Origin of the sequence: Primorskyibacter sedentarius (assembly GCF_004342065.1) — a bacterium.
Taxonomy (GTDB): Bacteria; Pseudomonadota; Alphaproteobacteria; order Rhodobacterales; family Rhodobacteraceae; genus Primorskyibacter; species Primorskyibacter sedentarius.
Map to the genome: position 1 here is coordinate 1 of NZ_SLZU01000020.1, position 57501 is coordinate 57501.

Sequence of the window (57501 nt, forward strand, 5' to 3'; positions counted from 1 at the left end):
CTTGTCCACAACCATCCCTCCGGCGACCCGACGCCAAGCCCGGAAGACATCCAGATGACCGAGCGCATCAGCGACGCATGCCAAACCGTCGGCGTTTCTGTCCATGACCATGTGATCATCGGCAAGGAAACGGAATTTTCGTTCCGCACCGAGTATGGTCTGCCCACGCCGGGTGCTCCGGCCTGATGTGAATGCGTGCATGTGGGAGGGTTGCCCCCACGTTTAGCAGGATTTGGAGCAGATTTACGCTACGATTTTCGGCTGCTGATTACTTTGCAATATGTCACTGCGAAGGAGCCAAGGCAGGTGAGGCGCAAAGAAGAGTTTAGGCGCGTGAAGTGGCAGACCGACTTCACCCATCTCAAGGGCATCAGCCGGGGCTGGTTCTATCTGTAGGCGATCCACGAAGACTACATCCGCTTCACCACCGAAACGAAATCTGCGGGCAGGTTCACATCAATATGAGTTTTCTACAACAGTACCCCGGACGTGGCATTCGCGGTAAGATGCTGCGGCGGCCACCTTGGCGGCGCAGGGGTGGTTCAGCGGGATCTTTTCCGGCAGGGGGGGTAGGGTGAGAGGCTGGACAACGACCCAAGCGGGGCTCGTTACGGCTGCTTCCTTCCGGATCTGACCGGGTTGGCGAGGCGCTCGCCCGCGCCAACCTCTCAATGCCCTACTTAGGGGGTCGGATCAGGATTCGCAAGGTGTCGGCAGCAATCCGGCTTGATGGGCGCCGTCCAGCAGGTTGCTGGCGACGAGATGGGCGAATTTACCCGAGGCTGGAATGATGTCGGGGACCTGCACCACGTGCATGCCGGCAGAGAATGCGGCCTGTGCCCCGGTCTCGCTATCCTCGAATGCCAGACAGGATGCGGGCGTGGCGCTCAGGCGGCGCGCGGCTTCCAGATAGGGCTCTGGATGTGGTTTTGCGTTGGTCACGCAGTCCACGGTCACGACCGTTTCAATCCAGCGGCCAAGCCCGGTCAGGCGCAGTTTCTGATCCGCTTCGGCCTGGCTGGAGGAGGTGCAGATCGCGCGAGGCATGTTGCGTTCGGCCAGCCAGCCCAGCAACTCTTCGGTGCCGGGTTTCAGCGGAATATCGGTCTCGAAATGGTCGCGCGCGACTTCGACCCAGGTCGCGAACAGGGCGGGAAGGTCAATGTCGCCGTATTCCGCACGCAGGATCGAAGACCCGGCAACCTTGTCCTTGCCAATAAGGCTGTGCAGCAGCTCGTCGGTGACTTTTAGGCCATGTGCCTCGAACGCGATGCGCGAGGAATTCATCGACAGGGTTTCCGTGTCGATCAACGTGCCATCAAGGTCAAAGATCACTGCGGCAAAGGTCATGGTTTTTCCTGTGGCATCGGGGGGGCGTGTCGCCGGGTTTAAACACCAAACGGGCGGCTACGTCGAGCCGCCCGAAAATAGCTTGTTTGTGATGATCAACAGCGCTCGTCAGAGCGTGATGCGGAATTGCGCAAACCCGTCCGCGCCGTCGCCTGCATCCTCGATGGTCACGCCTTTGACGTCTGCGATATAGTCCCGCGCCTTGGGGCCGGTGACAAACAGGACGCTGGTATCGGCCAGCGGGGCGAAGGACCAGTTGGCATCGGCTGACGGGTTGATCGTGCCTTGTTCGACGATGTAACGCACGATGACATCGCGGTTGGTGTCGGGTGCCTCGAAGATGATCGTGTCGCCCATCGCGCCGGGGAAGCTGCCGCCACCGGAGGCGCGGTAGTTGTTGGTGGCAATCACGAACTCCATGTCGGGCGTGACGGGCGCGCCGTTATAGGCAAGGCCCACGATCCGGCTGGCATCCGCATTCAATGGCTCGCCCTTGGGGCCGTATTTCGATGGCTGGCTAAGGTCGATCTGATAGGTCACCCCGTCGATCACATCGAAATTGTAGCTGGGGAAGTCGGGGTTGAGCAGCGGCTGATCGGCTTTGCCCGGTTCGACCTGGTTGAACATGCCGGCCGAACGTTCCAGCCAATCCTTCAGCTGCTGGCCGTTCACCTTCACCGCGCGTGCCGTGTTGGGATAAAGGTAAAGATCAGCGACGTTCTTGATCGCCACGTCGCCCGCGGGCACGTCGGTATAATATTCAGGACCACCCCGGCCGCCGGCCTTGAAAGGGGCGGCAGCGGACAGTACCGGCAGGCCTTCATATTCCGTGCCTTCCAGCATCTCCTCAATATACCATTTCTGCGCGATAGAGACGATCTGGACCGACGGATCATCGGCCACCAGTGCGAAATAGCTGTGCAGCGGGGCAGAGGTCTTGCCCACGGCGCGGCGCACATAGGCAAGCGTTTCCTCATGCTGCTGGCGCACGCTGTCCAGCACGGCGGGGTCATCCTCGACCAGCGCGGTGATCGAGCGGTCCTCGTTGCGCTTGCTGATCGGGCGTGCCTCGGATGCGGTGGACACGACGCGCCATTCGCCGCCTTCGTGTTCCAGCATCAGATCGATCACGCCCAGATGGCTGCCCCAAAAGCCGCCCATCGCAGCGGGTTTGCCGTGGATCGTGCCCTTTTCGACGTCAACGCCAGCGTAATCGGCATAGGTGGGCGAGGGGAAGACAAGGTGGCTGTGGCCGGTCATGACGGCGTCAACCTCGTCAATGGAGGCCAAAGGCACACTGGCGTTTTCCATACCCTCGGTTTCATTCGCCGAACCGATGCCCGAATGCGACAGGGCGATGATGATGTCGGCACCGGCCTCTTTCATTTCGGGGATATAGGCGCGGGCGGTCTCGACGATATCACGCGCCTCGACATTGCCGCGCAGGTGCTTGCTGTCCCAGTTCATCACTTGGGGCGGAGTAAATCCGATGATGCCCACCTTGATCTGGTGGGTGGCGCCAGCCCCATCGGTGACCGTGCGGTCAAGGATCACGTAAGGCTTGAACAGGGTGGTGTCGTCACGCGGTGCCGCGCCCTTTTCGGTGGTCAGATTGGCCAGCACGATCGGAAATTCGGCACCCGCGGCGGATTTCATCAGGAAATCCAGCCCGTAGTTGAACTCGTGGTTGCCGATCGTGCCCGCGTCAAACCCCACCGCGTTCATCGCAGTGATGACGGGGTGCATGTCGCCTTCCTTCATGCCCCGTTCATAGGCGATATAGTCGCCCATCGGGTTGCCCTGCAGAAAGTCACCATTGTCCACCAGCATGGAATTGGTGGCCTCGGCCCGGATATCGCCGATGATCGACGCGGTGCGCGACAGGCCAACGGTGTCGACCGGACGGTCACCATAATAGTCGTAGGGGAAAACATGCACGTGCAGGTCGGTCGTTTCCATGATCCGCAGATGGACCTGCCCGGCTGCCGCGCGGACGGAATAGGGATGCAGGGTGATCATGGTTGCACCTGCCGCCGTACCTGCCAGGAATGCGCGGCGCGAGAGGTCGGGGAATCCGGTCTTGGGCATTGTTCTGCTCCGTTAAGAAATCTTTCTGACAAAATCATGCAGAGACTACAATCCAATGACAAGGCTGAGACATGGGCCTGCTGAGCAGGGATCAACCATTGGTTGCGCATCCCGGGGCCACTGTTCAAGCTGTTTGCCACCGGTTCTACGGCATGGCATGTCGAGTGTGACATAAATGGGAGCATTTGCATGCAATTATCCGAAACGGTCACCTTCGGCGGTTCTTCGCTCGACCGAGCTGCTGAATTGCGCGGAGATGCGCCGAAACTCGACGCTCTCGCAGCTTCGGGCAGGTCTTTTGCGGTGCTTTTCTGGCGCGGCAAGCCCCTGGTAGAGGGAGAGGGGGATGCGCTGACACTGGCGCGCCTTCCCTTGGGTCACCCGATCCTGGCCGATCTGTCGGAGCCGGTGTTTCTTGGGCGTGAGAGCTCTGATGTGGGCTATTTCGCTTATGAGTTGCGGGACTGGACGCCAGAGGGCCTGAACGAGGCCGCGTTGCGCGGATTTTTCGACCGGTCGGAACAGACCCACCCCGCGCTGGAAGCCGGGCAGCGCTTTGTGGAACTGCGCGCGGTAATGACACTGCTGAACGCGCGCGATGCCGAACTGGCGGCGACAGGCAAGGCAATCCTGGGCTGGCACGCGACGCACGGGTATTGCGCGGCTTGCGGCGAGAAATCCGCGATCTTCATGGCCGGCTGGCAAAGGATCTGCCCGTCCTGCAACGCCCATCACTTTCCGCGCACCGATCCCGTTGTGATCATGTTGATCACACGGGGCAACTCTGTGCTGGTCGGTCGGTCGCCGCACTGGCCAGAGGGAATGTATTCTTTGCTGGCAGGGTTCATCGAGCCGGGCGAAACGATAGAGGCCGCCGTGCGCCGCGAGGTGTTTGAAGAGGCAGGCATCCGGGTCGGCCATGTCCGCTATCTTGCAAGCCAGCCCTGGCCGTTCCCGTCCTCGCTGATGCTGGGATGCGCGGGGGAAGCGCTGACCGACAAGATCACCGTCGACCCGGTGGAAATTGAAGACGCGGTCTGGATCACCCGCGAAGAGATGATGGACATCTTCGCGGGGCTGAGGTCAGACATATTGCCCGCACGTAAGGGGGCCATCGCGCAGTTTCTGCTTCGCAACTGGCTTGCGGATATGGGCGAATGACGCAAGACTGGTGGCGAACAAACCCCATGCGGCAGACGGGGGTGGCGAACGGGCGAAGCAGGGCAGGCAAGCGATGGAACTGACGACGAACGAAGACATCGAGGCGCCGCTGGAGGCTGTCTTCGCCAAGGTTTCCGACTTCGATATCCTTGAACGGTCGGCGCTGCGCCGCGGGGTTGATGTGCGCCGTACCGATGATCTGCACGAGACAGCGGCGGGCATGGCGTGGACAACGACATTCGCATTTCGCGGCAAAACCCGGACGGCCGACATCGAACTGACGCGATATGAAAAGCCGGAGTTTCTGACTTTTGAGGGCAAATCCGGCGGGCTGGATGTTGATCTGACGATCGAGCTTGTGGCCCTGTCGCAAACCCGGACCCGGTTGACGATGAAAGTGGTTACCCGGCCCCGGACCCTGTCCGCGCGGCTTTTGATGCAATCGCTGAAGCTCGCCAAGGGCAATCTGGCCAAACGCTACAAGCTGCGCATCGCGGAATACGCAAGAGACATCGAGAACCGCGCGAAACGGATGGCCTAGCGCCGCTGCGGATTGAAGTCTGGGAAGCTGCAGCTAGACTCTGTCAGCAACGCGTTTCGACCGGAAGGATTCTGCCATGCGCATGCTTGCCCTTATTGCCGCAGTTTTTCCCTGTGCGGTGAATGCGCATGAGTTCTGGATTTCACCTTTACAGTACCAAATTGCCGCGGATGCGCCGCTGGTCGCAGATATCAGGGTCGGGGAGGATTTCGAGGGCTCGGCCTTCTCCTACTTGCCGATGCGGTTCCGTCGCTTTGATCTGGCGATGGGCGAGGATGTGGCCGAGGTCCCCGGTCGGGCCGGGGACAGGCCCGCGCTGACGATGCCTGCACCGACAGAAGGTCTGGCGGTGGTCATTCATGTCACGACGGACAGCGTGCTGACTTACAAGGAATGGGAAAAGTTCGAGTCGTTCACCACCCATAAGGATTTTGCCTGGGCGATGGACCGCCATAGGCAGCGTGGCCTGCCCGATACAGGTTTCAAGGAACGCTATAGCCGGCATGGCAAGAGCCTGATTGCCGTGGGCAAGGGCGCAGGCAGCGACAAAGTGCAGGGCCTGCTGCTCGAGATCGTGGCCCGCGCCAACCCTTACACGGACGATATGGAGGAGGGGATGCCGGTGACCGTTTTCTACGATGGCACCCCCAGGGCCGACAGCCAGATAGAGCTGTTCGACAAGGCGCCGGACGGAACGGTAACGACATCGCTTCATCGCACCGACGCGCAGGGGCAGGCGACGATCCCGGTCGCACGCGGGCACAGCTACCTTGTCGATTCGGTTGTCATGCGCGCTGTGGACCCCGCGAGCGAGGAAGACCCGGTCTGGGAGTCCCTTTGGGCCTCATTGACTTTTGCCGTGCCAATGGACCAAGCCGACTGATCAGGCGGGGCCCGCCGCTGCATCGCGTTGCGCCAAAGATCGGGCATACGAGCGGTTTTGCAGGCGAAGGTCAGGTCGGTCCAGGGTGACCTAGCCGCGCCAGTCGAAAAAGCCCAACCCGCCCTGTTCCAGCAATTTTTGCGCCATTTCGCGACCAAGGGTCGGCCCGTCCTCAATCGGCGCGGTGGCGTCGTCCGACAGGGCTTGCGATCCGTCCGGGCGCAGGATTTCCCCGCGCAGCCGCAGCGTGCCGCCATCAAGGTCTGCAAGTCCGCCGATGGGTGTCTCGCAAGAGCCGTCCAGCTCTGCCAGAAACGCACGCTCCGCAGCCAGCCTTTGGCCAGTCGGAGCGTCGTGGATCGCCTCCAGCATCTCTGCGGTGCGCGAATCTGTCGCCCGTCGTTCAATGCCGATGGCGCCCTGCGCAATGGCAGGCAGCATATCTTCGGCAGAGATGGCCGTGCGCGGCACCTCTGCCATGCCCAGACGGTTCAGCCCGGCCATGGCAAGGAATGTGGCGTCAGCAACACCTTCGGACAGCTTGCGCAGCCGGGTCTGCACGTTGCCGCGAAATTCCACGACGTTCAGATCCGGCCGCCTGTGCAGCAGCTGCGCGCGACGCCGCAAGGACGAGGACCCGACCGTTGCACCCGGAGGCAGCTCTGCAATGGCCGTGAACCCCTGCGAGATGAAGGCATCGCGCACGTCTTCGCGGGGAAGGTAGCAATCCAGCAGCAATCCGGCAGGTTGCTCGACGGGCATGTCCTTCATCGAATGCACCGCGATATCGATGCCGCCGGACAACAGCTGCTCTTCGATCTCTTTCGTGAAAAGACCCTTGCCTCCGATTTCCTTCAGGGGCTTGTCCGCAGCGATCAGCGTTCGGTCGTCGCCTGTGGTCTTGATCGGCACAATCTCAAAGGCTTCGGGGGCGAGAGAGAAGGCCGCAGCAAGGCGGTCGCGTGTCTCGTAGGCCTGTGCCAGCGCCAGCGGAGAGCCGCGGGTTCCGATCTTCAGGGGTGCATCGGGAGAGGGAAGTGTCAGTGTCATGCGCCAAGCTTTAGTCGCGTCATCCTGCCCCGGCAAGCCGGGATGACTTGACATATTGCCGCCCGCGTTGGACCACGGGCCGGTTGACGGAAAGGACCACACGGCGATGAGCAAGACAATTCTGCGCGCATTGGCAGGAGAAACGCTGCCCACCCCGCCCATCTGGATGATGCGGCAGGCGGGACGTTACCTGCCGGAATATCGCGCCACCCGAGCGCAGGCCGGGGACTTTCTGTCGCTGTGCTACAACCCGGAGCTCGCCGCAGAGGTGACGCTGCAACCGATCCGTCGCTACGGGTTTGATGCGGCGATCCTGTTTGCCGATATCCTGTTGTTGCCGCAGGCACTGGGGGCGGACCTGTGGTTCGTCACGGGCGAGGGGCCGCGCCTGTCCACCGTGACCACGCAAGCCGATTTCGACCGGCTGGGGCGCGGCGAGATGATCCACGAGACCCTGTCGCCTATCTATGAAACAGTCCGCATCCTCAAAGGCGCCCTGCCATCCGAGACAACGCTGATCGGGTTTGCCGGCGCGCCCTGGACCGTGGCGACCTATATGATTGCCGGGCGTGGCACGCCCGATCAGGGTCCGGCGCATGCTCTCAAGGCCGAGAACAGGCCGCTCTTCAAGGCGCTTATCGACCGTTTGACGGAATCGACCGTCGATTACCTGTCCTGCCAGATCGAAGCCGGTGCAGAGGTGGTCAAGCTGTTCGACAGCTGGGCCGGATCGTTGAAAGGGCAGGATTTTGATGACTTCTGCTTGGCACCGGCCAAACGCATCATCGCAGAGCTGAAGGCGCGCCACCCTGATACCCCCATCATCGCATTCCCGCGCGAGGCGGGCGAGCGGTACATTGGATTTGCAAAGGCAACGGGCGCGGATTGCGTGGCCATCGACAATTCCGTCAGCCCCGAATGGGCGGCAAGCCACGTGCAGGTGGATGGCTGCGTGCAGGGCAATCTGGCCTCGCGCCACATGGTGACCGGAGGCCAGCCGCTTGTGGACGAGACGCGCCACGTGGTCGAGGCCTTCCGTGGTGGGCCGCATATCTTCAACCTCGGCCACGGGATCACCCCAGACGCGGATCCTGATAACGTGCAGCTGATGATCGACACTGTGCGCGAAGGCTGATCCCGGGGCGACCGCACGCTTTTTCGGCGGGCCTCGTCGCGCAGTTGGGGCGCCTCCGGTCGGAATGGGCTCATTCGCACAGATCTACGTGCAAAAGCGCAGGTTGCTTTCTGCTAGGGCGCCTATAGGTTTCTGCGTCTCAGACAGGAGACGCAGATGACGGCGATGGTAGAGATTTCCGAGCTTCGAAAGACTTACCAAAGTGGGTTCGAAGCGTTGAAGGGCGTGTCATTGGAGATACGCGAAGGCGAGATCCTCGCCCTGCTTGGGCCAAACGGTGCGGGCAAGACCACGCTGATCTCTGCGATCTGCGGCATCAGCGTGCCAAGCTCCGGCACGATCCGCGTCGGTGGGTATGACACGATCACGGATTACCGCGCGGCGCGCAAGCTGATCGGTCTGGTGCCGCAGGAAATCAATCTGGAGCCCTTCCAGAAAGTGATCGATGCGGTGCGGTTCTCTCGCGGCCTGTTCGGCTGCAAGCGCGACGATGTTTATGTTGAACGGATCCTGCGGCAGCTCTCGCTCTGGGACAAGCGCGACGCCAAGATCATGGAGCTTTCCGGCGGGATGAAGCGCCGCGTGCTGATTGCAAAGGCCCTGTCGCACGAACCGCGCGTGCTGTTTCTTGATGAGCCAACGGCCGGCGTCGATGTGGAGCTGAGGCGCGACATGTGGGACATCGTGGCAAAGCTCAAGGCAGATGGCGTGACCATCATCCTGACCACCCACTATATCGAAGAGGCCGAGGCCATCGCCGACCGCATCGGCGTGATCAACAAGGGAGAGTTGCTGCTGGTCGAGGAAAAGACTGCCCTGATGACCCGGATGGGCCGCAAGGAGTTGGTCGTCGAGTTGCAGGAGCCTGTTGAAAGCCTGCCCGAGGCTCTGTCCGGCTACGACCTCGATCTGATCGAGGAGGGAAGGGCGCTGCGCTACACCTATGACACCTCTGCCGACCGGACGGGCATCACCAAGTTGCTGTCCGATATTTCGGCCACCGGTCTGGTACTGCGCGACATTCGCACCAGACAATCCAGTCTCGAGGAAATCTTCGTGGGACTTTTGCAGGAGAACGCGGCATGAATTTCCAGGCGGTCAAATCGATCTATTATTTCGAGATGGCACGGTTTTTCAGGACATTGCTGCAAAGCTTTGTATCCCCCGTGATCTCGACCTCTTTGTATTTCATCGTTTTTGGCACAGCGATTGGCAGCCGGATCGACCAGATCGAGGGCGTGAGCTATGGCGCCTTCATCGTGCCGGGGCTGATCATGCTGACTGTCATGACGCAAGGCATCTCCAACGCCAGTTTCGGCATCTATTTTCCCAAATTCATCGGCACGATCTACGAACAGCTTTCTGCGCCGGTGAATTTTCTGGAAATCGTGCTGGGCTATGCCGGGGCCGCCGCGACGAAAGCATTGTTCATCGGGCTCGTCATCCTGGGAACGTCCGCCTTTTTCGTGGACCTGTCCATTCAGCACCCTTGGGCGATGGCCGGTTTCCTGATCCTGACATGTGTCAGCTTTGCGCTGTTCGGGTTCATCATCGGGATCTGGGCAAAGAATTTTGAACAGTTGCAGCTGATCCCGCTGCTGGTTGTGACGCCACTGGTGTTTCTGGGCGGGTCGTTTTACTCGGTCTCGATGCTGCCACCGATCTGGCAGAAGATCACCCTGTTCAACCCGGTGGTCTACCTTGTCTCCGGCTTCCGCTGGTCGTTTTTCGGCACGGCAGATGTGCCGGTAGGGTTGAGCCTGCTCGCCATTGCTGGGTTCTGTGCACTATGCATGGTTGTGGTCTGGATCATCTTCCGCACCGGTTGGCGTCTGCGCAGTTAACCTTTCGCAGGTGGTAGCAGGGGGCACAGCTTAGACCGCAGCGAGCGACTGGTTTCGGCGAAGCAGCGCGTCGGTTCCCATGCCTCCCAGCCACATGCAGAACAGGGCCAGCCAGGCGGTTCCGGCAAAGATGGACCCGCCAGTGACACCAGCACCGATCGCACAGCCGCCTGCAAGCATGCCGCCAAACCCCATCAGCACCGCGCCGAACATGGCGCGCTGCATGGTTTGCGTCCCCTCGAAGCCCTGAAACCGAAGTTCTTTGCCAAACCACGCTGCAAGGAAAGCGCCCAGAAAGACGCCGGGCACCATGCCGATGTCAAAATCGATGACGGTGTTCCGGTCCAGAAAGAACATCAGCATATTGGCGGACGGGCCGGTGAAGGTGGCGCTTTCGATCTGGACCGGGTCGAAGGAGACCTGCGACAAGGCGTAGGTCAGGCCCCACCCCAGCGCCACGGCAAAGCCCACACCGGACGCAAAGACCAGCCGCGCGACGCCGATCCGGTTGCGACGGGCCACGTCGAGCGCCAGCAGGGCCAGCGCAAGCCCCACGACCAACCCGGTCCCCTGTGGCAGGTGTAGCGCCGAGAGGAGATCAAGGTTGCGACCGCCCTGCGTGACCCAAAGTGAGGCCAGCCAGTCGCGCAGCGGTGCCAGCCACCCGGTCAGCGACATCTGCGCGACGACCGCAAAGATCAGGCCCGAAACCACGCTGCGCAGATTTCCCGTCGCCGCCAGAACCAGCAGACGCCCTGAACATCCGCGGGCTAGCACCATGCCCGTGCCAAACATCAGCCCGCCAAGCACGGCGCCGGACCAGCTGCCGGGGACAGCCATCATGCGGGCCTCTGTCGTGTCGATCAGCCCTGCGAGGCGCGCGCCCTGAACCCACACGGCGGCGGTAGAGAAGGTCAGAAGCCAGACCGCGACCTTGTCGCCCATGCGCCCACGTCCGAATTCCACGGTCGCTGCGCGCAGGCAAAACCGCGACCGCTGCGCGGCAATGCCGAAGACCATGCCGGTCAGCAGCCCGAACAGGGCGGCGGTGGGCGTCTCTCCCAATCGCTCGACAAGGGCAACCATGTCCATTCCCGTCATGCTCCGCTGCTGTGACGCTTCGCGCGAAGGCATGTCAAAATCTGCATATGTTAACCTTGATCCAGATCAGCCGAGGCTGCACCAAAAATCCTTGCTTTGGCCTGTCCAAGCGATGGGATTGGGCGTAAAGCGTGAAGAATGACCCGCACCGTACCCCTGCACGAAGCACGCAACCTGCCCTTGTGGCGCAGGCCCGTGACACTGCTCTTCATGATGGCGATCGCCATGCCGCTGTCTTTCGCGACATGGTCGGCATTGCTGAACAATTTTGTCATCGAGGTCGCGGATTTCGACGGCGCGGATATCGGCCTTCTGCATACCATCCGGGAGATACCGGGGTTCTTCGCGGTTGGTGTCATTGCGCTCATCATCTTTGTGCGCGAACAGGTGCTGGGGCTGGTGTCCTTGGCGCTCTTGGGTGTGGCCACCGCCGTGACGGCATGGTTCCCCAGCCTGGGCGGCATTCTGACCATCACGATGCTCAGTTCCATCGGGTTTCACTATTACGAGACGGTGAACCAGTCGCTGCAATTGCAATGGCTTCCAAAAGATCGCGCGCCGCAGGTGCTGGGGCTGCTGATGGCGGCAGGCTCGGCTGCAACGCTGGTGGCCTATGTGGTTATCATGGCAACGTGGCAGAGTTTCGGGCTGGACTACAACCTTGTCTATCTCGCATCGGGCGGGACGACGCTGCTGATCGTGCTCTATTGCGTCTTGGCCTTCCCGCAATTCGAAGCGCCAAACCCGCAGATCAAGAAGATGATCCTGCGCCGCCGCTACTGGCTATACTATCTGCTCCAGTTCATGTCCGGTGCGCGGCGCCAGATCTTTGTCGTCTTCGCGGGCTTCATGATGGTCGAACGGTTCGGCTTCGAAGTGCATGAGGTCACGGGCCTGTTCATGATCAACCTTGTCATCAACATGGCTGTGGCCCCGATCTTTGGCCATGTCGTGGCACGGTTTGGCGAGCGCCGGACGCTGATGTTTGAATATGTCGGGCTTATCATCGTCTTTCTGGCCTATGGCGGCATCTACTGGTTTGGTTGGGGGGTGCTGCTGGCCTCGATCCTTTATGTCATTGACCACATGTTCTTTGCGCTCGCCCTTGCCCTGAAAACCTACTTTCAAAAGATTGCCGCACCGGGGGACATCGCGCCCACGGCGGCAGTGGCCTTTACCATCAACCATATCGCGGCCGTGTTTCTGCCGGTCCTGCTGGGCTATCTGTGGCTGATTTCGCCCGGTGCGGTCTTTGTTCTGGCGGCGGCAATGGCGGGCGGATCGCTCTTGCTGGCGCTGATGATCCCGCGCCATCCGGAGCCGGGAAACGAGACCGTCTTCGCGCGGCTGATGCCTGCCGAACCTGCCGAGTGATCTGCCCCTCATCGGTCAGAGACGCTTGACGCCGCGCTTTGACGCGCCTAGGCGAAGCCCAAACCCAGACCGGAGACGCCGCACATGCCGACATATACCGCTTTCACAACGCTGACTGCCAAGGACCGGGCAGAGGCGCTTGGCGTCGCGATGGAGAACATGATGCCGGAACCCACCGGCATCGGCGTCTTCGAGATGGAGGATGGATCCGGCCTGTGGGAAGTCGGCGGCTATTTCACCGAGGCACCGGACGATGTTGGCCTTGCACTGCTGGCCAAGGCGCATGATGCGCGCGCATTCGTCGTCAGCGAATTGCCGGACGTGGATTGGGTGGCGAAGGTGCGCCGGGATCTCGCCCCCGTCGAGGCGGGGCGCTTTTTTGTCTATGGCAGCCATGACGCCGACAAGGTGCCCGAAGGGTCAGAGCCGCTTCTGATCGAGGCGGCAATGGCCTTTGGCACCGGGCATCACGGCACCACGCTGGGGTGCCTGCGCGCTCTGGACCGGTTGGCGAATGACGGGTTCGTCGGGCGTAAAGTGGCCGATATCGGCTGCGGCACGGCGGTTCTGGCGATGGGCGCGGCGCGGATCTGGCCCGATCCCGTTCTGGCCTCTGATATTGACGAGGTCGCGGTCGAGGTCGCACAGGCCAATGTCAGCGCGAACGGGCTTGAAGGCCGTGTCCACTGCCTTGAGGCGACAGGATTCGATCACCCCGATCTTACGGCCGCGGCGCCCTTTGACCTTGTCTTCGCAAATATTCTGAAGGCACCGCTGATTGCGCTGGCGCCGGATATGGCAGCGCATCTGGCGCCCGGAGGCTGGGCCATCCTGTCAGGCCTTCTGAACGAGCAGGCAGAGGAAGTTGTGGGCGTCTATGCAGAGAACGGCATGACGCTCGCACATCAGGAAAAAATCGGCGATTGGTCGACCTTGACCCTCAAGAGGGACGCGGGCTGAAAACGACCTGCGGGAACCAAGGGGCCAACGGGCGTTGCGCTAGGCTTTCAGCGCGTAGCGCCCGGCCTCCTCGAACACGTCGATAACGCGGGTCCCGGCAGAGATCCGCGCCCCGTGCTCAACCCCTGCGGGGATGTCATAACTGTCGCCCGGCCGATAGAACCGGGTCTCGCCGCCAATCGTGAACTCGATTTCACCTTCTACAACCGTGCCCCATTGCGCGCCGTGCGCATGAAGAGGCAGCTCCATATCCTTCAGGAAGGTGAAGAAAGCCACAAGCCCCGCATCCGACTGAACCACCGCCGTTTTGACGACATCATCAGGGAATGGCACGTCGATTTCGGGAAAGTCGGTGATGAATTCGGGAAATGGCATGTCGGGCTTCCTCTCTCGTGATCCGGCCCCGCCGACAGCGGTGCGAAGTCACGATGTCAGAGCCGACAGGGTGCGGCAAGCCCGCTGGGTCCGGCCTGTAGCCGTTGTGACCAGCGAAGCGGCCCGGACCCTGAACAAGAATGGCCGCGCCCGGAGGCACGGCCATTTCTGCATTTCGAGAAAAGCAGAGCTTAACGGCCGCGCGAAACGGCGTCGATGTCACCGCGCGTCAGGCCGATATCGGCCAGCTCGTAGTCGGTGAGGCTCTGCAGAGCCTTGCGGGTCTGGCGCTCTTCGTTCCAGGCTTTGAAGCTGGTATAGATGTCTGCTAGGGCATGACCGATGCGGTCGGCCAGAAGGACGGTGTGGAAGTGCGTGCGCGTCGTGTCAGTTGCGGCCATGTCGAATACTCGGAAGGTTGAGGGGCATCATGCCCGGTGTTCGTTTTCTGCCGTCGAATTAGGCAACCTGCCCGTTTTCGGCAAGATCCGAAAACGCATAGGTCATATGCAGTTTTCACAACGCTTAATAATCAGGCGACACGTCAAAAATCTGTCTAAATTACAGCCGTTTCGACATGTCGCATCCGGACTATGAGGGGGCGTTTTCCGGCCGGAATTTCGCCCCCTGTGTCGTTGTCATTTATACGATGTCGTTTTTGGCTTTTCGGCCGGTCGCTTTCATTCCGCTTGGCGTTTGTTCGCGTTTCGTGCTACTGGGTCAAAAAAACAACAACGGGTGGGCAGTCATGCGTGTACTGGGGATCGATCCGGGGTTGCGGACCCTTGGATGGGGCGTGATCGAGGTCGATGGCAGCCGACTCAGCCATGTCGCGAATGGCCATTGCGTGTCCGAGGGCAAGGATCTGGCGCTGCGCCTGCTTGCACTGCATAGCCAGCTGACCGATGTCGTGCTGCGCTATTGCCCTGACGCCGCCGCGGTCGAACAGACTTTCGTGAACAAGGACGGGGCAGGCACGTTGAAACTGGGTCAGGCGCGCGGGATCGCGATGCTGGTGCCTGCGCAGCACGGGTTGCCCGTTGGCGAATACGCTCCGAACTCCATCAAGAAGACAGTCGTGGGCGTGGGCCACGCTGACAAGGGGCAGGTCCAGCACATGGTGAAGATGCAGTTGCCGGGCGTGGTCTTCTTCGGCCCGGATGCGGCTGACGCCCTTGCAATCGCAATCTGCCACGCGCATCACGCGCGCTCACCGGGGCTGAGGATACGCACATGATCGGCAAGATTTCCGGACGGATCGACTATCGCGGCGATGATCACGTGCTGATCGATGTGCGCGGCGTCGGCTATGTTGTCTATTGCTCTGACAGGGTGTTGGCGTCGCTTCCCGGCGTGGGCGAGGCAGTGGCGCTTTATACTGACCTTCTTGTGCGCGAAGACATCCTGCAGCTTTTTGGCTTTCCCACGCTGATTGAAAAGGAATGGCATCGTTTGTTGATGTCCGTGCAGGGGGTGGGGGCCAAGGCGTCGCTGGCCATTCTGGGTACGTTGGGGCCGGACGGTGTCAGCCGTGCAATTTCGCTGGGTGACTGGAATTCGGTCAAGGCCGCAAAGGGGATCGGGCCGAAAACCGCGCAGCGCGTCGTGAACGAGCTCAAGGACAAGGCGCCCGCAGTGATGGCGATGGGAGGACGCGGCGGCGCTGCGAGCCCTGCCACGCTGGACGAGGTGATCGAGACACCGGCCGCGCCTTCGACCGTGGCGGCGGCACCTGCGCCCGTCCCGTCCGCTGCGGCGCAGGCAGAGGCGTTGTCGGCGCTGTCAAACCTTGGCTACGCACCGGGGGAGGCGGCATCTGCCGTGGCGACCGCTGCGGGGGCAGAGCCCGAGGCCGATACGTCGAGCCTGATCCGCGCGGCGTTGAAGCTGCTGGCGCCCAAGGGCTAAGGGGACGAGATGACCGAACCCGACCCAACACTGCGCCCGGAGAGTTTGCCCGAGGATTTTGACCGCGCGCTGCGCCCCCAGATGCTGGGGGATTTCATCGGCCAGGCCGAAGCGCGTGCCAACCTGTCCGTTTTCATTCAGTCCGCCCGGCAACGGCACGAAGCAATGGATCACACGCTGTTCCACGGCCCGCCCGGTCTGGGCAAGACGACGCTTGCACAGATCATGGCGCGTGAACTGGGCGTGGGGTTCCGGATGACCTCTGGCCCGGTTCTGGCCAAGGCCGGTGACCTTGCTGCGATCCTGACCAATCTCGAAGCGCGAGACGTGCTTTTCATCGACGAGATTCACCGGCTCAGCCCTGTCGTCGAGGAAGTGCTCTACCCCGCGCTGGAAGACTTCGAACTTGACCTTGTCATCGGCGAAGGTCCCGCGGCGCGCACGGTCCGGATCGAATTGCAGCCCTTTACGCTGGTGGGGGCGACCACCCGGCTGGGTCTGCTGACCACGCCCCTGCGTGACCGGTTCGGGATACCGACCCGGCTGGAGTTCTATACCGTTCCGGAACTGCACGAGATCGTCAAAAGAAACGCGCAGAAGCTGGGGGTAGAGGCCGATCCGGATGGCGCGCTGGAGATTGCTCGCCGGGCGCGCGGCACGCCCCGGATCGCGGGGCGGTTGCTGCGCCGCGTCGTCGATTTTGCCGTGGTCGAGGGGGGCGGGCACCTGACCCGCGCGTTGGCTGATAACGCGCTGACCCGGCTGGGCGTCGACAAACTTGGCCTTGACGGGGCCGACCGGCGTTACCTGCGTCTGATCGCAGAGAATTACGGCGGCGGTCCGGTGGGGATCGAAACGATCAGCGCGGCCCTGTCGGAAAGCCGCGACGCGTTGGAAGAAGTGATCGAGCCCTTCCTGCTGCAACAGGGTTTGATCCAGCGCACGCCGCGCGGTCGCATGCTGGCGCAGAAGGGCTGGACCCATCTGGGCCTCGCCGCACCGCGCCAGCCGGGTCAAGAGGATCTCTTCGGCTGACATCTGAGGCCCTTATTGGGGCGAGACCACTGCCCATCCGGCCAGCCCGCCCCGGCCCTGAGCCGGGGCCTTTTGCCCAACGACCAGCTTTGGGCTGGAAATCGGGCGCCCCTGCGCGTATGCCACGCCCCGCAAACACACGAGGACAGCATGACCGCCTTGATCACACCCGAAGACATCGCGGCCCATTTCACACAGCCCGACGGCTCTTACCGCTTCGCGCGCTGGGGTCGGCCGCTCGCGCCCATCGTGTTCGGCGTCGAAGAAGAGACATTGCCGATCGTGAAGGGCGCAATCGAGGCGGTGGCGGCGCTTGCAGGGCAGGAGGTCGTGGAAACCGACCCGGAGCTGGGTGCCAACCTGATGGTGTTCTTCTTCCGCGACTGGCAGGAGCTGACCGGGGTTCCCAATCTCGACCGTCTCCTGCCAGGGCTGGGGCCGCTGGTGGACCGTCTCGACGCGGCAGAGGCAACACAGTATCGTGCGTTCCGCTTTGACGAGGCGGGCGCAATCCGGGCCTGTTTTGTCTTCATCCGAATGGCGGGGGACATGCTGGACCTGCCTGCCGAGACTCTGGCGCTGGGGCAGGCGGTTCAGGCGATCCTTCTGTGGTCCGAAGGCGCCTTTGCCAGCCGGTCCCCGCTGGGGCGTCTGGAAAATGGCAACGTGATCCTGCGGCCCGAAATCGCAATGCTGATCCGCGCGGGATATGACCCGGTACTGCCCGCGGTCGCCGAGGATGCAACCCATGCCCTGCGGCTCTTTGCGCGGGTCGAAGCGAGCCGTTGACCGCCAGCTTGTGCGGTCGCCCTGCGGGCCCTAGGGTCTGGGTGGATCGTTACAAAAGGGCCCGACCATGAGCCACCGCTTTCCCGTGCATGTCTATTACGAAGACACTGACCTCGCCGGTATCGTCTATTACGCCAATTACCTGAAATATATCGAACGCGGCCGCACGGAATGGGTGCGCGGCCTAGGCGTTGACCAGACCCGGCTGAAAGAGGATGAAGGCATCGTTTTTGCCGTGCGCCGGGTCGAGGCCGATTACATGGCGCCCGCGCGCTTTGACGACGAGCTCGAGGTTGAAACCAATGTGGCGCAGGTGACGGGCGCGCGTATCGTGCTGAAACAGGATGTCCTGCGCGGCGGCACGGTCCTGTTTTCGGCCATCGTCACGCTTGTCGCCCTGAACGAGACGGGCCAACCGGCGCGACTTCCGGCAAATATCCGCCGGATTCTGCACTGAGAACCGCCCCTGTCGCGCTCGTGATGCGGCAGTTGTTGGTTTCCCCTGTCATTTCCGCTAGAATCAGCCTCAATGAAAATGAACCGGGCAAAAACGTCCGGACGGCGGAACCGAGTGAGCAGGTAAATGGAAGCTGAGACCCTTGCCCTGGCGCAGGAGATTGATTTCTCCATGTGGGGGCTTTTTGCGCGCGCGACGCTGACCGTGAAACTGGTGATGGTCCTTTTGATCGTTGCTTCGTTCTGGTCGTGGTCGATCATTATCCAGAAGATCATCGCCTACCGGCAAGCCCGGCGCGAAGCGGCCGTGTTCGACCGCGCTTTCTGGTCAGGAGAGCCGCTGGACGAGCTGTTCGCGCAGATCGGCGTGGACCCGGCAGGCCGCGCACAGCGTGTTTTTGCCGCCGGCATGGTGGAATGGCAACGCAGCCACCGCGAAGATGGCGGGCTGATTGCAGGCGCTCAGGCGCGGATCGACCGCAGCATGGATGTGGCGATCCAGAAAGAGGCCGAAGAGCTGCAAGGCGGCTTGCCGGTTCTGGCCACGGTTGGATCGACGGCCCCATTTGTCGGCCTGTTCGGGACGGTGTTCGGCATCATGAACGCGTTCATCGAAATCGCCGCGCAGCAGAACACCTCGCTGGTTGTTGTGGCGCCGGGTATCGCCGAGGCGCTTCTGGCCACGGCACTTGGCCTTCTGGCTGCTATCCCGGCCGTGATCTTCTACAACAAGCTGAGCGCTGACAGCGACCGCATCATCGCGGGGTACGAAGCGTTCGCCGACGAATTCTCGACCATTCTCAGCCGACAGCTGGACAGCTGAGCCATGGCAGCGGGTCTTCTCAAATCCTCGGGTGGTGGAGGGCGCAGGCGCCGGCGCCGCGGTGGGCGCGCCCAGCCAATGTCCGAGATCAACGTCACGCCCTTCGTGGACGTGATGCTTGTGCTGCTCATTATCTTCATGGTGGCCGCGCCGCTTTTGACAGTGGGCGTGCCGGTGGAGCTGCCAAAGACGGCGGCCGGGGCGTTGCCCAACGAAACCGAAGAGCCGCTGACCGTCACGATCACAGCCGAGGGCGGTGTGCTGATCCAGAACACAGAGACGCCGCGTGACCAGTTGGTCGCAAAGCTGCGCGCAATTGCCACCGAACGCTCGGACGACAGGGTCTTCCTGCGTGCCGATGGGGTGGTGCCCTACGAGGTCGTGGCGCAAGTCATGGGCGCGTTGAACGCGGGCGGATTTTCGTCGATCGGGCTGGTGACGGATATCGGCGGCCCCGCGCTCGACTCGAGCGATGGCTGAGGCCAGACGTGCACAAAGGTCATTATATCTCGGGGGCAGGCCATCTTGGCCTGATTGCCTGGCTTCTTCTGGGGCCGATTTTCAGCGCCGATCCGCCTGAGATGCAGGTGACGGATGTCGCTGTGATCTCGACCGAGGAATACGCAGCAATGGTCGAGGCGTTCAATGCGCCTCAAAGCGTCACGGAACTGGCCGCGCCGCAGCAACCAGAAATCCCGCAGGAAACCGCGCCCGAAGCGCCCGCTGAAACTACGGCGCCAGAGCCTGTGCCAGAGCCGCAGGCCCCCACGCCCGAAGCGCCGGCCGATGCGGTGCCGGACGTGCCGCGACCTGCGCCCTTGCCGACGCCCGAAGTCGCGCTGCCCACGCCGCAGCCCGAGCCGCCCGCTGTAGAGCCGGAGCCCAGTTTCAATGTGCCGACGGCGTCGCTGCGCCCGCAGCCGCGCCCGGCCCCGCGTGTTGCACCTGAACCCGTCGCCCCGCCGGAACCAGAGGTGACCATCGCCGAGGAAACCCAGACGGCCCCGGACCCTGAAGCGGTCACCGAAACCCCGCCTGACGCGGAAGAAACCACCGCCGAGGCAGAGTCCGCGCCCGAAATCGTGACCGAAGCCGAGGAACCTGCCGCGCTTGCGCCGACACAATCGGTGCGTCCGCGGACAAGGCCCGAACGTGTTGCCGCACCCGCGCCCGAGACCCCCGCCGCGACAGAGCAGCAGGCGGAGACGCAAGCAGCCGAGCCCGAGACTCAACCGCAAGAGAATGTCTCTGAAAGCGCAGTTCAGGCTGCTTTGGAAGAGGCCCTCGGCGGCGGCGCAGAACCCGAACCCACAGCGCCGTCCGGTCCGCCGCTCACCAGCGGTGAACGCGAGGCGTTGCGCGTGGCCGTTCAGGATTGCTGGGTCGTGGATGTGGGCAGCGAAGCGGCGAATGTGACCGTGACTGTTGCCATGTCACTGGACCGCTCGGGCAAGGTCGTCGGGGATATCCGTATGATCGGCTCAGAGGGCGGGAGCGGGTCTGCCGTCGATGTCGCCTTCCAGTCCGCCCGCCGCGCCGTGCTACGCTGCCAGAAAGACGGCTATGACCTGCCATCCGAGAAATACGAGCAATGGCGTGATATAGAAGTTACGTTCAACCCGGAGAAGATGAGGCTGAGATGATGATGACACGTCTGCTGACCCTGATTGCCGCGCTGGTGGCGCTGGCATTCCCGGCGACCGCCCAGAATGGACCGCTCAGGATCGAAATCACCGAGGGTGTGGTCGAACCTCTGCCTTATGCTGTCCCGGATTTCGTCACCGAATCCGGCGGATCGGGCGAGATGGCCGCACAGCTGGCGCGCGTTGTTGCGGATGATCTGACCGGAACGGGCCTGTTCCGCGAGATACCGCGCGATGCGCATATCAGCCAGGTCACCAGCTTTGCCAGCCCGGTGCAGTTTGCCGACTGGAAGGCCATCAACGCGCAGGCGTTGATCACGGGTGCGGTGGCGGTGAATGGCGGCCAGCTGGTCGTGAAATTCCGTGTCTATGATGTTTTTGCCGGGACCGAACTTGGCAAGGGGCTGCAATTCGTGGGCACCACCGATGGCTGGCGACGCATGGCCCACAAGGTTGCGGATGCGGTCTACAGCCGGATCACGGGCGAGGGCGGCTATTTCGACAGCCGCGTTGTCTTTGTGTCCGAAACCGGCCCGAAGGACGAGCGGCTCAAGCGGCTGGCGGTCATGGATTATGACGGCGCGAACGTGCAGTACCTGACCGACAGTTCGTCAATCGTGCTGGCGCCGCGCTTTTCGCCCAGTGGCGACCGGGTGCTGTATACCAGCTACGAGACAGGGTTCCCCCGGATCCACGTCCTTGACGTCGGCAATGTGCAAAGCACCATCCTGGAAAACCGCGACGGTGACATGAGCTTTGCGCCGCGCTTCGCGCCGGACGGGCGAACGGTGATCTTTTCCCTCACCAAAGGATCGAACACGGATATCTTCACGATGGATATCAATTCGCGCCAGACGACGCAGTTGACCACGACACCCTCGATCGAGACGGCTCCCAGCTATTCGCCCGACGGTCGCAGCATCGTTTTTGAAAGCGACCGTTCCGGGACACAACAGCTTTATATCATGCCCGCAGGGGGCGGAGATGCGCAGCGGATCAGCTTTGGCCCCGGCCGTTACGGCACGCCGGTCTGGTCGCCCCGTGGTGACCTTATCGCCTTTACCAAGCAGAATGGCGGGCGGTTTCATATCGGTGTGATGCGGACGGATGGCAGCGAAGAACGGCTGCTGACGGCGTCCTTCCTTGATGAGGGGCCGACCTGGGCACCCAATGGCCGGGTGATCATGTTCACCCGCGAAACGCAGGGAGCGTCCGGCGAGGCGTCGCTTTATTCGGTGGATATTTCTGGACGTAACCTGAAAAAGGTGCGCACACCGGGGGCGGCCTCTGATCCAAGCTGGGGCCCCCTTCAATAAAGCGTGTGGGCGTTTCCAGCTTTCCGCAAATATGATAAATGAACAAGAAAACATGAGCAGGACAGTAGCCATGACCAGATTGAACACAGCCCTGATGCTGAGCGCGGCCCTTGCCGTTTCGGCCTGTGCAAATGCCAGCCGTTTCGGGCCGGACTATGGCAATGATGGCGGGGCCAATGCGGGTCTGAACTCTGGCGCGCCGATTTCGACAGGCCCGGTGCCCGGCAGTGCCCAGGATCCGCGTTCGCCCGCCTATTTCCAGCAGACCGTCGGGGACCGAGTGCTGTTTCCCGTCGATCAATCGACGCTGACGGCAGAAGGCCGCGCGACGCTCGACGGGCAGGCGCAGTGGTTGCTGACCAATTCCGACTACCTTGCAGTCATCGAAGGCCATGCCGACGAACAGGGCACACGCGAATACAACCTTGCCCTGGGTGCCCGCCGCGCGAATGCGGTCCGCGAATATCTTGTCTCGAAGGGCATCGCGGCGTCGCGGCTGAAATTTCTCAGCTACGGCAAGGAACGCCCCATCGCGATCTGCTCGGAAGAGGCGTGCTATGCCCAGAACCGCCGTGCGGTCACGATCATTTCTGCCGGGCTGACAAGCTGAGACCGACCTGAAGGAACCCTGTGATGTTCAGAGCGACGCTGCTGATCTTATCTCTTTCGCTGCCCGGTGCGCTTTGGGCGCAGGACCGCGATGCCTCTCTTGCCGATATCCGGCAGGAGCTGACGCTGCTCAATATCGAGGTGCAACGGCTGAAGACCGAGCTGTCGACCACCGGTGCGGGGCAGGTCAGCGTCGCGGGCGACACCTTGCAAAGGATCAACACGATCGAATCCGAATTGCAGCGGTTGACGTCGAAGACGGAAGAGCTGGAGTTCCGGATCAACCGCGTGGTCGAGGATGGCACCAACCGGATCGGCGATCTGGAATTCCGTCTGGTCGAGCTGGAAGGCGGCGACGTGTCGAAACTCGGCGAAACCCCGGCACTTGGTGGATCGGCACCATCCGGGACTGTCGCTGCGCCCGCTCCGGCGCCGACACCCGCCGCGCCATCGGATGGCGGTTCACAATTGGCAATTGGCGAAGAGACGGACTTTCGGCGGGCGTCGGAGGCGCTCGCCAATGGTGACTTTCAAGGCGCCGCGAACCAGTTTGCGACCTTTCGCCAGACCTATCCGGGCGGACCGCTAGAACCCGAGGCGCTGCTTGGTCAGGGTCAGGCGCTTGAAGCGACCGGCGATATCAAAGAGGCCGCACGTGCCTATCTCGACAGCTATTCCGGCTATCCGCAAAGCAAGGTCGCCGACGTGGCGCTGTTCAAGCTGGGTGAAACGCTGGGTAAGCTGGGAAAGACCAAAGAGGCCTGCCTGACATTGGCAGAGGTAGAGTTGCGGTTTCCCAATTCGGCGCAGATAGCGGCAGCGCAGCAGGCGATGGCGGGACTGTCCTGCCAGTGAGCGGGACAAAATCGCTGGATCAGCGGTTCGCCGACGCGATGGGCCAGTTGCTTGGCCCGGACTTCCCCACAGATATCGCCCTTGCCGTCTCTGGCGGGGGGGACAGCATGGCGATGCTGACACTGGCGCATAACTGGGCACATGCCTGGGGCGTGCGGCTTTGGGTGGTGACCGTGGATCACGGGTTGCGTGCCGAAAGCGCGGCCGAAGCGGCGATGGTGGCGGAGGAATGCACGCTGCTTGGGCATCCACATGCCATTCTGCGGTGGCATTGGGACGGGCAGGGCAACCTGATGGATGCCGCCCGGCGCGCGCGCCTGTCGCTGATTGATCGCTGGCGCGGAGGTCTGGAACACGTGCTGATGGCGCATACTCAGGACGATGTGGCCGAGACCTTCCTGATGCGGCTGAAACGCGGCTCTGGGGTAGAGGGGCTGTCGGCGATGCGGGCATCTCTTACAGTCCAGCCGCATGCGGGCGACATGCACGATATGGCCCCCGTTGATGTCTGCTGGACGGCGCAGCCACCGATGCCCACGCAGAAGGGTGGGGGCGTTTCGGCAAATTCAAACGGATTTCGGCTGCTGCGCCCCTGTCTTGATATGACCCGGGCCGAGCTGCGCCACTACCTGCGTACATTAAAGGGTCGCTGGGTTGATGACCCTACCAATGAAGACCCGACCTATGACCGTGCGCGCATTCGCAAGCTGCTTGATCTGCTTGGGGCCGAAGGGCTGGGCTGCGACACGCTCAGTGACACGGCGCATCGCATGTCGCGCGCGCGGCAGGCGCTTCATGCACGGGCCCGCGACGTGGCCGGGCGGATCGTGACCGAAGAATGCCTGAACGGGCTGGGCACCGGCGCGCTGCTGATTGACCGGAATGGATTTGCAGAGACCGAGGAGGATACCCGGCTGCGCATCCTCGCAGAATCGCTACGATGGGTCGCATCGGCTGAATACCGCCCAAGGGCGCAGGCCCTGGAGCAGCTTGCCGAACGGTTGCTCTCTGGCGGGCAGGGCACGCTGCACGGGTGCGACCTGCGCTGTCTGGGAAACCAGATCCGGGTGGGGCGTGAATTCTCGGCCGTCTCCGCGCCCGCAAGCATGGGTCAGATCTGGGAGGGGCGGTGGCAGCTTTATGGCGCGTCGGCAAAGGGCGCCAGCCTGCGTGCATTGGGTTCGGACGGGTTGAAACAGGCGGGCGGGCGCCCCGAAGGCGCCCCGGCGGCACGCTTGCTTTACCCGCTTCCGGCCGCGTTTTTGGGTGAAGTTCTGGTCGCATGCCCTCATTTGGACTATGGTGAGGGGATGATAAGGGAGGGGTCCGGACGATACTCTTCCTTTACTGCGTCATTCGAACGGCATTGAATACACGCATGCGATCTCTATTTTAGTCCCATGCGCCCTGTGTTACGGACGGGGCCAACCGAATTTTGGGAGAAGATTCCTTGGGCAACCTGCGCAATATCGCCTTCTGGGTAGTTCTGTTTCTGCTCATCCTTGCGCTGTTCAATCTGTTCTCGGGTGGTGGGACCACCTTGCAGAGCCGCGAGATCAGCTACACCGACTTCGTTGAAGCGGTGGAATCCAACACGGTCAGCTCGGCCACGTTGGACGGAGAGCAGATCCGGTTCCGCGGCAATGATGGCAACGACTATGTGACCATCAAGCCAGAGGACGCGGCTGCCACAGAGCTGTTGATGAACAACGACGTGACGATCCGCGCCGAGAGCCAGGAACAGTCAGGGTTCCAGACATTCATCCTGTCGCTTCTGCCGTTCCTTCTGCTGATCGGTGTGTGGATCTACTTCATGAACCGCATGCAGGGCGGCGGCAAAGGCGGGGCGATGGGCTTTGGCAAATCGCGCGCCAAGCTGCTGACGGAAAAGCACGGCCGCGTGACATTTGACGATGTCGCAGGCATCGACGAGGCCAAGGAAGAGCTGGAAGAGATTGTCGAATTCCTGCGCAACCCGCAGAAATTCAGCCGTCTGGGCGGCAAGATCCCCAAAGGTGCGCTGCTCGTTGGCCCTCCGGGTACTGGTAAGACGCTGCTGGCAAGGGCGATTGCGGGCGAGGCGGGTGTGCCGTTCTTCACCATCTCCGGTTCCGACTTCGTCGAGATGTTCGTGGGTGTCGGTGCGAGCCGCGTCCGTGACATGTTTGAACAGGCCAAGAAAAACGCGCCTTGCATCGTCTTTATCGACGAAATCGATGCCGTGGGCCGTAACCGTGGTGCAGGCTATGGCGGCGGCAATGACGAACGCGAACAGACCCTGAACCAGCTTCTGGTCGAGATGGACGGGTTCGAGGCGAACGAGGGTGTCATCATCCTTGCCGCCACCAACCGCCGCGATGTGCTTGACCCCGCACTGCTGCGTCCGGGCCGTTTTGACCGTCAGGTCACGGTGCCGAATCCCGATATCAAAGGCCGTGAAAAGATCCTCGCCGTGCATGCGCGCAAGACGCCGCTTGGCCCGGATGTGGATCTGCGCATCATCGCACGCGGCTCGCCCGGGTTTTCGGGTGCGGATCTGGCCAACCTCGTGAACGAGGCGGCGCTGATGGCCGCACGTGTGGGTCGGCGCTTTGTGACGATGGAAGATTTCGAGAATGCCAAGGACAAGGTCATGATGGGCGCGGAACGCCGGTCGATGGTCCTGACGCCCGAGCAGAAGGAAAAGACCGCCTATCACGAGGCCGGGCACGCCATCGTCGGCCTGTCCCTTCCGCAATGTGACCCCGTCTACAAGGCGACGATCATCCCGCGCGGCGGGGCGCTTGGCATGGTGGTCAGCCTGCCGGAAATTGACCGGCTGAACTGGCACAAATCCGAATGCGAAGAAAAGCTGGCGATGACCATGGCAGGCAAGGCCGCCGAGATCATCAAATACGGCGAAGGCAACGTGTCCAATGGTCCGGCTGGCGATATTCAGCAGGCCTCAGCCCTTGCCCGCGCGATGGTGCTGCGCTGGGGCATGTCGGACAAAGTCGGCAATATCGACTATTCCGAGGCCCATGAAGGCTATAGCGGCAACACCGCAGGCCTGTCCGTGTCAGCCCACACCAAGGAATTGATCGAGGATGAGGTCAAAGGCTTTATCCAGAACGCCTATGACTGTGCCTACAAGATCCTGACCGACAAGAAAGACGAATGGGAAAAGCTGGCGCAGGGTTTGCTGGAATACGAGACGCTGACCGGCGACGAGATCAAGCGCGTGATCAGGGGCGAGCCCCCGCAGGCGGGTGATGACGACAACGGAACCCCCGAGGCCGAAGACAAACCAAGCGTCACGGCCATTCCCAAGACCAAAACCAAGGCCAAGCCCGGCGATCCGGGACTGGAACCTGAACCGACAGCATGAGCGCATCCTCGCATAGCGATTGGAACCCCGGGGCCTATTCAAGGTTCCGGGGTCTGCGTTTGCGGCCTGCTCTGGATCTGCTGAAGGCTGTGCCCAGCCTGCCCCCCGGCGACGTTGTCGATCTGGGATGTGGCAATGGCGCGGTGGGGGCGGCGCTGTCATCGACATTCGGTCGCCCGGTCATGGGGATCGACAGCTCCGGTGTGATGCTGGAAGAAGCGCAGAAAACGGGCGCATATTCCGACCTCTCCAAGACAGATATCGCCGACTGGGTGCCCGAACGCGCGCCCGCTTTGATCTTTTCCAATGCGGCGCTGCAATGGTTGCCCGACCACGAAGAACTTTTGCCGCGGCTTGCGGGATACCTCGCGCCCGGGGGCACGCTGGCCATTCAGGTTCCGCACCAGAACAATGCGCCGTCCCATCGGGTGTGGCGCAGTCTGGCGGAAGAGCACTTCCCAAATCGTATTGATTGGTCGGCCGCACCCGACGTGATGTTGCCTGCGGCCTATTTCCACCTTCTGTCACCTCTTGGTGCATTCGATATGTGGGAAACCGATTATTATCAGGTGCTTGCTGCCAACAAGGACGCGCATCCCGTGCGCAGCTATACCGAAAGCACCTATGCCCGGCCGGTTCTGGAACGTCTGGACGAAGCAGAGGCAGAACGGTTGATCGCGACCTATGAGGCCGTGATGGAAAGGGCCTATCCGCGCGGTGCGGACGGGCGTGTGCTGTTCCCGCTGCGACGCTTGTTCCTGCTCCTGACCCTGCCTGCCAAGGCGTGACACGAAGACCCCTCGTCGCCCGGGAGGCCATTCGATAGAGAGACCGTCCACCCGGTTTTGATGCGTGCAGCCCATTTCTCTTGTTGTTCCGCGATGGCGAGGTGTGGGAGGAATGGCCACGATGATACCAGTGCCCGAAAGGAATGACATTTCTCATGCCAGCCTTGTTGCCAACATCTTTTGCCGCCGAAATCCTCTGGCTCGGCCAGGTCGCGGACATGCAGCGCGACGCGTTGCTGTCTATCCCAGAGGCAGAATTGTCGCTGGGTTTTAACGGTCTGGCCGGCGCGCATGCGGGGGTGACCCGACGCTCGTGCTCGCGGGTGACGGCGCAATATCCCAAGGGGACGCCCATTCGAAACGAACGCCAGCTGAGCATCGTGAGCGAGGAAGAACTGGCGGAAATCGCGCGGCGGCTGAAGCTGGACAGCATTGACCCTGCCCGACTGGGTGCCAGCATGGTTGTCCGGGGCATTCCGGATTTCACGCGGGTGCCCCCGTCCTCGCGCCTCATCGCGCCATCGGGGGCGAGCCTCGTGGTAAACATGGAAAACCGTCCCTGCATCTTTCCTGCCCGTTCGATCGAGAAAGCGTCGCCGGGGCACGGCAAGGGGTTCAAGGCGGCGGCCAACGGGCTGCGCGGGGTCACGGCGTGGGTCGAGCGTGAAGGCCGCGTGGCGATTGGCGACCACCTGACGCTGCATATCCCCGATCAGCCTCCCTGGATGTATCTCGACGAAGCGCGTGAAACCGGCAACGCCTAAGGCTTCGCCGCCCGAAATGTCCCGGTGAGTTTGCGGGTGGCCTGTTTCTGCGCCTTTCCCGCCGCAAGTTTGTGCGAAAGTGTCGGAAACGCTCTGCCATTGCGGCGCTTTGCCGCGTTAAGAACGGTCAAACACTTCTTCGAATACCAGACAGGGATCGCGACATGAGCTTCAAGACCGATATCGAGATTGCACGTGAGGCCAACAAGAAGCCGATCCAGGAGGTTGGGGCCAAGCTGGGGATTTCGTCCGATGATTTGCTGCCCTATGGGCATGACAAGGCCAAGGTGAGCCAGCAATTCATCAATTCGGTACAGGACCGCCCGGACGGGAAGCTGATCCTGGTAACGGCGATCAACCCGACGCCTGCGGGCGAGGGCAAGACCACCACGACGGTCGGTCTGGGCGACGGTTTGAACGCGATTGGCAGGAATGCCGCGATCTGCATCCGCGAAGCGTCACTGGGCCCGTGTTTTGGGATGAAGGGGGGGGCTGCGGGGGGTGGCTATGCCCAGGTCGTGCCGATGGAAGAGATGAACCTGCATTTCACCGGCGATTTTCATGCGATCACCTCGGCGCATAACCTGCTATCTGCGATGATCGACAACCACATCTACTGGGGTAACAAGCTGGAGATCGACGAGCGCCGCGTCGTGTGGCGCCGGGTGATGGACATGAACGACCGGGCGCTTCGGGATATCGTCACCTCGCTGGGTGGGGTCGCGAACGGGTTCCCTCGTCAGACCGGGTTTGACATCACGGTCGCGTCCGAGGTCATGGCGATCCTCTGTCTGGCGCGTGATTTGACGGATCTGCAGCGCCGACTGGGCGATATCATCGTGGCCTATACACGGGCGCGGGAACCGATCACCTGCCGCGACATCAAGGCAGATGGCGCAATGACCGTTCTGCTGAAAGACGCGATGCAGCCCAACCTGGTGCAGACGCTGGAAAACAACCCGGCCTTCGTACATGGCGGGCCCTTCGCCAATATCGCCCATGGCTGTAATTCGGTCATTGCCACCACGACAGCGCTGAAGCTGGCCGATTACGTGGTGACAGAGGCTGGGTTCGGCGCGGATCTGGGCGCCGAGAAATTCATGAACATCAAGTGCCGCAAAGCCGGGATTGCGCCCTCTGCTGTGGTGGTGGTGGCCACTGTGCGCGCCATGAAGATGAATGGTGGCGTGGCCAAGGCCGATCTGGGCCCGGAAAACGTGCAAGCCGTACAGGCAGGATGCCCCAATCTTGGGCGCCACATTGAAAACGTCAAGAGTTTTGGCGTGCCGGTCGTGGTGGCGATCAACCATTTTGTCAGCGACACCGATGCCGAGGTGGCAGCGGTGAAGGAATATGTCGCCTCCATGGGCGCGGAGGCGATTCTGTGCAAGCACTGGGCCAAAGGGTCCGAGGGGGTTATTGATCTGGCCACGCGCGTTGCAGAGATTGCCGATGCGGATATGGCGAATTTCGCGCCGCTATATCCTGACGAGATGTCGCTGTTCCAGAAGATCGAAACGGTTGCCAAGCGTATCTACCGGGCCGACGAGGTGCTGGCTGATGCCAAGATCCGCAAGCAGTTGAAGGAATGGGAAGAGGCAGGTTACGGCAATTTACCGGTCTGCATGGCGAAAACGCAGTATTCCTTTACCACTGATCCCAACCGGCGCGGCGCACCCACCGGGCATTCCGTGCCGATAAGGGAGGTGCGACTATCGGCCGGGGCGGGGTTTGTCGTGGTGATTTGCGGCGAAATCATGACAATGCCGGGCCTGCCATCGGTGCCAGCATCCGAGACGATCATGCTGAATGCAGAAGGCCAGATCGAGGGTTTGTTTTAAGCGCTGTCCGGGAGCGGCGGTCCGGCACTCGGCTCCTGCGGAGCCATCGTCCCACCCGCCGTCCCGCTATGTTGCGCGGCTTTCCGGGTGTTGCATCCGGGCGCGTGGCGGCGGATATGCGTGGGTGGGACAAGATTGAGGGTAGGGCATGACGGCTGAGATCATCGACGGAAAGGCCTTTGCGGCCGAGGTTCGGGACAAGGTGGCGGGCCATGTGGCGCGTCTGAAGGAAGAGCACGGCATCACGCCCGGGCTTGCCGTGGTGCTGGTGGGGGAAGATCCGGCCAGCCAGGTATATGTAAGATCCAAGGGCAAGCAGACTGTCGATGTCGGCATGAATTCCTACGAGCACAAGCTGGATGTGGAGACGTCGCAGGCGGATCTGCTGGCACTGATTGAGCAGCTTAACCATGATCCGGCTGTGCACGGGATCTTGGTGCAGTTGCCCTTGCCCCGCCATCTGGACGAGGATCTGGTGATCAACGCGATCGACCCGGCCAAGGATGTGGACGGGTTTCATATCTCCAATGTCGGGCTGCTGGGGACGGGTCAGAAATCCATGGTGCCGTGTACGCCGTTGGGGTGCCTGATGATGCTGCGCCATCATCACGGGTCCCTTTTGGGGATGAATGCGGTGGTGGTCGGGCGCTCCAATATCGTTGGCAAGCCGATGGCGCAGCTCTTGCTGGGCGATAGCTGCACGGTCACGATTGCGCATTCGCGGACGAAGGACCTGGCCGCGGTGGTGCGTCGCGCCGACATCGTTGTGGCCGCAGTGGGGCGGCCCGAAATGGTGCCGGGGGATTGGATCAAGCCGGGGGCCACGGTAATTGACGTGGGCATCAATCGCGTCGATGCGCCGGAAAAAGGCGCGGGCAAGACCCGCCTTGTGGGTGATGTCGATTTCGCAGGTTGTGCCGAGGTCGCAGGCGCGATTACGCCAGTGCCGGGCGGCGTTGGGCCAATGACTATCGCCTGCCTTCTGGCCAATACAGTCACCGCCTGTTGCCGGGCGAATGGCGTGACAGAGCCGGAGGGGCTGACGGCCTGATCGTTCTCAGGCGGGAACGGGCACCATGGTGCCTTGCAGGATCGCAATCAGCGCCTCGTCCTTGCCGGTGCGGGCGCTGACTTCGGCTGTTACCACGACAAGGCGCTTGCCGTTTCGGACAACCTTGCCCCGCGCAATCAGCTCGTCGCCTGTGGCGGGGCCGAGGAAATTGATCTTCAACTCGGATGTCACGACCTCTTGGGATTCGGGCATCAGTGACAGCGCGGAGTAACCTGCCGCGCTGTCGCCAAGCGAAAACACCAGCCCGCCGTGGCCCATCCCGGCCTGTTGGAGCGCGAGCGGCAGGATGGGCGCGTGGATGGTGACCGATCCCGACGTGACCGTACCGAGCGTGGCGCCAAACGTGGCCATCAGGCTTTGACGGGAGAAGCTGTCAGCGATGCGTTGCGTGATCTGGTCCATTGCCGGATCAAGCCATGCGGAGGCCGCGCTGGCAAGGGGTGACCAAGCCCTCGGGTCAGCGCGGCATCGGAATACGCGTCGGGCGCGGGCCGGTCAGAATGGCCTGTGCATTCGCGCTCATCAGCGTCGCCAATGGCGCGCGGTCACAGCGAAGGCCGCCCGTGTAGGTGCCATAGGCGGGCATGATGAGGCGATGATCGTCGATCAGGAAACAGGGGCGTGACAGGCTGCGGGCGCGGGTGCGGATCTGTGCGTTGGGGTGGTAGTGGCCCGAAACTTCGCCTTTCTCACCTTCGCAGATATGTCGAAAGGTCAGCGGGCCGATTGTCAGGGTGCGCCTGTGGCTGCCGCCCAGATTGACGGGGCCGGGATCGTGGTTGCCTTCGATCCACACCCATTCCCGCCCAGCTTGCAGGCGGGTAATCTGAAGGTTCGCCTCTTCGGTCAGACGGTCCGCGGCGCCCGCGTCGTCAAAGCTGTCGCCCAGGCAAATTACCCGCCGCGCGCCGGTGACCTGCAGGTCGCGGTCCAGCCGGTGCAGCGTATCAATAACTTCGTAAGGGGGCAGTTCCATGCCGCCGGTGCGGGCCGCGCGGGCAGATTTCCCCAGATGCAGATCTGACACGCAAAGCAGCCCCTGCGCCTGCCACCAGAGCGCGCCAGAGCCAAGCGCCATCACGTCAGCACCGGAAAATTGAAAGGGCAGCGTGTTCATGCCTTGTTCTGCCATCCGCAGCGTGTGGGGACAAGGGGCGGATCGCTGCGGAAGGCGCACATAGTTGTGGGTCAATCCCGGCCTTACCCTGCGCCAATCTCAATCTGGGCGAGTCCGCTTTCATCCATCAGTCGCTGCGCCTCTTCCGCCAGAAGCCTTTCATCGGCAGCCCCCGCGACGGGCACTTTGCCCACCTCCAGAAACAGCGGTGCGGCCAGCGGCGTCACGCGCGACAGGCGCAGCGTGTCGATCCGGTCGCCCACGCGGTCGAGCATCTCGCGGATACGGCTGAAATCCACCAGCCCGCGCATGGCCTCTTCGCGGGTGATGCGCATCAACAGGTGGTCGGGGTCGTATTTCAGCAACGTGTCATACAGGATATCAGAGGACATCGTGGCTTGCCGCCCGGTCTTGCGCTGTCCCATGGTGTTCCGCTCGATTAACCCAGCGATGGTGGCAGAGGCGCGGAAGGTGCGTTTCATCACCGCATTGCCGGCCAGCCAGCCTTCGAGCCCGTCCTCAAGCGCTGCCATGTCAAAAAGCGGTGCGGGGTCCATCACCGCATCCAACCCCCAGATCAGGGTGGCATAGTCAGTGGCGACGAAGCCAAGAGGGGCCAGGCCCATCTCCTCCATCCGTTTGGTCAGCAAAAGGCCCAATGTCTGCTGCGCATTCCTGCCCGCAAAACCGTAGACGCACAGGTGTTCGCGCGCCTCATGGGGGAAGCTTTCAACCAGCAGGCGGCCGGGTTGGGGCAGGCGGCTGACCTCGCGCTGTAGCGCCAGCCAGCTGGCGGTGTGATCGGGCAGTTCGGGCCAGCTGTCATGCTGAAACATGCGCAAAATGCGCTGGCTCAGCTGGGTGGAGGTGGCAAATTTCGTTCCCATGAACGTGGCGATCTTGGGCTTGCGTCCGGGGTCGCGCGTGACCTCGACCGTCATTTCGCGAAGGCCTTCGTAGCGGACGATCTGCCCGCCCATCAGAAACGTATCGCCCTGGCTGAGCGAGGCGGCAAAGCTTTCCTCGATCTCGCCCAGCGGTTTGCCACCGCGTCCGCGAAACCGCACCTTCAGAGTGTCGGTATCCTGAATCGTGCCGATATTCATCCGTATGCGCTGTGCGCTGCGGGGATCGCGCAGTTGCCACAACCCATCGGGGCGCCGCATCAGGCGCTGCCACTTGTCATAGGCGCGCAGGGCGTAGCCGCCGGTGGCACAGAAATCGAGGCAATCGTCAAATTCCGCGCGGGTCAGCCCAGCATAGGCCCCGGCGCTGGTCATCTCGGCGTAGAGCGCGTCTGCACAGAACGGGCCAGAGCAGGCGGCGATCAGGATATGCTGGCACAGCACGTCGCGCGGGCCGGGGCCGCGGGTTTCGCCGTCCAGATCGTGTTCCTTCGCCGCCTCCAGCGCGGCCACGCATTCAACCACCTCGAACCGGTTGGCAGGCACCAGAAGCGCCTTGGACGGCGCATTGTAGCGGTGGTTGGCGCGGCCGATCCGCTGCACCAGCCGCTTGACGTTCTTTGGCGCGCCCACCTGAATGACCAGATCGACATCGCCCCAGTCGATGCCAAGATCGAGCGATCCGGTGCAGACGATGGCGCGCAGATTGCCGCGCACCATTGCGGCCTCGACCTTTTCGCGCTGCGCGCGGTCAAGGCTGCCGTGATGGATGCCGATGGGCAGGCCCTCGTCATTGGCAAGCCAGAGATTGTGAAAGAAGATCTCTGCCTGCGCGCGGGTGTTGTGAAAGATCAGCGTTGTGCGATGCTTGCGAACCTCCTCCAGCACGGCGGGGATCGCATAGGCCGCTCCTCCGCCGGACCAGGGCGGGGGCGCATCGGTCGTCAGCATGGCGATATCCGGGTCGGGGCCGGGATCGGCGAGGATAATCTCGCACGGGTCGGGGTGGCGGGCGAGAAACCGCGCGATGGCCTGCGGGTCCTCCACCGTGGCGGACAGGCCGACGCGGCGCATCTCGGGGCAGAGCGTCTGAAGCCGGGCCAGCGCCAGCATCAGCTGGTCGCCGCGCTTTGATTCCGCCAGCGCGTGGATCTCGTCCACGATGACGCGTTGCAGCCCGGCAAACATCCGTGGCGCATCCTCGTAGGATGTCAGCAGCGCAAGACTTTCCGGTGTCGTCAGCAGGATATGCGGCGGGTCTGCGCGCTGGCGTTTCTTCTGGGTAGCAGATGTGTCGCCGGTGCGGTCCTCGATGCGGATGGCCATACCTGCCTCGTCCACGGGCGTGCGCAGGTTGCGCCGGATATCCGCCGCCAGCGCCTTGAGCGGGCTGACATAGAGGGTATGCAGGCCCGGCTCGGGCGCGCTGCCAAGCTCTGTCAGCGTGGGCAGGAAACCGGCCATCGTCTTGCCGCCGCCCGTGGGCGCGATCAGCAAGAGCGAAGGCGCAGAAGCACGGTCCAGCATCGCCTGTTGATGCGGGTGGATCTGCCAGCCGCGCGTGTCGAACCAGCGCTGAAGAGGGGTGGAAAGCGTCGTCATTACCGGGATGTAGTCCGCCGCGTGCCGATTGTCAGCCTTTGCGACGATGAACCGGTCATGCCTCAGACATCAGGCCGAGTTGCGGTGGGTTTTGATCCGGCGAAGCCATCAGCCGAAACGGGCGGGCGAGAGCGCCGCGACGGTGCCCGGATCTAGCTCTGGCACTGTGCCGTTGGCAAGGCTTGCCACCAGATCAGAGACTGCGGCGCAGGTCTGAAAACCATAGCCACCCTGACCTGCAACCCAGAGGAACTCTGGCATCCTGGGATCTGGGCCCACCACCAATGTGCGGTCCGGCGCAAAGCTGCGCAGCCCTGCCCAGTTGGCCAGCATGCGAGTGACGGGGGCGGTCACCATCTCTTCATAGCGCGCGAGCCCTTCGGCCAGAACCATGTCATCGGCCCAGGCGTCGTGTGGTTCGACCGGGTCCGCTTCGGAGGGCGAAACCAGCAGCGCCCCGGCATCGGGCTTTGCATACCAGCGGTCATCGACGGCCAGAACAAAGGGCCAGCCGGTCACGTCATGGCCATCGGGAGCGGGCAACCGCGCCATGGACCGGCGAAAGGGCTGAATTCCCAGCGGCGCGATCCCGGCGAGCGTAGCAATCTGATCAGCCCATGCACCGGCGGCGTTGACCAGATGGCTGGCCTGCCAGTCGCGCGCCCCGTCCGACACATGCCATTGCCCGCCCTCGCGGCGAATGGCGGCAATCCGGGCACGGGTCATGATTTCTGCGCCATTGGCGCGCGCCTCTCGCAGGAAGTTCTGCAACAGCAGATCGGTATCGAGGTCAAAGACATCCGGTCGCCATGCCGTCAGGGGGGCCGTGTCGGGGTTCAGGATCGGCACCTTTGCGCGCGCCTCGGCAGGTGTCAGGAGCTCAAGGCCGAAATCGCGGGACTGCAGGGCGAAGTTAACCGCATCCTCGGGCCTGCCAACCAGCATTTGCCCGCGCGGGGACAGCACGCCGCCATCAGCGTTGTGAAGGTAGTCGGCACTGGCACGATTGAGCGCACGCACCACATCGTTGCCATAGCTTTCCAGAAAAGCAGCCGCGGACCTGCCGCTGGCGTGATAGCCCAGGGCGTCCTCGGCCTCCAGCAGGGTGACGCTGCCAAGATGTGACAGCCGCGCTGCCGCAGACACCCCGGCGATGCCGCCCCCGATGATGACAAAGTCGGTCATGCGTGCTCTCATGGGAGGGTTCGGGCAAGCGCCCCGATGGGTGATCGGGGCGCCGCCTGTGTTTTGGACTTCTGCCCAGGCTTAGTTCGGGATCTCGGCCGTGATCCCTTCGAGGTAGAAGTTCATACCCGCAAGGGTGCCGTCATCGGCCACTTCGCCTTCGGCCAGCCAGTCGCTGCCATCCTGCTTTTTCAGCGGGCCGGTGAACGGGTGGTATTCGCCAGAGGCAATGGCGTCTTTCATGGCCAGCGCCTCGGCTTTCACATCCGCCGGGACCGCGTCGGAAATCTCTCCGATGCCGACCATGCCCTTGCCGATACCGTCCCATGTGTCGGTGGACTCCCACGTGCCATCCAGCACGGCCTGAACGCGGGCGATGTAATAGGGTGCCCAGTCGTCAATGATCGACGAGACGCGCGGCATCGGCGCATATTCCGCCATGTCCGAAGCCTGACCGAAGGTGATCACGTTCCCGGCCTCCTGGGCTGCGGCCTGCGGCGCGGTGGAATCCGTGTGCTGCAGAACAACGTCGGCGCCGTTTTCGATCAGGGCGCGGGCGGCGTCGGCCTCTTTGGCGGGGTCAAACCACGTGTAAAGCCAGATGATCGAAAACTCGACATCCGGGTTCACCTTCTTGGCATGGATATAGGCGGAGTTGATGCCGCGGATAACCTCGGGGATCGGAACGGAGGCGATGTAGCCGATCTTGTTGGTCTTGGTCATCTTGCCCGCGATATGACCTTGCACCGCGCGGCCTTCGTAAAAGCGCGCCGAATAGGTCGAGACGTTGTCAGAGCGTTTGTAGCCGGTGGCATGCTCGAATTTCACGTCCGGGAATTTCTCGGCCACGGCCAGCGTCGGGTCCATGTAGCCAAAGGAGGTGGTAAAGATGATATCCGCGCCGGTCAGCGCCATCTGCGTGATCGCGCGTTCCGCATCCGCGGATTCCGGCACGTTCTCCTGATAGATGGTCTTCACCTTGCCGTCGAAATGCGCCTCCATCTTCTGGCGGGCCTGATCGTGTTCGTAGGTCCAGCCACCGTCACCCGGAGGGCCGATATAGATGAAGCCGGCGGTGATCTCTTCGTCTTGCGCGAAGGCGGTCGTGCCAAGGGTCAGCGCAAGCGCCGCAGTGGTGAGAAGTGTTCTTCTGTTCATGGATGGTTTTCCTGTTGGTGGTAGTTTTGGCCCCTAGTGAGAGGCGTGGAAGGGACGGCCAAGGGAGGCTGGCGCGCCATGCACCCCCCGGGCAGAGATGATCACCAGCACGAGGATGGTAATCAGATAGGGAGAGGCCGACAAGAGCGCGACAGGAACGTCTGCCCCAGCCGCCTGCAGGTTCAATTGCAGCACCGTGACCCCCCCGAAAAGATAGGCACCCACGGCGACGCGGCCCGCCCGCCAGGAGGCAAAGACCACGATGGCCAGTGCGATCCAGCCTGCGCCCGCGGTCATGCCTTCGGTCCATTGCGGCACGCGTACCAGCGACAGGTAGGCGCCGCCCAGCCCCGCGCAGGCCCCACCGAAAAGGATGGCAAGGATACGGATTTGTGTGACCTTGTAGCCAAGCGCATGGGCGCTGTCATGGCCTTCGCCTACCGCACGCAGGATCAGCCCGGCGCGGGTGTATTTCAGAAACGCCCAGACAGCGGCCACAAGCAGAAGGCTGAAATAGACCATCACATCATGTGAAAACAGCATGTCGCCAAGGATCGGCAGATCCGAAAGCAGCGGGATTTCGAATTTCGACAGGGTCGGGGTTTTCATGCCCTCATAGGGCTTGCCGATCAGGCTGGACAGGCCAAGCCCCACAAGCGTCAGGCCCAGCCCGGTCGCCACCTGGTTCGACAGCAGATACTGCGTCAGCAACCCGAAGGCGAGGCTGAGAAGCGCCCCGGCAATTGCGGCAGCGACAAAGCCCAGCCCCGGCGATGTGGCGCTGACAGCGACGGCAAAGCCAACCACCGCGCCGGTGATCATCATTCCCTCGACCCCCAGATTGAGGACGCCGGATTTCTCCACCACCATCTCTCCGATGGCGGCCAGCAGGATGGGCGTTGCAGACACCATGACCGAGGCGATCAGCAGGACGGGATTGATCGAGGACAGATCCATTACACAAGCCCCTTCTTGCCAAACCGCAGCCGATAATTGGTGAAGACATCCGTGGCCAGCAGGAAGAACAGCAGCATTCCCTGGAACAGCTGGATCGACGCGCCGGGCAGGTTCAGCATCAGCTGTGCCAGCTCTCCGCCGATATAGGTCAGCGCCATCAGAAGCCCGGCCAGCAGGATGCCGACGGGGTGCAGGCGACCCAGAAAGGCGACGATAATCGCGGTGAAGCCATAGCCTGCGTTAAACGCCCCGGTGATCTGACCGGCAGGCCCGGTGGCCTCAAACAGCCCTGCAGCGCCTGCCAGCAGACCTGCAAGCCCAAGGCAGAAGAAAACGATGCGGGTGGGGCTGACACCTGCAAACCGGGCGGCGCGCGGGGCTTCGCCGGTCAGGCGGATGTTGAAACCCATGATGTGGCGGCTCATCAGCATATAGGCCCCGATCACGGCGATGAATGCAGCGACGACCCCCCAATGCATGCCGGTATTGGCAATCAGTTCCGCATTATGGGCGGCATCCCATTGCTTGAAATTGCGCGAGCCGGGAAAGCCCATGCCCTCGGGGTTGCGAAGAAGGCCGGAGGAGACAGAAATAAGGACGTTCTGGGCAACATAGACCAGCATCAGCGATACGAGGATTTCGTTGGTGCCAAAGCGGGTCTTCAGGACCGCCGGGATCATTGCCCAGGCCCAGCCGCCCGCCGCGCCCGCCAGAACCATCGCCGGAAAGATCAGAACGCTTTCCGAGGGATAAAACGCCAGCCCTACGCCAGCCCCGCAGATGGCCCCGATGATATACTGGCCCTCGGCACCGATATTCCAGATGCCTGCCTTGAACCCGATCGACAACCCGATCGCAATCAGGATGAGCGGCCCGGCCTTGACCAGCAGTTGGGGGCGCGAATAGGCGGCGAACTGTTCGTGAAACAGCGGATCCCAGAAGATCACCTTGATCGCCTCGAGCGGCGGTTTGCCCAAGAGGGCAAACATGATCCCGCCGACAATCATCGTCAGAAACACCGCAAGGATCGGCGTGACCACCGTCCAGAGCTGCGAGGGTTGAGGCCGCTTTTCCAGCCTCAGCATGCGAGGTCTCTGCACATTCCGGTGTCATCCTTCGGTTTTGCCAAGCGGCGGTCAGCCATCGACATGGGCGACCTCCATGTCATGCGCGCCGCCCATCATCAGGCCGATCTCGTCCACGGTCAGCCCGTCAACGGGGCGAATTTCCGACAGGCGTCCTTCGTTCAGCGCGCCGAAGCGGTCACTGACCTCCATCAATTCGTCAAGGTCCTGGCTGATGACGACAAGCGCCGCGCCCTTGGCAGCAAGGTTCAGCAAGGCCTGCCGGATTGCAGCTGCGGCGGCCGCGTCCACGCCCCAGGTGGGCTGGTTGACCACCAGCACCTCGGGCGATTGCAGCACCTCGCGGCCAATGACGTATTTCTGCAGATTGCCCCCGGACAAGGCTCGCGCCGCAGTGCCCGGACCGGGCGTGCGCACGTCAAAGCTTTGGATGACATCCTCGGCAAAGCCTTTGGATTTGGTCCAGTTGACGAACCCGCCCGACAAAAGCCCCATGCGTCTTGCGCCGGTCAGAACGGCGTTCTCTGTCAGGCTCATATCGGGGGCGGCGGCATGGCCCAGCCGTTCTTCGGGGCCGCTGAGCACGCCAAGCGCGCGGCGTTCCGTCGGACCCATTGTCCCGATTGGTCTGTCGCGCAGGCGGATCACATCGGCCGCAGTGACGCGCTCGCCAGACAGGGCCGCCAAAAGCTCGTCCTGCCCGTTGCCGGCCACCCCGCCCAGACCCAGAATTTCACCTGCGCGCACCTGAAAGCTGATTTCGCGCAGCGGCGTGCCATAGGCGCCGGGCGCGGGCAGGGACAGCCCCCGCACATCCAGCATGACCTCGCCCAGGGGTCTTTCCGCCTTCTGCGGGGTTTCAAAACTTGCGCCGACCATCATCTCTGCCAATTCGCGCGCAGTCGCGTCCGCAGGCGTACAGGTCGCCACCTTCTTGCCAAGCCGAAGGACGGTCGCGTGATCGCACAGGCTGCGGATCTCTTCCAACTTGTGACTGATATACAGGATCGCGGTGCCTTCGGACGCCAGCTTGCGCAGCGTCTCGAACAGGATTTCGACCTCTTGCGGGGTCAGGACAGAGGTCGGCTCGTCCATGATCAAGAGCCTGGGGTTTTGCAGCAGGCAGCGGATGATTTCTACCCGCTGGCGTTCGCCCGCAGACAGGGTGCCGACCGTGCGGCCGGGATCAAGGGGCAGCCCGTAGGTTTCTGACACGTCGCGGATCTGGCGTGCAAGATCACGCGGTTTCGGCGGGTTCTCCATCCCAAGCGCAACATTCTCGGCCACGCTGAGCGCATCGAAGAGCGAGAAATGCTGAAACACCATCGCCACGCCTGCCGCCCGCGCCGCGCGCGGCTCTGCCGGTTCGAACGCGGCGCCGCGCAGGGTCATCGTGCCGCTGTCGGGCTTGACCAGCCCGTAGATCATCTTGACCAGCGTTGACTTGCCCGCGCCGTTCTCGCCCAAAAGCGCGTGAATCTCGCCTTCGCGAATGTCGAAGGACACGTCGTCATTGGCGACGACACCGGGATAGGCCTTGGTCAGCCCCTCAAGTCGAAGAAGCACGTCAGTCATGCACAGCTGTCCTTTGCATCGTTCCGGCCTATGGCTGCGGTTTCGCCCGACAGTATGGCCGCGGCAACCCCTATCGCAATCGCCTGAGGGTGTTTCCCCAGCGTCGGGTCGCCAATCGGGCAGGTGATGCGCGAGATTGAGGCAGAGCTGTGGCCAAGTGCGCCCAACCGGGACCGGAATCGCGCCCATTTCGTTGCCGATCCGATCAGGCCAGCGCTGGCAAAGCCATGTGACAGCAGCCGGTGGCAAAGTTCGAGGTCCAGCGCGTGGCTGAATGTCAGGATCAGGTGATGCGCGTCCGTGGGCGCATGGTGGACAAGCTGTTCCGGCCGCGTCGCCGGAAGAATTGTTATGGCGTCAGGCGGGTTGTCCGGAAAACGCTCCGGCGCGGTATCGACCCAGGTGATCGCCATGCCGGGCAGGGGGGCCAGAACCTCTGCCAAGGCGCGCCCGACATGGCCGGCACCCCAGATCCACAGGCGCGTTTCGGGGCGGGCGACGGGTTCGATCAGCCAGCCGTCGAGGCGCTGAACGTCGCAAGGCCGCCCCTGTCCGCGCGCGTCGGCCAGCAGTCGCCGGACAGACAGCGGCATCTCATCCGGCCCGCGGGCGATCACTGTGTCTGGCAGGGCGGCGGCGCGTGGCGCGTCATAGACCTCTGTCCGCAGCACCACGGCGCCGCCGCAGCACTGGCCAAGCGACGGCCCAAGCGCATGGCGACACTCGCGATCCTGCCCTGCGGGCAGCATGGCCCGAGCCTCCTCTGCTGCGCGATGCTCCAACTCGCCGCCGCCGATTGTGCCGGATTGCCCGTCTTGCCACACAAGCATGGCCGCGCCGGGCTCTCGTGGTGTCGATCCGACGGTTTCCGCCACCACGACGCGCGCGACGCACCCATGCTGGCGGACGGCGTGCCGGAGGGTTTCAAGCTCAAACGCCATCGCGCACCCTTTGTACCGCGGCCAGCACGCGTTCGGGCGTGGCGGGCGCATCAAGCGCGGGATAGCCCGTACCACAGGCGGCAACGGCATCCGACAGCGCCATCAGGACCGAGATACCCAGCATGAAGGGCGGCTCGCCCACGGCCTTGGACCGGTAGATCGTGTCCTCGCGGTTCGCGCCGTCCCAAAGGGCGACATTGAACACCTCGGGCACATCGCCGATCGCGGGGATCTTGTAGGTCGAGGGCGCATGGGTGCGCAACCGGCCGTCGTCGTCCCAGACCAGTTCCTCGGTCGTCAGCCAGCCCGCGCCCTGCACATAGCCCCCTTCGATCTGGCCGATATCAATGGCCGGGTTCAAAGAGGCGCCGCAATCATGCAGGATGTCGGCGCGCAGGATGCGGTACTCTCCTGTCAGGGTGTCGATGACCACTTCGCTGACGGCAGCACCATAGGCAAAGTAGAAAAACGGCCGCCCCTGTCCCTTGATCCGGTCCCATTGAACTTTGGGCGTCTTGTAGAAACCCGTGGCCGACAGGCTGATCCGTGCTTCATAGGCCAGTTTGGCCGCCTCTTCGAAAGTGTAGCTTTCCTCGCCCACATGCACGCGGCCCTCTGCGAAGGTGACAGCGTCCGCAGGCAACTGGTGCAGCTTTGCCAGATGTGCGGCGATACGCCCGGCAATCTCGTCGCAGGCGGTTTTCACGGCCATCCCGTTGAGATCCGACCCGGAGGAGGCCGCCGTGGCCGAGGTATTGGGCACCTTGGCCGTATCCGTCGCAGTGATTTTCACCGCTTCCAAAGGCAGGCCGAACCGTGCTGCCGCGACCTGCGCCACCTTCAGAAACAGGCCCTGTCCCATCTCTGTGCCGCCGTGGTTCAGATGCACGGACCCGTCCTGATAGACATGCACCAGCGCGCCCGCCTGGTTAAGATGGGTCAGCGTGAAGGAGATGCCGAATTTCACCGGGGTCATCGCGATGCCGCGTTTCAGGATAGGGTTTTGTGCATTCCATTCCGCGGCTTTCGCGCGTCGTGCCGCGTAGTCGGAGCTTTGCATCAGGGACTCGGTCATCTCGTGCAGGATGAAATCCTCGACCGGCTGACCATAGGGTGTGGTCTGTGCGCCCCCTGCGTTTGGAACGGCAGCGTCTTGTGACGACGCAGCCACGGCCCCGCGAGAGGTCAGGTCCACGCCAGCCTCCGGGGGTTCTGCATTGTTTTCGGGCGAGTTGTCCTTTGGAACGTCAGAGGCAGGCTGCGCAAGGACGCTCGCGGGCGCGTAGAAATTTCGCTGCCGCACCAGCACGGGGTCCAGCCCAAGCTCATGTGCGACATGATCCATTACGCGTTCGATCCCCACCATGCCTTGCGGGCCGCCGAAGCCGCGAAAGGCGGTGGCCGATTGCGTATTGGTGCGCAGGCGGTGGCTTTCTATACGGGCAGCGGGCAGGTGATAGGCATTGTCGGAATGCAGCATGGCCCGGTCGGCCACGGGCAGCGACAGATCCTGCGCCCAGCCACATCGGGTGTAATGGATGAAGTCCACCCCCGTCAGCAGGCCGTCGGAATCAAACCCCGCGCGGTAGTCGATGCGGAAATCATGGCGTTTGCCGGTGATGATCATGTCGTCATCGCGGTCATAGCGCATTTTGCAGGGCTTGCCGGTCAGGCGGGCCGCGACGGCGCAAGAGACAGCCAGCGCGTTGCCCTGGCTTTCCTTGCCGCCAAAGCCACCCCCCATCCGGCGCGTCTCTACCCGGACAGCATGCATGGGACGGCCAATCGCTTCGGCGACCTTGTGCTGGATTTCCGTGGGGTGCTGGGTGGAACTCATCACCAGCATGTCACCACCTTCCTGCGGCCAGGCCATGGCAGCCTGACCTTCGAGGTAGAAATGCTCTTGTCCGCCCATCTCGATCCGACCCTCGACGTGGTGGGGCGCGGTATCGATGGCCTCTTCGGCGTCGCCCTTCTCCCAGATCCGGGGGCCTTCTTCGAATCGGGCATCGGCGTCCAGCGCCTCTTCAATGGTCAGGATGGCGTCGCGGGGCTGATAGTCGATCCGCGCCATCCGCGCCGCTTTGCGGGCGGCCAGATGGCTGGTGGCCACGACCAGAAAGACCGGTTGGCCCACGTAATGCACGGAATGCCCGGACAGGAGAGGCTCGTCATGAACGGAGGGCGAAACGTCGTTGCTATGGGGCAGGTCGCCCGCTTCCAGAACCGCAACAACACCGGGGGCATCGCGCACTGGCTGCAGGTCAATCTCTGCGATGCGGCCATGGGCGATCTGCGACAGGCCAAAGGCAAGGTGGAGCGTGCCTTGCGGGCTGGGAATGTCATCGACATAGCGCGCGGTACCCTGCACATGCAGATGCCCGGAATCGTGGGGAAGGGGTTTTGATACGCTCATACCCGCACCTCGGAGATCGCGGGCAAGCCTGCCTCGTCTTCCAGAAAATAGCGCAGCAGCATGTTGCGCGCGGCATCCAGCCGGTAGGTCGCGCTGGCTCTCATATCCGTAAGTGGGGCGAAATCCTCGTCCAGCGCGCTCATGGCCTGCTCGGCCGTTTCACGAGCCCATCTCTGGCCGATCAATGCCTGCTCAAGCGTGGTGGCTCGCTTCGGTGTTCCGGCCATGCCGCCAAACGCGATCCGTGCCTCCACAATTTTCGAGTCTTTGGTAGTCAGGTTGAAACACCCGCAAACCGCAGAGATGTCCTGATCGAACCGTTTTGACAGCTTGTAGCATTTCAGCCGGTCGGGCTGGCGTGGGATTGTGACCGCCTCGACAAATTCAGACGGGCCGCGATCCTGTTTGCCATAGTCGATGAAGAACGCCTCGATCGGCATGCCCCGCCGGACGTCGCCGGAGCGCAGGTGCAATGTCGCCCCCAGCGCGATCAGGGCCGGGGGATTGTCCCCGATGGGCGAGCCGTTTGCGATATTGCCACCGATTGTCGCCGCCGCCCTGACCTGGGCCGAACCGTAGCGCCGGATCATGCTGGCATAGGAGGGGTGATGTTTCTGCATTAGCGTCAGCACCCTGTCCATCGTGACCGCGGCACCGATCCGGATCGACTCCTCGCTGACCTCGATCTGTTGCAGGTCACGGCAGCGGTGCAGGAATGCGACGCGCGGCAGATCCCGCAGCTTTTTGGTGACCCATAGGCCGACATCTGTCGCCCCGGCGATGATCGTCGTGTCGGGCTGTTCCAAGAGAAGGGCGGCGAGCGCGTCGGAGGACCCCGGCAGGGCCGCGGCCGCCTCCGCGCTCGCGTCGGGCCTTTGGCCCTCCGGCACGGTGGCAGACGGGGTCGCACCGCTGTTTGTGCGCGCGTAGTCGCGGTCGATGGTCAGCCAGCCGGGGATGGGTTGACCTTCGGCGGCCTTGGCGGCGCGCAGAATGGGGGCGTAGCCGGTACAGCGGCACAGGTTTCCCGCCAGTGCCGTCGCGTGGTCGGTCGAACCGTTGGCGTGGGAGGTGACCATTGCAATGACAAAACCCGGTGTGCAAAAGCCGCACTGGCTTGCGTGGTGGTCAACCATCTCTTTCTGGACGGGGTGCAGCACGCCATTCTCGGCCAGCCCCTCGACCGTGCGCAGGGCTTTGCCATGCAATTGCGGCAGAAGAAGGATGCAGGCGTTGAGCGCACGCGTGCCCTGATCATCGGTGACCATGACGGTGCAGGCGCCGCAATCGCCTTCGTTGCAGCCTTCCTTGGTGCCCGTCAGATGACGGGACTCTCGCAGCCAGTCCAGCAAGGTGGCCGTCGCGGGCGCCGCCTGTGTGGATACAGTCTCTCCGTTCAGAAGAAACGTGATGTTCATTATGAAAACCTGCCGCCTTACCGAGGTGGCCCAGGAATCGCGCCTTCGATGCGGCGTAGAGGGCGCCCGGGGTCCAGAATGATCGCTTTACAAGCTAGTCAGCCCGAAATCACCTTGGCAAGGGAAAAAACGGCCAGCCTGCCCGAAAACGGGGCATCTGCCTGCTGGTTGGGCGCTGTTTCCGTGTTCGAAAGATCGAATGCGCCGTTGCCTGCAATTCGGATGAAGTCGCGCCAAGGTGGCGATACTCACGTCGGGTACGGTTGCGGAGTTAGACGCTGGGGATCTAATTTTCAACTTCAGGGGTGGCATTTCCGGGAGCGGAACAGTGCCGTATTTCCAAGGTGGTCTCAACGGCTCCGTCGGCATGTTGGTCGCTTCCTTCGACGTCATGGGCTTGTGTGACAGTTGGCATAGTTGGCGCTGCACGCGTTGTTTCGCCAATGGCGTCTCGCTCGCCTGCTTCAGGCGCTACCAAAATCTGCCTAGCCTCATCAAAGATGCTGCTTCTGGAGATATGAGCAGGGAACCGCAGCCCGTAACCGGGCTCACGAAGATATAGCCTGATAAATCAGACCGGAAAATCGCAGATCACTCACACTGCTCTGTACCTGCGGACCGGACTCTCTCAATCAGGCCGTTTCTTCGCCAACGGTGAGCGTTCTAGCCATTGAAAGACCCATGCCTGATGTCTACCGTCCGGCTATGAGCAGTGACCCCCGATTCATCCACCTCCGCGTCCACACTGAGTATTCGCTTCTGGAAGGTGCCGTGCGGCTGAAAAAGCTGCCCGGCCTTTGCGAAGCAGGAGGGATGCCCGCGGTTGCGGTGACCGACACCAATAACTTGTTCTCGGCGCTTGAATTTTCGATCACTGCCAGCGGTGCGGGCATACAACCGATCATCGGGTGTCAGGTCGATCTGCAATTCGCGACACCCGCGCCGGGCGAGCGTCTGCGAGACCCGGCGCCTCTGGTTCTGCTTGCACAAGACGAGCGTGGCTACGAGAACCTGATGAAGCTCAATAGCTGTCTCTACCTGCGCGGCGACGGGCAATTGCCACACGTCACCTTGGAGGATCTGTCCACTTTCGCGGAAGGGTTGATCTGCCTCTCCGGCGGGCCGGACGGGCCTGTGGGACTGCTTTTGCAGCAGGGCCAGCGGCCCGCAGCAGAGGCGCTGATGCGACGGCTTCATGCGATCTATGGCGACGGGCTGTATGTCGAGCTGCAGCGCCACCCGGGCGAGGGTGGCCTGCCGGAAAAGGAACGGCAGACAGAGCGTGGCCAGGTTGAGATGGCCTATGCCATGAATATTCCGCTGGTGGCCACCAACGATGTCTATTTTCCGAAGCCCGAGATGTATGAAGCGCATGACGCGCTGATCTGTATCGCCGAAGGGACCTATGTCGACCAACAGGCGCCCCGTCGTCGCCTGACGGCGCAGCATTATTTCAAATCGCAGCAAGAGATGGTGACGCTCTTTGCCGATTTGCCCGAGGCGATAGAAAACACGGTCGAGATTGCGAAACGCTGCGCTTTCATGGCCTATCGCCGAGACCCGATCCTGCCGAAATTTGCCGATGACGAGGTAGAAGAACTGCGCCGCCAGGCCAATGAGGGCCTGCAGGCGCGGCTGGCGGTCATCCCCCACGCGACGACGGTCGAGGAATATCAGAAAAGGCTGGATTTCGAGCTTGATATCATCGAGGGCATGGGCTTTCCCGGCTATTTTCTGATCGTTGCGGATTTCATCAAATGGAGCAAGGATCATGACATCCCGGTGGGGCCGGGACGGGGGTCCGGTGCGGGCTCGCTGGTGGCCTATGCGCTGACCATTACCGACCTTGATCCGCTGCGCTACTCGCTGCTCTTCGAACGGTTTCTGAACCCGGAACGGGTCAGCATGCCGGACTTCGACATCGACTTCTGCATGGATCGGCGCGAAGAGGTGATCCGCTACGTGCAGGAAAAGTACGGGCGCGACAAGGTGGGGCAGATCATTACTTTCGGGGCGTTGCTGTCCAAGGCTGCCGTGCGCGATATCGGTCGCGTGTTGCAGATGCCTTACGGGCAGGTCGACCGCCTGTCGAAGATGATCCCGGTTGAAGGTGTCAAACCCGTCTCCATCGAACAGGCACTGACCGACGAGCCGCGCCTGCGCGAAGAGGCCCGCAACGAAGAGGTCGTGGCGCGCCTGCTGGACTATGGCCAGCAGGTCGAAGGGCTCTTGCGGAACGCCTCCACCCATGCGGCGGGCGTGGTCATCGGTGACCGCCCGATAGACGAATTGGTGCCCCTTTATCAGGATCCGCGGTCGGATATGCCTGCCACGCAGTTCAACATGAAATGGGTGGAACAGGCCGGGCTGGTAAAATTCGACTTTCTCGGGTTGAAGACGCTGACCGTCATTCAGAATGCGCTGGACCTGATCCTGAAGAACGGGCGGCAGCTGCATATCGCCCCGGATGGCACGCAGCTTTACGAGCCCGCGCCGGGGGCCGAGAACCAGATGAACCTCATCCCGTTGGATGATGAGAAGACCTACAAGCTTTATGCTCTGGCCAAGACGGTGGCGGTGTTCCAGGTGGAAAGCTCTGGCATGATGTCGGCGCTGCGCCAGATGAAGCCCACCTGTATTGAGGATATCGTGGCGCTCGTAGCGCTTTACCGGCCCGGGCCGATGGAAAACATTCCGACCTATTGCGACGTGAAGCACGGGCGAAAGGAACTTGAAAGCGTTCACCCCTCCATCGATCACATCCTTGCCGAGACCCAGGGCATCATCGTCTATCAGGAGCAGGTGATGCAAATCGCGCAGGAGATGGCCGGCTATACACTTGGCGGCGCCGACCTGCTGCGCCGGGCGATGGGCAAGAAGATCAAGGAGGCGATGGATGCAGAACGTCCGAAGTTCGAAGCGGGTGCTGCGACCAATGGCGTCAACAAGAAGAAAGCGTCAGAAGTATTTGACCTTCTTGAGAAATTTGCGAATTACGGTTTCAACAAATCGCACGCTGCGGCCTATGCGGTGGTCAGCTACCAGACGGGTTGGTTAAAGGCGAACCATCCGGTGGAATTCATGGCCGGCGTCATGAACTGCGATATCCACCTGACCGACAAGCTGGCCATCTATGCCGAAGAGGTTCGGCGCGGGCTGGATATTCCGATCGTGCCGCCCTGTGTGAACCGATCCTTGGCAACATTCGACGTTGTGGATCAACAATTGGTCTATGCGCTTGGCGCGTTGAAGAATGTGGGCGCGGATGCGATGCAGATGATCGTGGACGCGCGGCAGGGGTCGGACGCCGGGGACGGGCAGGCGAACCAAATGGCCCCGGATCAAGTCCGGGGCGCGGCGGGCAAACCCTTTGCGACGCTCTTTGATTTTGCACGGCGGGTCGATTTGAAGCGTGTGGGCAAACGGCCTTTGGAGATGCTGGCGCGTGCCGGGGCATTTGACCAGCTTGATAACAATCGGCGCCGGGTGTTCGACAGCCTTGACGCGTTGGTTGCCTATTCCGCCGCGATCCATGAGCAGAAGGCATCGGCGCAGGTATCGCTGTTTGGCGAGGCGGGGGAAGACCTGCCGGAGCCACGCCTGAGCCCGGTGGCGGATTGGGTCGCCTCGGAACGGCTGATGGAAGAGCAGAAGGCGATCGGGTTCTTCCTGTCCGGCCATCCGCTGGACGATTATGCGGCATCGCTGAAACGCAAAGGGATTTCGACGATTGCGGATGCGCAGACCAAGGCCGAGCAAGACGGCGCGGCCATCGTCAAGGTTGGCGTCATGGTGTCGGGCTTTCGTGAGATGAAGTCCTCTCGTGGGTCACGGTATTTCCGGATGAATATGTCTGATCCGACAGGGCAGCTGGCGGGCATCGCGATGTTCGCCCGCGAAGAGAAGGATCTGAACAACGCGCGTCAGGTTTTCGAGACGACGGACAAGGTGGTTGTGACTCTGGAGGCACGGTTCAATGACGGGCAGTTCGACCCGACAATCCGGTCGGCAGCGCCGATGGATACTGTTGTTGCCGATGCAAGCAGTGCCGGGCTGAAGATCTTTGTCGAGGAGGCCGTGGCCATCGCTGCCGTCGCCGAAGTGTTGGAGCGTGCAGCAGGCGACATCAAGCGGGCCGCAAAGGGGCCGGTGCAGCTTTGCCTGATGGATGCGGGGCTGCCGGGGGAGGTCGAGATTGATCTTGAACGGGATTTCCCGATCACGCCCGAGATCAAGGGCGCGATCAAGAGCCTTGGCGGCGTCATGGCCGTAGAGGAATTGTAGCAGTCTGCACGCGCGACGTTGGCGTGCTGGTGTTGCATGGGCGGGGGACGGCCTATAGCCTTTCGCGAAATGCCGGGGCGCTGGACGGGTCCGTGGATGATAGGCTAAGCCGGTGCAACCAGTCGGGATGGATGTTTCGTTGAATAAACCGTTTATGGCCCTTTTGGCCGCCCTGATGCTCGCCGCCTGTGGCGGTACGTTTAACGGTGGCTCCGGCAGCGGGTCCGCGCAGCGCAGTACGGTAGAGCGCGGCCAGGTTCTGCCCTTTGGCGAAGTTGGCATTCTGTGTGGTGTGCCCGATAAAGAGCTGGGTCAGGCGATTGCCAAACATCCCGACAACGGACGGGGATACGTGCTTTATGACAGTCGGCCGGGGTCGACCGCGCCGCACAGTTTTTTTGTCACGGGATTCAAGGACCGCTGTGCGCGGCAGGTGACGGGGGCGTTGGTCCTGTTCGGCTCGCCCTCCATGCACGAGCAGCTACGCTATGGTCTGCCCGCGAAATCGCAGCCGGTTTCCGCCACTGATGACGCTTACGAAGCGTTGAAGAGCCGGATCTGCGGCGCGGCCCGCGGGGCGCCTTGCGGGTCCCGGATCGACCGGATGGAAAACTCCACCGTCTTCGTGACGATCTACGGAAATTTCACCAGCAACCCCACCTGGCTGGAGCTTCTTTTGCATGACGGGGCGTTGGTGGCGCAGGGGATGAAGGGCCGCTGAGGCGGTGCATGGCCGCGCCCCTTGCTGGCCTAGTAGTGGGGCGGACGTTCGTCCCCCAGAACAATGCCACCCGTGCTTTCAACTTCCCTTGCGGCCTCGCGCTGCATCAGCATTTCGACCCGGCGGGTGAGGGTTGCAATTTCGCCATCCTGCCGTGCGACCACCTCTGACAGGTCATCGACGGCGCGCATCATGTGGGCGAGTTTTTCCTGAAGGGTTTCGATCTCTGTAGGCATCGCATGTCCTCCTGCCGCCGAGATAGCCCGAGACCGCCGCTTGTGCAATCGGTCCTGTGAGCCTGCAAGATGCGTGATGCCATGAAACAGGCGTGGCGGGCGTATCCGGGCAGTGCCCGGCAGCGGTTTCAATCCGAACGCAGACAGAGCGCATCGCTTGCCCCTGTCGGTGCGAGCGGCTACACGGGCGGCGCATGAATTGGAGCCGGATGCAAGCCATGGCCAAAGTGAAGAAACAACCCCGTCCCAAGGCGGTCACCCCCAAAGGGTTCCGCGACTATTTCGGCGCAGAGGTCAGCGACCGCGCCGAAATGCTGACCAGGATCGCAGGGGTCTATCATCGCTACGGGTTTGACGCGCTGGAAAGCAGCGGTGTCGAGACGGTCGAGGCTTTGGGAAAGTTCCTGCCGGATGTGGACCGGCCCAACGAGGGCGTCTTTGCCTGGCAGGACGAAGACGACGCCTGGGTGGCGCTGCGATATGATCTGACCGCGCCGCTTGCACGGGTCTACGCACAGCACCGAAATGATTTGCCGTTGCCCTATCGGCGCTATGCGATGGGGCCGGTCTGGCGGAACGAAAAGCCCGGACCGGGACGCTATCGGCAGTTTTATCAGTGCGACGCGGATACGGTCGGGGCTGCGAGTGTCGCTGCGGATGCCGAGATCTGCGCGATGCTGTCGGACGTTCTGGAAGTCGTTGGTATCCCGCGCGGCGACTACATTGTCCGCGTGAACAACCGCAAGGTTCTGAACGGTGTGCTGGAATGCATGGGGCTGTCGGACGACGGCCAGCGCGATGCCGTGCTGCGGACCATCGACAAGTTCGACAAGGTTGGCGAGGCGGGCGTGCGCGAGCTCCTTGGCAAGGGGCGGCTGGACGCTTCGGGTGCCTATATCGACGGGGTGGGCCTGACGGATGCGCAGGCAGAACCGGTCCTGGCGTTCCTGACATCGAAGGGTGCGGATGCTTCAGAGACGTTGGCTCAACTTCGCGATGCAATTGGGGACTCCGCTGTAGGCGCCGAAGGCGTGGCCGAGCTGGAGCAGATCGCTGACCTGTTGGCGGCGCAGGGCTACGGCCCTGATCGCATCGTGATCGATCCGTCGGTCGTGCGCGGCCTTGGCTATTACACCGGGCCGGTCTTCGAGGCGGAGCTGACCTTTGAGATCCTTGACGAGAAAGGCCGCAAGCGGCAGTTCGGATCGGTTGCGGGGGGAGGGCGCTATGACGATCTGGTCAAGCGCTTCACCGGGCAGGAAGTGCCTGCCACGGGCGTTTCCATCGGGGTCGACCGTTTGCTGGCGGCGCTGCGCGAAAAGGGGCGGATCGAAACCCACGAGACCGGACCGGTTGTCGTGACCGTGATGGACCGCGACCGCATGGCCGATTATCAGGCGATGGTGGCGGAACTGCGCGCGGCGGGCATTCGGGCAGAGGTCTATCTGGGCAACCCCAAGAACTTTGGCAACCAGTTGAAATATGCGGACAAGCGCAACTCTCCGGTCGCGGTGATCGAGGGCGGGGACGAGAAGGCGCAGGGCATCGTGCAGATCAAGGACCTGATCCTTGGCAAGCAGATCGCCGAGAACGCGACGCTGGAAGAGTGGAAAGAGCGCCCTTCGCAATACGAGGTGGCGCGCGGTGATCTTGTCGCCAAGGTCCGCGAGATACTGGAGCAGCAATGAGCGTCCTTTCCCCCGCGACACGTGCCGAGGCTGCGCGACTCCTGACCTTTTTCGAAGAGGCCGGTGCCCTGCGGGTCGATTGCGGCATCCTGCAACCGGCCGATATCCTGCTGGACCTTTATGGCGAGGATATCCGGGCGCGGGCCTATGTGACGCAAGATCCGTCGCGTGGCGAGCAGATGCTGAGACCAGACTTCACCGTCCCGGTGGTGCAGATGCATATGAGCGGCGGCGCAGAACCCGCCCGCTACACCTATGCCGGAGAGGTTTTTCGTCGACAGGAAGACCATCCCGAGCGCGAAAACGAATATTTGCAGGTCGGCTACGAGGTGTTCGACCGGGCCGATCCCGAAGGTGCGGATGCCGAGGTTTTCGCGCTGTTTCACACTGCACTTGCCCCTTTGGGACTGCATGCGGCGACGGGCGATATCGGTATCCTGACGGCCGCGGTCGAAGGGCTGGACACTTCTGCGCGGAGGCGTGCCGCGCTGATGCGGCATATCTGGCGGCCAAGGCGGTTCCGTGCGCTGCTTGACCGCTTCGCTGGCCGCAGTCCCGTTCCGGCAACCCGTTCCGCCCTGTTGCGGGCAAAGGATGCGCTGGCCGGTGCCGGGCCGATCATCGGCTTGCGCAGCCGCGCCGAGATCGAAGCCCGGATCGATGCCTTGCGCGAAGACGCCCGGACCGCGCCGCTGTCGGAGGCGCAGGTCGCGGCGCTGGACGCAATCCTGGCCGTGCGCGAAACCTGTCCCTTTGCGCTGGAGCAGTTGCGGGATATTGCCGTAGACCTTCCGGCCATTTCGGTTGCGCTGGACAAGTTTGCGCGGCGTATCGATGCGCTCGACAAGCGCGGGATTGATGTCGATGTGCTCGATTTCGAGGCAAGCTATGGCCGGACATCGATGGAGTATTACGACGGGTTCGTCTTCGGGTTTTATGCGGATCGTCGTCCAGACCTGCCGCCAGTCGCAACCGGGGGCCGTTATGACGCGCTGACCCGGCGACTTGGGGGCGGTGCCGAGATCCCGGCCGTGGGCGGTGTCATCCGCCCCGGACAGATCGAGACTTTGGGAGGCCTGGCATGATCGTCAAGCTGGGTGTGCCGTCCAAGGGGCGGCTGATGGAAAAGACATTCGACTGGTTCGGGGAGCGCGGCGTCATGCTGTCCCGCACGGGGTCGGACCGGGAATATGCCGGCAAGGTCGAGGGTGTGGAAGGTGTGAACCTTGTGCTCCTCTCTGCCGGTGAAATCCCGCGGGAACTGGCCGCCGGGCGCCTGCATCTTGGCGTCACCGGCACCGACCTCATTCGCGAAAAGCTCGTGCAATGGGACCAGCGGGTCGAGGAGCTGGCGCCGCTTGGATTTGGTCATGCGGATCTGATCATCGCGGTGCCGAATTGCTGGGTTGATGTCGATTGCCTTGACGATCTTGATGCCGCGGCCGCCGCCTTTCGCGAGGCGCATGGCCACCGCATGCGCATCGCCACGAAGTATCACCGGCTTGTGCGGGAATACCTGCGCGCCGGGGGCGTTGCGGATTACAGGCTGGTCGACAGCCAGGGCGCGACGGAAGGGACGGTCAAGAACCTGACGGCAGAGGCAATCGCCGACATCACCTCCACCGGTGAGACCCTGCGTGCCAACCACCTGAAGATCCTGTCCGACGGCCCCATCCTGCGGTCACAGGCCACGTTGTTCCGCAGCCGGACGGCGCGGCGCACGCAGGAAGAGCGCGAGGTGCTGGAAAAGCTGATCGATCGACTGGAGGTCTGACAGAGCGCGTCGCCGTCCGGGCAACATTCTGCGCCTATAGCACGCCGATTTCTGCCAAAGCGCCGGCAAGCTCTGGGGGCAGGGTATCTTCCTGCTGCCGCGCCTTTCCCAGATCGGCCGGCGAGTCCTCTGGTTTCAGGTAACGCCATCCCTGGAAGGGGCGTTTTTGCGACGGCGCGACCCGTATGATTTCGGGGTCGAGCACGATGGCGCAGCGGCGAATTCCGTCTTCTCCGATGACTTCATCAAGCCGCAGCACCCGCTGTCGGCACTGCACCAACCCTTTGATGACCCAATAAAGCGATCCGCCGTTCAGGATTTCTTCGCTTCGTTTCGGCCACATACGGGTCACGTGGCGTGGCAAGCCGTCGGCGGATTGCGCACGGCGTGTTGCCTGCCAGTTCGCCATGGATTCGACGCTTTCGCTGCCGACGCTGAGTTTGATCAAGTTTGTGAAGCGAGTCGTCATGGCCGCTATTGTAGCCTGCACGGCGTCAGCGGCAATGTCTCCGGCTCGGAAAGTCTGGCCACTCACGAACCAAGACAATCCGAGCAGGAGCCGCACCACACAAGCGCAACAGAGCAATCCCGAACATGACCTACAATATCATGGCGCCCGGCCTTTCGGCCCGGTTACGCAGCCCACTCACTAAACCACGCAACCCCTGTGCCGTACGTTGACGCTATACAGCGACAATATGTTTGGCTTGTCAACACAGCAACGATATTAAAAGATATAAATTGTTTATTTACAGGTACATACGAACGTTGTTTTTATTTTGTTCCAACGTTCGCAGCGATGCGGCTGGCACCTCGATCCGGTGCCCGCAGTGAGGGCCCTCAGCTTGACCACGGCAGCGCGACAGCCTAGTCTGACGGGCCTTCTTCAGCTGTAACAGGACCTGCCATGACCCGCTTTGCCGCGCCCATCGCCGAACAGATTTGGGACATGAAATACCGGTTGAAAGAGGCTGATGGCCGCCCAATTGACCAAACGGTGGAGGATAGCTGGCGTCGAATCGCCCGCGCGCTTGCCTCGGTCGAAAAGGATGCCGACCTCTGGCAGAAGCGGTTCTACGGCGCGCTGGAAGATTTCCGTTTCCTGCCTGCGGGCCGGATCACGGCGGGTGCTGGCACGGGCCGGTCTGTGACGCTGTTCAACTGTTTCGTCATGGGAACGATCCCCGACAGCATGGGCGGCATTTTCGAGATGCTCAAGGAAGCTGCGCTGACCATGCAGCAGGGCGGCGGCATCGGCTATGATTTTTCGACCATCCGGCCGCGCGGCGCGGATGTGAAGGGCGTGGCCGCAGATGCGTCGGGGCCGCTGTCCTTCATGGATGTCTGGGACGCGATGTGCCGCACGATCATGTCGGCAGGCTCGCGCCGTGGGGCGATGATGGCCACCATGCGCTGCGATCACCCTGATATTGAGGATTTCATCAGCGCCAAGGCCGACAGCGCGCGGTTGCGCATGTTCAACCTTTCGGTGCTGGTGACGGACCCGTTCATGGAGGCCGTGAAAGCGGATGAAAGCTGGGAGCTGAAATTCGACGGCACGGTCTATCACACGGTGCAGGCGCGTGACCTTTGGAACCGCATCATGCGCGCCACCTATGACTACGCAGAGCCGGGCGTGATCTTCATCGACCGGATCAACAAGGCAAACAACCTTAGCTATGTTGAAACCATCGCGGCGACCAATCCCTGCGGAGAGCAGCCTCTGCCGCCTTACGGTGCCTGCCTGCTGGGATCGGTGAACCTGGCGCGACTGGTGGATCGCCCGTTCGAAGAGGGCGCGCAGATCGATAAAGACGCGCTGTCAGAGCTTGTTTCCCTGGCCATCCGCATGATGGACAATACCGTTGACGCCAGCCGGTTCCCGTTGGAGCAGCAGCGTCAGGAAGCGATGAACAAGCGTCGCGTCGGGCTGGGTGTGACCGGGCTGGCCGACGCGCTTTTGATGTGCGGGATCCGTTACGGCTCTGACGAGGCTGCGGCCAAGACAGAGGAGTGGCTGCGTGCCATTGCGCGGGCTGCGTATCTCGCAAGCGTGGAACTGGCGAAGGAAAAGGGCGCCTTCCCGCTTTTCGAAGCAGAGAAGTTCCTCGCCTCCGGCACCATGCAGAAAATGGATGAGGATGTTCGCGCCGCCATCGCCGAACATGGCATCCGCAACGCGCTGCTGACCTCCATCGCGCCGACGGGTACGATCTCACTTTATGCCGGGAACGTGTCATCGGGGATCGAGCCGGTCTTTGCCTACGCCTACAAGCGGAAGGTGTTGCAAAAGGACGGCTCGCGCACCGAAGAAGAGGTTGTGGATTACGCGGTGCAGATGTGGCGCGACAAATTCGGCGATGCGGAGCTGCCCGATTATTTCGTGAATGCCCAGACCCTCGCGCCTCTGGATCATGTAAAGATGCAGGCCGCCGCGCAGAAATGGGTCGACAGCTCCATTTCCAAGACGATCAACTGCCCCGAGGACATTTCCTTCGATGCGTTCAAGGATGTCTACATGAGCGCCTACGAGACAGGCTGCAAAGGCTGTACGACCTACCGTCCGAACGACGTGACAGGCAGCGTGTTGAGCGTGTCGGAAGAGACCAGAGCCCGGAAATTCGACAGCTTTGGCGAAGCGCTGAAAGTACGAATGGAACGTACCGGTCTGAAGATTGCGGATCTGTCGCGCGAGGCGGGTGTCTCCGTCGACATTCTGAAAGATATTGTCGGGCGTGAGAAAGGTTCCACGAGCGCCGAGAAAGCAATTGCGATTGCGAAGGTTTTTGGTCTGGAGGTCGAGAGCTTCATGCAGGCAGAAGACTCTCCCGAGGTCGTCGCCACGTCGGAAACCGAACCCCAAACTCCCCATGGCGATGTGGTCTACATGTCCGAGCCGCTCGACCGGCCCCAGGCGTTGGAGGGCAGTACCTACAAGCTGAAATGGCCCGACAGTGAACATGCCATCTATCTGACGATCAACGATCTTATCGTTGGCGGGCGCAGGCGTCCCTTCGAGGTGTTCATCAACTCCAAGAACATGGAGCATTTCGCCTGGACGGTCGCGCTGACGCGCATGATCTCGGCCGTGTTCCGTCGCGGCGGGGATGTGTCTTTTGTCGTCGAAGAGCTGAAAGCCGTGTTCGACCCGCGTGGCGGGGCCTGGGTCAAGGGCAAGTATATTCCGTCAATTCTGGCCGCAATCGGGGGCGTGATTGAGCAGCACCTGATCGCCATTGGCTTCCTTGAAGGCGAAGGCATGGGCCTGAAATCCGACCCCCAGGCCCAGGTCGTCGGCCTGGACGCACCCC

51 protein-coding genes and 1 other RNA gene (1 of these 52 only partly in view) are annotated in these 57501 nt (G+C 62.3%); 32 read left to right on the forward strand and 20 right to left on the reverse strand.

Features of this window, described 5'->3' with window-relative positions; translation table 11 throughout:
• The coding region (locus tag EDD52_RS18995) for a JAB domain-containing protein (RefSeq protein WP_279389277.1) at positions 1 to 186 on the forward strand (186 nt) is incomplete at its 5' end.
• A gap of 387 nt (positions 187 to 573) precedes the next feature.
• Here the strand turns inward: EDD52_RS18995 and ffs are convergent.
• From ffs to EDD52_RS19010, 3 genes are all read right to left on the reverse strand, one after another.
• Positions 574 to 670: signal recognition particle sRNA small type (gene ffs / locus EDD52_RS19000), an RNA gene on the reverse strand.
• Between the two features lie 23 nt (positions 671 to 693).
• Positions 694 to 1350 carry an HAD family hydrolase gene (locus EDD52_RS19005; protein WP_132247927.1) on the reverse strand — a complete coding sequence of 219 codons (657 nt, stop codon included), beginning with the start codon at positions 1348 to 1350 and terminating at the stop codon, positions 694 to 696.
• 108 nt (positions 1351 to 1458) lie between these two features.
• Positions 1459 to 3438, reverse strand: coding sequence for a bifunctional 2',3'-cyclic-nucleotide 2'-phosphodiesterase/3'-nucleotidase (locus tag EDD52_RS19010; protein WP_132247929.1), 1980 nt, complete (start codon positions 3436 to 3438; stop codon positions 1459 to 1461).
• 189 nt (positions 3439 to 3627) lie between these two features.
• Here EDD52_RS19010 and nudC point away from each other — a divergent pair, with 189 nt between their 5' ends.
• The 3 genes from nudC (at position 3628) to EDD52_RS19025 (ending at position 6023) form a co-directional block, all read left to right on the forward strand.
• Entirely contained in the window at positions 3628 to 4599 is a 972-nt protein-coding gene (gene nudC / locus EDD52_RS19015) for an NAD(+) diphosphatase (protein WP_132247931.1), read from the forward strand.
• Between the two features lie 73 nt (positions 4600 to 4672).
• The gene (locus EDD52_RS19020; RefSeq protein WP_132247933.1) at positions 4673 to 5140 is read left to right on the forward strand and encodes an SRPBCC family protein; all 468 of its coding nucleotides are present in this window, start codon (positions 4673 to 4675) and stop codon (positions 5138 to 5140) included.
• Positions 5141 to 5216: 76 nt separating this feature from the next.
• Positions 5217 to 6023 (forward strand): DUF4198 domain-containing protein, encoded by an 807-nt coding sequence (locus EDD52_RS19025; RefSeq protein WP_132247935.1) that lies wholly within the window; start codon positions 5217 to 5219, stop codon positions 6021 to 6023.
• Positions 6024 to 6113: 90 nt separating this feature from the next.
• Here EDD52_RS19025 and hemC read toward each other — a convergent pair whose 3' ends face one another.
• Positions 6114 to 7073, reverse strand: a complete 960-nt coding sequence (gene hemC, locus EDD52_RS19030; RefSeq protein ID WP_132247937.1) for a hydroxymethylbilane synthase — start codon at positions 7071 to 7073, stop codon at positions 6114 to 6116.
• A 106-nt stretch (positions 7074 to 7179) separates the two neighbouring features.
• Between hemC and hemE the strand changes: the two genes are divergently transcribed.
• The 3 genes from hemE (at position 7180) to EDD52_RS19045 (ending at position 10052) form a co-directional block, all read left to right on the forward strand.
• A complete protein-coding gene (hemE, locus tag EDD52_RS19035; protein ID WP_132247939.1) occupies positions 7180 to 8208 on the forward strand; it encodes a uroporphyrinogen decarboxylase in 1029 nt (342 codons plus the stop codon).
• A gap of 156 nt (positions 8209 to 8364) precedes the next feature.
• Entirely contained in the window at positions 8365 to 9294 is a 930-nt protein-coding gene (locus EDD52_RS19040) for an ABC transporter ATP-binding protein (protein ID WP_132247941.1), read from the forward strand.
• Positions 9291 to 10052: an ABC transporter permease gene (locus EDD52_RS19045; protein WP_132247943.1), complete on the forward strand. Its 762-nt coding sequence runs from the start codon at positions 9291 to 9293 to the stop codon at positions 10050 to 10052. The genes EDD52_RS19040 and EDD52_RS19045 overlap by 4 nt, the downstream gene beginning before the upstream one ends.
• A 30-nt stretch (positions 10053 to 10082) precedes the next feature.
• Here EDD52_RS19045 and EDD52_RS19050 read toward each other — a convergent pair whose 3' ends face one another.
• The gene (locus tag EDD52_RS19050; protein ID WP_132248023.1) at positions 10083 to 11144 is read right to left on the reverse strand and encodes a YeeE/YedE family protein; all 1062 of its coding nucleotides are present in this window, start codon (positions 11142 to 11144) and stop codon (positions 10083 to 10085) included.
• A 147-nt stretch (positions 11145 to 11291) separates the two neighbouring features.
• Here EDD52_RS19050 and EDD52_RS19055 point away from each other — a divergent pair, with 147 nt between their 5' ends.
• Together EDD52_RS19055 and EDD52_RS19060 are read left to right on the forward strand one after the other, a co-directional pair.
• Positions 11292 to 12527, forward strand: coding sequence for an MFS transporter (locus tag EDD52_RS19055; protein WP_132247945.1), 1236 nt, complete (start codon positions 11292 to 11294; stop codon positions 12525 to 12527).
• Between the two features lie 84 nt (positions 12528 to 12611).
• Positions 12612 to 13487, forward strand: a complete 876-nt coding sequence (locus EDD52_RS19060) for a 50S ribosomal protein L11 methyltransferase (RefSeq protein WP_132247947.1) — start codon at positions 12612 to 12614, stop codon at positions 13485 to 13487.
• Positions 13488 to 13526: 39 nt separating this feature from the next.
• Here the strand turns inward: EDD52_RS19060 and EDD52_RS19065 are convergent, their stop codons facing one another.
• On the reverse strand, positions 13527 to 13862 hold the full coding sequence (locus EDD52_RS19065; RefSeq protein ID WP_132247949.1) for a cupin domain-containing protein: 336 nt from the start codon (positions 13860 to 13862) through the stop codon (positions 13527 to 13529).
• 191 nt (positions 13863 to 14053) lie between these two features.
• On the reverse strand, positions 14054 to 14263 hold the full coding sequence (locus EDD52_RS19070; protein ID WP_132247951.1) for a DUF1127 domain-containing protein: 210 nt from the start codon (positions 14261 to 14263) through the stop codon (positions 14054 to 14056).
• A 347-nt stretch (positions 14264 to 14610) separates the two neighbouring features.
• On the opposite strand from EDD52_RS19070, the gene ruvC reads away from it, so the two are divergent.
• The 17 genes from ruvC to folD all read left to right on the forward strand — a co-directional run bounded on the left by ruvC (position 14611) and on the right by folD (position 31107).
• Entirely contained in the window at positions 14611 to 15099 is a 489-nt protein-coding gene (ruvC, locus tag EDD52_RS19075; protein ID WP_132247953.1) for a crossover junction endodeoxyribonuclease RuvC, read from the forward strand.
• Positions 15096 to 15770, forward strand: coding sequence for a Holliday junction branch migration protein RuvA (gene ruvA, locus EDD52_RS19080; protein ID WP_132247955.1), 675 nt, complete (start codon positions 15096 to 15098; stop codon positions 15768 to 15770). Before ruvC ends, ruvA begins: the two co-directional genes overlap by 4 nt.
• Positions 15771 to 15779: 9 nt before the next feature.
• Positions 15780 to 16805, forward strand: coding sequence for a Holliday junction branch migration DNA helicase RuvB (gene ruvB, locus EDD52_RS19085; protein WP_132247957.1), 1026 nt, complete (start codon positions 15780 to 15782; stop codon positions 16803 to 16805).
• Between the two features lie 150 nt (positions 16806 to 16955).
• Complete coding sequence (locus tag EDD52_RS19090) at positions 16956 to 17594, forward strand: hypothetical protein (protein ID WP_132247959.1); 639 nt, start codon at positions 16956 to 16958, stop codon at positions 17592 to 17594.
• A 67-nt stretch (positions 17595 to 17661) separates the two neighbouring features.
• On the forward strand, positions 17662 to 18051 hold the full coding sequence (gene ybgC / locus EDD52_RS19095) for a tol-pal system-associated acyl-CoA thioesterase (RefSeq protein WP_132247961.1): 390 nt from the start codon (positions 17662 to 17664) through the stop codon (positions 18049 to 18051).
• A 126-nt stretch (positions 18052 to 18177) separates the two neighbouring features.
• The gene (gene tolQ / locus EDD52_RS19100) at positions 18178 to 18873 is read left to right on the forward strand and encodes a protein TolQ (protein ID WP_132247963.1); all 696 of its coding nucleotides are present in this window, start codon (positions 18178 to 18180) and stop codon (positions 18871 to 18873) included.
• A gap of 3 nt (positions 18874 to 18876) precedes the next feature.
• Positions 18877 to 19353 (forward strand): protein TolR, encoded by a 477-nt coding sequence (gene tolR, locus EDD52_RS19105; RefSeq protein ID WP_132247965.1) that lies wholly within the window; start codon positions 18877 to 18879, stop codon positions 19351 to 19353.
• 8 nt (positions 19354 to 19361) lie between these two features.
• Complete coding sequence (locus EDD52_RS19110) at positions 19362 to 20516, forward strand: cell envelope biogenesis protein TolA (RefSeq protein ID WP_132247967.1); 1155 nt, start codon at positions 19362 to 19364, stop codon at positions 20514 to 20516.
• A complete protein-coding gene (gene tolB / locus EDD52_RS19115; RefSeq protein WP_132248025.1) occupies positions 20516 to 21832 on the forward strand; it encodes a Tol-Pal system beta propeller repeat protein TolB in 1317 nt (438 codons plus the stop codon). Before EDD52_RS19110 ends, tolB begins: the two co-directional genes overlap by 1 nt.
• Positions 21833 to 21902: 70 nt before the next feature.
• Positions 21903 to 22442: a peptidoglycan-associated lipoprotein Pal gene (pal, locus tag EDD52_RS19120; RefSeq protein WP_132247969.1), complete on the forward strand. Its 540-nt coding sequence runs from the start codon at positions 21903 to 21905 to the stop codon at positions 22440 to 22442.
• Positions 22443 to 22465: 23 nt separating this feature from the next.
• Positions 22466 to 23296 carry a tol-pal system protein YbgF gene (ybgF, locus tag EDD52_RS19125; protein ID WP_132247971.1) on the forward strand — a complete coding sequence of 277 codons (831 nt, stop codon included), beginning with the start codon at positions 22466 to 22468 and terminating at the stop codon, positions 23294 to 23296.
• A gap of 38 nt (positions 23297 to 23334) precedes the next feature.
• Positions 23335 to 24666: a tRNA lysidine(34) synthetase TilS gene (gene tilS, locus EDD52_RS19130; protein ID WP_132248027.1), complete on the forward strand. Its 1332-nt coding sequence runs from the start codon at positions 23335 to 23337 to the stop codon at positions 24664 to 24666.
• Between the two features lie 80 nt (positions 24667 to 24746).
• Positions 24747 to 26663, forward strand: coding sequence for an ATP-dependent zinc metalloprotease FtsH (gene ftsH / locus EDD52_RS19135; RefSeq protein WP_132247973.1), 1917 nt, complete (start codon positions 24747 to 24749; stop codon positions 26661 to 26663).
• The gene (locus EDD52_RS19140) at positions 26660 to 27451 is read left to right on the forward strand and encodes a methyltransferase domain-containing protein (RefSeq protein ID WP_132247975.1); all 792 of its coding nucleotides are present in this window, start codon (positions 26660 to 26662) and stop codon (positions 27449 to 27451) included. The genes ftsH and EDD52_RS19140 overlap by 4 nt, the downstream gene beginning before the upstream one ends.
• Positions 27452 to 27606: 155 nt before the next feature.
• The gene (locus tag EDD52_RS19145; protein WP_132247977.1) at positions 27607 to 28215 is read left to right on the forward strand and encodes an MOSC domain-containing protein; all 609 of its coding nucleotides are present in this window, start codon (positions 27607 to 27609) and stop codon (positions 28213 to 28215) included.
• Positions 28216 to 28379: 164 nt separating this feature from the next.
• On the forward strand, positions 28380 to 30056 hold the full coding sequence (locus EDD52_RS19150; protein ID WP_132247979.1) for a formate--tetrahydrofolate ligase: 1677 nt from the start codon (positions 28380 to 28382) through the stop codon (positions 30054 to 30056).
• Positions 30057 to 30204: 148 nt separating this feature from the next.
• On the forward strand, positions 30205 to 31107 hold the full coding sequence (folD, locus tag EDD52_RS19155; protein WP_132247981.1) for a bifunctional methylenetetrahydrofolate dehydrogenase/methenyltetrahydrofolate cyclohydrolase FolD: 903 nt from the start codon (positions 30205 to 30207) through the stop codon (positions 31105 to 31107).
• A 6-nt stretch (positions 31108 to 31113) separates the two neighbouring features.
• Here the strand turns inward: folD and EDD52_RS19160 are convergent, their stop codons facing one another.
• The 11 genes from EDD52_RS19160 to xdhA form a co-directional block, all read right to left on the reverse strand.
• Positions 31114 to 31530, reverse strand: coding sequence for a PaaI family thioesterase (locus tag EDD52_RS19160; protein WP_132247983.1), 417 nt, complete (start codon positions 31528 to 31530; stop codon positions 31114 to 31116).
• 55 nt (positions 31531 to 31585) lie between these two features.
• Complete coding sequence (pdeM, locus tag EDD52_RS19165; RefSeq protein WP_132247985.1) at positions 31586 to 32245, reverse strand: ligase-associated DNA damage response endonuclease PdeM; 660 nt, start codon at positions 32243 to 32245, stop codon at positions 31586 to 31588.
• A gap of 83 nt (positions 32246 to 32328) precedes the next feature.
• Entirely contained in the window at positions 32329 to 34752 is a 2424-nt protein-coding gene (locus EDD52_RS19170; protein ID WP_132247987.1) for a ligase-associated DNA damage response DEXH box helicase, read from the reverse strand.
• A gap of 108 nt (positions 34753 to 34860) precedes the next feature.
• A complete protein-coding gene (locus EDD52_RS19175) occupies positions 34861 to 35937 on the reverse strand; it encodes an NAD(P)/FAD-dependent oxidoreductase (RefSeq protein ID WP_132247989.1) in 1077 nt (358 codons plus the stop codon).
• Between the two features lie 81 nt (positions 35938 to 36018).
• Complete coding sequence (locus tag EDD52_RS19180; protein WP_132247991.1) at positions 36019 to 37095, reverse strand: BMP family ABC transporter substrate-binding protein; 1077 nt, start codon at positions 37093 to 37095, stop codon at positions 36019 to 36021.
• 33 nt (positions 37096 to 37128) lie between these two features.
• A complete protein-coding gene (locus EDD52_RS19185; RefSeq protein ID WP_207906061.1) occupies positions 37129 to 38052 on the reverse strand; it encodes an ABC transporter permease in 924 nt (307 codons plus the stop codon).
• Entirely contained in the window at positions 38052 to 39137 is a 1086-nt protein-coding gene (locus tag EDD52_RS19190) for an ABC transporter permease (RefSeq protein WP_132247993.1), read from the reverse strand. The genes EDD52_RS19185 and EDD52_RS19190 overlap by 1 nt, the downstream gene beginning before the upstream one ends.
• Before the next feature lie 51 nt (positions 39138 to 39188).
• Positions 39189 to 40712, reverse strand: a complete 1524-nt coding sequence (locus tag EDD52_RS19195) for an ABC transporter ATP-binding protein (protein WP_132247995.1) — start codon at positions 40710 to 40712, stop codon at positions 39189 to 39191.
• Positions 40709 to 41653 carry a xanthine dehydrogenase accessory protein XdhC gene (xdhC, locus tag EDD52_RS19200; RefSeq protein ID WP_132247997.1) on the reverse strand — a complete coding sequence of 315 codons (945 nt, stop codon included), beginning with the start codon at positions 41651 to 41653 and terminating at the stop codon, positions 40709 to 40711. The genes EDD52_RS19195 and xdhC overlap by 4 nt, the downstream gene beginning before the upstream one ends.
• The gene (xdhB, locus tag EDD52_RS19205; RefSeq protein ID WP_132247999.1) at positions 41643 to 44069 is read right to left on the reverse strand and encodes a xanthine dehydrogenase molybdopterin binding subunit; all 2427 of its coding nucleotides are present in this window, start codon (positions 44067 to 44069) and stop codon (positions 41643 to 41645) included. The genes xdhC and xdhB overlap by 11 nt, the downstream gene beginning before the upstream one ends.
• Positions 44066 to 45487 (reverse strand): xanthine dehydrogenase small subunit, encoded by a 1422-nt coding sequence (gene xdhA, locus EDD52_RS19210; RefSeq protein WP_132248001.1) that lies wholly within the window; start codon positions 45485 to 45487, stop codon positions 44066 to 44068. The genes xdhB and xdhA overlap by 4 nt, the downstream gene beginning before the upstream one ends.
• 705 nt (positions 45488 to 46192) lie before the next feature.
• Here xdhA and dnaE point away from each other — a divergent pair.
• Both dnaE and EDD52_RS19220 read left to right on the forward strand, forming a co-directional pair.
• Complete coding sequence (gene dnaE / locus EDD52_RS19215; RefSeq protein ID WP_132248031.1) at positions 46193 to 49771, forward strand: DNA polymerase III subunit alpha; 3579 nt, start codon at positions 46193 to 46195, stop codon at positions 49769 to 49771.
• A 139-nt stretch (positions 49772 to 49910) separates the two neighbouring features.
• Complete coding sequence (locus tag EDD52_RS19220; RefSeq protein WP_132248003.1) at positions 49911 to 50492, forward strand: lipoprotein; 582 nt, start codon at positions 49911 to 49913, stop codon at positions 50490 to 50492.
• A 29-nt stretch (positions 50493 to 50521) separates the two neighbouring features.
• Here EDD52_RS19220 and EDD52_RS19225 read toward each other — a convergent pair whose 3' ends face one another.
• Positions 50522 to 50728 (reverse strand): SlyX family protein, encoded by a 207-nt coding sequence (locus EDD52_RS19225; RefSeq protein WP_207906062.1) that lies wholly within the window; start codon positions 50726 to 50728, stop codon positions 50522 to 50524.
• A gap of 218 nt (positions 50729 to 50946) precedes the next feature.
• On the opposite strand from EDD52_RS19225, the gene hisS reads away from it, so the two are divergent.
• Genes hisS through hisG form a run of 3 tightly spaced genes read left to right on the forward strand, consistent with a single transcriptional unit; the run spans position 50947 to position 54190 of the window.
• Positions 50947 to 52416, forward strand: coding sequence for a histidine--tRNA ligase (gene hisS, locus EDD52_RS19230; protein ID WP_132248005.1), 1470 nt, complete (start codon positions 50947 to 50949; stop codon positions 52414 to 52416).
• Positions 52413 to 53501: an ATP phosphoribosyltransferase regulatory subunit gene (locus tag EDD52_RS19235; protein WP_132248007.1), complete on the forward strand. Its 1089-nt coding sequence runs from the start codon at positions 52413 to 52415 to the stop codon at positions 53499 to 53501. The genes hisS and EDD52_RS19235 overlap by 4 nt, the downstream gene beginning before the upstream one ends.
• A complete protein-coding gene (gene hisG, locus EDD52_RS19240; protein ID WP_132248009.1) occupies positions 53498 to 54190 on the forward strand; it encodes an ATP phosphoribosyltransferase in 693 nt (230 codons plus the stop codon). Before EDD52_RS19235 ends, hisG begins: the two co-directional genes overlap by 4 nt.
• Before the next feature lie 34 nt (positions 54191 to 54224).
• On the opposite strand, the gene EDD52_RS19245 is transcribed toward hisG, so the two are convergent.
• Positions 54225 to 54659: a DUF1489 family protein gene (locus EDD52_RS19245; protein ID WP_132248035.1), complete on the reverse strand. Its 435-nt coding sequence runs from the start codon at positions 54657 to 54659 to the stop codon at positions 54225 to 54227.
• Positions 54660 to 55097: 438 nt separating this feature from the next.
• Here EDD52_RS19245 and EDD52_RS19250 point away from each other — a divergent pair, with 438 nt between their 5' ends.
• Positions 55098 to 57501, forward strand: the 5' portion of a protein-coding gene (locus EDD52_RS19250; RefSeq protein WP_132248011.1) for an adenosylcobalamin-dependent ribonucleoside-diphosphate reductase. It continues 98 nt past the right edge of the window; the window shows 2404 of its 2502 coding nt (coding positions 1-2404); its start codon is at positions 55098 to 55100; its stop codon lies off the right edge, out of view.

Coding starts and splice junctions, on each gene's coding strand:
- tilS (WP_132248027.1), top strand. CDS start 23,335: ATGGGCCAGTTGCTTGGCCCGGACTTCCCCACAGATATCGCCCTTGCC.
- EDD52_RS19160 (WP_132247983.1), bottom strand. CDS start 31,530: ATGGACCAGATCACGCAACGCATCGCTGACAGCTTCTCCCGTCAAAGC.
- ruvB (WP_132247957.1), top strand. CDS start 15,780: ATGACCGAACCCGACCCAACACTGCGCCCGGAGAGTTTGCCCGAGGAT.
- ruvA (WP_132247955.1), top strand. CDS start 15,096: ATGATCGGCAAGATTTCCGGACGGATCGACTATCGCGGCGATGATCAC.
- EDD52_RS19025 (WP_132247935.1), top strand. CDS start 5,217: ATGCGCATGCTTGCCCTTATTGCCGCAGTTTTTCCCTGTGCGGTGAAT.
- EDD52_RS19195 (WP_132247995.1), bottom strand. CDS start 40,712: ATGACTGACGTGCTTCTTCGACTTGAGGGGCTGACCAAGGCCTATCCC.
- tolR (WP_132247965.1), top strand. CDS start 18,877: ATGGCAGCGGGTCTTCTCAAATCCTCGGGTGGTGGAGGGCGCAGGCGC.
- EDD52_RS19010 (WP_132247929.1), bottom strand. CDS start 3,438: ATGCCCAAGACCGGATTCCCCGACCTCTCGCGCCGCGCATTCCTGGCA.
- EDD52_RS19150 (WP_132247979.1), top strand. CDS start 28,380: ATGAGCTTCAAGACCGATATCGAGATTGCACGTGAGGCCAACAAGAAG.
- xdhC (WP_132247997.1), bottom strand. CDS start 41,653: ATGGCGTTTGAGCTTGAAACCCTCCGGCACGCCGTCCGCCAGCATGGG.
- xdhA (WP_132248001.1), bottom strand. CDS start 45,487: ATGAACATCACGTTTCTTCTGAACGGAGAGACTGTATCCACACAGGCG.
- EDD52_RS19190 (WP_132247993.1), bottom strand. CDS start 39,137: ATGCTGAGGCTGGAAAAGCGGCCTCAACCCTCGCAGCTCTGGACGGTG.
- EDD52_RS19245 (WP_132248035.1), bottom strand. CDS start 54,659: ATGACGACTCGCTTCACAAACTTGATCAAACTCAGCGTCGGCAGCGAA.
- EDD52_RS19185 (WP_207906061.1), bottom strand. CDS start 38,052: ATGGATCTGTCCTCGATCAATCCCGTCCTGCTGATCGCCTCGGTCATG.
- EDD52_RS19140 (WP_132247975.1), top strand. CDS start 26,660: ATGAGCGCATCCTCGCATAGCGATTGGAACCCCGGGGCCTATTCAAGG.
- EDD52_RS19175 (WP_132247989.1), bottom strand. CDS start 35,937: ATGACCGACTTTGTCATCATCGGGGGCGGCATCGCCGGGGTGTCTGCG.
- EDD52_RS19235 (WP_132248007.1), top strand. CDS start 52,413: ATGAGCGTCCTTTCCCCCGCGACACGTGCCGAGGCTGCGCGACTCCTG.
- EDD52_RS19170 (WP_132247987.1), bottom strand. CDS start 34,752: ATGACGACGCTTTCCACCCCTCTTCAGCGCTGGTTCGACACGCGCGGC.
- EDD52_RS19060 (WP_132247947.1), top strand. CDS start 12,612: ATGCCGACATATACCGCTTTCACAACGCTGACTGCCAAGGACCGGGCA.
- ruvC (WP_132247953.1), top strand. CDS start 14,611: ATGCGTGTACTGGGGATCGATCCGGGGTTGCGGACCCTTGGATGGGGC.
- hemC (WP_132247937.1), bottom strand. CDS start 7,073: ATGACACTGACACTTCCCTCTCCCGATGCACCCCTGAAGATCGGAACC.
- nudC (WP_132247931.1), top strand. CDS start 3,628: ATGCAATTATCCGAAACGGTCACCTTCGGCGGTTCTTCGCTCGACCGA.
- EDD52_RS19040 (WP_132247941.1), top strand. CDS start 8,365: ATGACGGCGATGGTAGAGATTTCCGAGCTTCGAAAGACTTACCAAAGT.
- EDD52_RS19065 (WP_132247949.1), bottom strand. CDS start 13,862: ATGCCATTTCCCGAATTCATCACCGACTTTCCCGAAATCGACGTGCCA.
- ybgF (WP_132247971.1), top strand. CDS start 22,466: ATGTTCAGAGCGACGCTGCTGATCTTATCTCTTTCGCTGCCCGGTGCG.
- tolQ (WP_132247963.1), top strand. CDS start 18,178: ATGGAAGCTGAGACCCTTGCCCTGGCGCAGGAGATTGATTTCTCCATG.
- pdeM (WP_132247985.1), bottom strand. CDS start 32,245: ATGAACACGCTGCCCTTTCAATTTTCCGGTGCTGACGTGATGGCGCTT.
- EDD52_RS19225 (WP_207906062.1), bottom strand. CDS start 50,728: ATGCCTACAGAGATCGAAACCCTTCAGGAAAAACTCGCCCACATGATG.
- EDD52_RS19070 (WP_132247951.1), bottom strand. CDS start 14,263: ATGGCCGCAACTGACACGACGCGCACGCACTTCCACACCGTCCTTCTG.
- tolB (WP_132248025.1), top strand. CDS start 20,516: ATGATGACACGTCTGCTGACCCTGATTGCCGCGCTGGTGGCGCTGGCA.
- EDD52_RS19045 (WP_132247943.1), top strand. CDS start 9,291: ATGAATTTCCAGGCGGTCAAATCGATCTATTATTTCGAGATGGCACGG.
- hisG (WP_132248009.1), top strand. CDS start 53,498: ATGATCGTCAAGCTGGGTGTGCCGTCCAAGGGGCGGCTGATGGAAAAG.
- folD (WP_132247981.1), top strand. CDS start 30,205: ATGACGGCTGAGATCATCGACGGAAAGGCCTTTGCGGCCGAGGTTCGG.
- EDD52_RS19145 (WP_132247977.1), top strand. CDS start 27,607: ATGCCAGCCTTGTTGCCAACATCTTTTGCCGCCGAAATCCTCTGGCTC.
- pal (WP_132247969.1), top strand. CDS start 21,903: ATGACCAGATTGAACACAGCCCTGATGCTGAGCGCGGCCCTTGCCGTT.
- hisS (WP_132248005.1), top strand. CDS start 50,947: ATGGCCAAAGTGAAGAAACAACCCCGTCCCAAGGCGGTCACCCCCAAA.
- EDD52_RS19055 (WP_132247945.1), top strand. CDS start 11,292: ATGACCCGCACCGTACCCCTGCACGAAGCACGCAACCTGCCCTTGTGG.
- dnaE (WP_132248031.1), top strand. CDS start 46,193: ATGAGCAGTGACCCCCGATTCATCCACCTCCGCGTCCACACTGAGTAT.
- EDD52_RS19020 (WP_132247933.1), top strand. CDS start 4,673: ATGGAACTGACGACGAACGAAGACATCGAGGCGCCGCTGGAGGCTGTC.
- EDD52_RS19050 (WP_132248023.1), bottom strand. CDS start 11,144: ATGGACATGGTTGCCCTTGTCGAGCGATTGGGAGAGACGCCCACCGCC.
- EDD52_RS19005 (WP_132247927.1), bottom strand. CDS start 1,350: ATGACCTTTGCCGCAGTGATCTTTGACCTTGATGGCACGTTGATCGAC.
- EDD52_RS19090 (WP_132247959.1), top strand. CDS start 16,956: ATGACCGCCTTGATCACACCCGAAGACATCGCGGCCCATTTCACACAG.
- xdhB (WP_132247999.1), bottom strand. CDS start 44,069: ATGAGCGTATCAAAACCCCTTCCCCACGATTCCGGGCATCTGCATGTG.
- hemE (WP_132247939.1), top strand. CDS start 7,180: ATGAGCAAGACAATTCTGCGCGCATTGGCAGGAGAAACGCTGCCCACC.
- ybgC (WP_132247961.1), top strand. CDS start 17,662: ATGAGCCACCGCTTTCCCGTGCATGTCTATTACGAAGACACTGACCTC.
- EDD52_RS19180 (WP_132247991.1), bottom strand. CDS start 37,095: ATGAACAGAAGAACACTTCTCACCACTGCGGCGCTTGCGCTGACCCTT.